Here is a 56,577-nt window from a genome sequence, read left to right on the forward strand (position 1 = left end):
TTCCATGGTTGGCGTGACCGATCACTACGATCGTCGCAAGGCCATGCGTCACTTGAACTCCAAGGACGTGGTGATTTTCGCGGCCGGTACCGGCAACCCGTTCTTTACGACGGATTCGGCAGCCTGCCTGCGTGCAATCGAAATCGATGCCGATGTCGTGCTCAAGGCGACCAAGGTCGATGGCGTCTACACCGCTGACCCGTTCAAAGACCCGCATGCCGAGAAGTTCGATCATCTGACCTACGATGAAGTGCTGGATCGCAAGCTGGGTGTGATGGATCTGACGGCCATTTGCCTGTGCCGCGACCACAAGATGCCGCTACGCGTATTTAACATGAACAAGCCCGGCGCCCTGCTGAACATCGTGCATGGCGGCGCTGAAGGAACCCTGATCGAGGAAGGCCAACAATGATCAACGAAATCAAGAAAGACGCTCAAGAGCGCATGCAGAAGTCCGTGGAGTCGCTGGCGCACAACTTCGGCCGCATTCGTACCGGCCAGGCGCACCCGAGCATCCTGGAAGGCGTGATGGTGCCGTACTACGGTTCCGACACCCCGATCAAGCAAGTGGCCAACATCACCGTCAAGGACGCCCGTACCCTGCAAGTCGTTGCTTTCGAACGCAACATGCTGGGTGCCGTCGACAAGGCGATCGGTAGCGCGGGTCTGAACCTGAACCCGACCAACCTCGGCGAGCTGCTGTTGATCTCCATGCCTGCCCTGACCGAAGAAACCCGCAAGGGCTTCACCAAGCAGGCTCGTGACGTCGCTGAAGATGCCCGTGTTGCCGTGCGCAACATCCGTCGTGATGCCAACAGCCAGCTCAAGGATCTGGTGAAGGAAAAAGAGATCAGCGAAGACGAAGAGCGTCGTGCGACTGGCGAGATTGACGATCTGACCAAGAAGTTCGTGGCTAAAATCGACGCGGATCTGGCGCAGAAAGAAAAAGACCTGATGGCCGTATAAGGGTCGCGTTTTCATGGATAAGACAAAGCAGACTGCACCGTCCGCGGTGCCGCGCCATGTCGCGATCATCATGGATGGTAACAATCGCTGGGCGAAAAAACGCTTTATGCCGGGTGTCGCCGGGCATAAAGCGGGCGTGGATGCGGTACGTGCGGTCATCGAGGTTTGTGCCGAGGCCAAGGTCGAAGTGCTGACCTTGTTCGCCTTTTCCAGCGAGAACTGGCAACGTCCGGCCGATGAGGTCAGCGCTTTGATGGATCTGTTCTTCAGGGCGCTACGTCGTGAGGCCAAGCGCCTCAACGACAACAACATCAGCCTGCGCATCATTGGTGACCGCTCGCGTTTTCATCCCGAGCTGCAGGCCGCCATGCGTGAAGCAGAAGCCATGACGGTTGGCGCCAATCGTTTCGTGCTGCAGATCGCTGCCAATTACGGCGGTCAGTGGGATATCGCGCAAGCTGCGCAACGACTGGCGCGAGAAGTTCAGGCCGGACACTTGCGTCCGGAGGACATCACGCCTGGTTTGCTGCAGACCTGCCTGGTCACAGGCGACCTGCCGTTGCCGGACTTGTGTATCCGTACCGGTGGTGAGCACCGCATCAGCAACTTCCTGCTCTGGCAACTTGCCTATGCCGAGTTGTATTTCTCCGACCTGTTCTGGCCGGACTTCAAACACGATGCCATGCGCAATGCGCTGGCCGATTTTGCTTCCCGCCAGCGCCGCTTCGGTAAAACGAGCGAGCAGGTCGAGGCTGGAGCCCGGGTTTAATGCTTAAACAACGAATCATCACCGCACTGATCCTGCTGCCGATTGCCCTGTGCGGGTTTTTCCTGCTTGAAGGTTTCGGTTTTGCACTGTTCATCGGGCTGGTCGTAACCCTGGGTGCCTGGGAATGGGCGCGCCTGGCGGGTTTCGCCGATCAGGCGTTCCGCGTCGGTTATGCCGCTGTGGTCGCCTTGATGCTGTTCGTCATGTACATCCTGCCCGGCCTCGCGCCTTGGGTATTGGGCGCTTCGGTGCTGTGGTGGGCGGTGGCGACGTATCTGGTGTTGACCTATCCGCGTTCGAGCGAGCATTGGTCCAATGCGGCGACCAAGTTGGTGATCGGTCTGTTGATTCTCCTGCCGGCCTGGCAAGGTCTGGTGCAGATCAAGCAATACCCGCTGGGTAACTGGCTGATCATGGCGGTGATGGTGTTGGTCTGGGGTGCCGATATCGGTGCATACTTTTCCGGTCGGGCCTTCGGCAAGCGCAAGCTCGCACCACAGGTCAGTCCGGGCAAAAGCTGGGAAGGCGTTTACGGTGGTCTGGCGCTGAGCCTGGTGATTACCACAATCGTTGCTCTGGTACGCGACTGGACGGTGGCCGAGCTGCTCAAAGGGCTGATCGGCGCTGCGCTTATCGTGTTTGTCTCGGTGGTGGGCGATCTCACTGAAAGCATGTTCAAGCGTCAATCCGGGATCAAGGACAGCAGTAATCTGCTTCCGGGTCACGGCGGAGTGCTGGATCGTATCGACAGCCTGACGGCAGCGATTCCGGTGTTTGCCGTGCTGCTGTGGATGGCGGCGCCATGAGCCGCCCGCAACAGATTACCGTTCTGGGTGCGACAGGCTCGATTGGCCTGAGTACGCTCGATGTCATCGCTCGTCACCCTGATCGATATCAGGTCTTTGCCTTGAGTGGCTTCACTCGCTTGAGTGAATTGCTGGCGTTGTGCGTGCGGCATGTCCCGCGATTTGCCGTGGTGCCTGAGGTCGCGGCTGCCCGTACCTTGCAGGATGAATTGCGCGCGGCGGGACTTTCGACCCGTGTTCTGGTGGGTGAGGAAGGTTTGTGTCAGGTCGCTTCCGATCCGGAAGTCGAGACGGTCATGGCGGCCATCGTCGGTGCGGCGGGATTGCGCCCGACACTGGCGGCGGTCGAGGCTGGCAAGAAGATTCTCCTGGCCAATAAAGAAGCGCTGGTCATGTCCGGTGCGTTGTTCATGCAGGCTGTGCGCAAGAGCGGTTCGGTGTTGCTGCCGATCGATAGCGAGCACAACGCGATTTTCCAGTGCATGCCGCTCGATTATGCCCGTGGCCTTGAAGCGGTCGGCGTACGTCGGATTTTGCTGACGGCTTCCGGTGGTCCGTTCCGCCAGACGCCAATGGCTGAACTGGCGCATGTTTCTCCCGATCAGGCGTGTGCTCACCCGAACTGGTCCATGGGGCGAAAAATCTCCGTTGACTCGGCCAGCATGATGAACAAAGGGCTTGAGTTGATCGAAGCCTGCTGGCTGTTCGATGCCAGGCCATCCCAGGTCGAGGTGGTGATTCACCCGCAAAGCGTGATTCATTCGTTGGTCGACTATGTCGATGGTTCTGTCCTGGCGCAGTTGGGTAATCCGGACATGCGCACGCCCATCGCCAATGCCCTGGCCTGGCCTGAGCGGATCGATTCGGGTGTGGCACCGCTGGATCTGTTCGCCATTGCGCGCCTGGATTTCCAGGCGCCCGATGAAGAGCGTTTCCCATGCCTGCGTCTGGCCCGTCAGGCGGCCGAAGCGGGTAACAGCGCGCCGGCCATGCTCAATGCGGCGAACGAAGTGGCAGTGGCGGCATTTCTCGACGAACGGGTTCGTTACCCGGAAATCGCGAGTATCATCGAGGAAGTACTGAATCTGGAGCCTGTAGTGGCAGTGGATGACCTCGAAGCAGTGTTCACGGCAGACGCGAAAGCGCGATTGCTGGCCGGACAATGGTTGAGTCGTCACGGGCGGTAAATGCTGCGGATAGTCGACCCATGCAGCAGCGGATAGGAATGCGGAGAAAGTAGATGAGCGCGCTCTATATGATTGTCGGCACCCTGGTCGCTCTGGGTGTGCTGGTTACCTTCCACGAGTTCGGCCATTTTTGGGTCGCGCGTCGCTGTGGGGTCAAAGTGCTGCGCTTCTCCGTAGGCTTCGGCATGCCTTTGCTGCGCTGGCACGACAAGCAAGGTACCGAATTCGTAGTCGCGGCGATCCCGTTGGGCGGCTACGTCAAAATGCTCGACGAGCGCGAGGGGGAAGTGCCACTCGATCAGCTCGACCAGGCCTTCAATCGCAAATCCGTTCGTCAGCGCGTTGCCATCGTAGCGGCAGGGCCGATAGCCAACTTCCTGCTGGCATTTGTGTTTTTCTGGGCATTGGCAATGCTCGGCAGCGAGCAGGTGCGTCCGGTCATCGGGGCTGTCGAGTCTGGCAGTATCGCGGCCAGGGCGGGATTGAGCCCCGGCCAGGAAATCGTGGCCATTGATGGCGAGGCGACTTCCGGCTGGGCAGCGGTGAATCTGCAACTGATTCGTCGCCTGGGCGAAAGCGGTTCGTTGCAGATATTGGTTCGCGAGCAAGGCTCCACGGCCGATTCTCCTCGTGAACTTGCGCTGGACAAATGGCTCAAAGGGGCTGACGAGCCTGACCCTATCCATTCATTGGGGATTCGTCCGTGGCGTCCGGCATTGCCGCCTGTCCTGGCCGAGCTCGATCCAAAGGGGCCGGCTCAGGCTGCCGGCCTGAAGACCGGTGACCGGTTGCTGGCGCTCGATGGTCGTACGCTGGATGACTGGCAGCAGGTCGTCGATACCGTCCGTATGCATCCTGATACCAAAATCATGCTGCGGGTCGAGCGCGACGGTGCTCAAATCGACGTCCCGGTGACGCTGGCCGCTCGCGGCGAGCGCAAGTCACCCAGCGGATACCTGGGGGCGGGGGTGAAGGCTGTCGATTGGCCGCCGGAGATGATCCGCGAAGTCAGTTACGGGCCGTTGGCAGCGATTGGCGAGGGGGCTCGACGCACCTGGACCATGAGCGTACTGACCCTCGATTCACTGAAGAAAATGTTGTTCGGTGAGCTCTCGGTAAAAAACTTGAGTGGACCGATAACCATTGCTAAAGTGGCGGGCGCTTCGGCCCAGTCGGGTGTTGCTGATTTCCTGAATTTCCTTGCTTATCTGAGTATTAGCCTGGGCGTTCTGAATTTGTTGCCCATTCCGGTACTGGATGGGGGGCATTTGTTGTTTTATCTGATCGAGTGGGCGCGTGGTCGTCCCTTGTCAGATCGGGTGCAAGGTTGGGGGATACAGATCGGTATCAGTTTGGTGATCGGGGTGATGTTGCTTGCTTTGGTCAATGATCTGGGTCGACTGTAACGCTTCGCTGAATTGCGAATCTGCCGCATTTTGCGGCAGTTTGTTTATTGCCAGTTGGAATAAGAAAGGACTTCATGAAACGTCTGCTGCTAACTGCGGTTCTCACCGTATTGATGATCGCCGAAGTTCACGCCGAGTCCTTCACTATCTCTGATATTCGCGTCAATGGCCTCCAGCGGGTCTCCGCGGGTAGCGTCTTTGGTGCTTTGCCGTTGAACGTCGGTGAACAGGCGGATGATCGCCGCCTGGTGGAATCCACTCGTGCGTTGTTCAAAACCGGTTTCTTTCAAGATATCCAGCTGGGCCGTGATGGCAACGTCCTGGTCATCACTGTAGTCGAGCGCCCGTCGGTCGCCAGTATCGAGATCGAAGGTAACAAGGCGATCTCTACCGAAGACCTGATGAAAGGCCTCAAGCAATCCGGTCTGGCCGAAGGCGAGATCTTCCAGCGTGCCACCCTTGAAGGTGTGCGTAACGAACTGCAGCGCCAGTACGTCGCCCAGGGTCGCTACTCGGCTACCGTCGACACCGAAGTGGTGCCACAACCGCGTAACCGCGTCGGCCTGAAGGTCAACATCAACGAAGGTACCGTTGCGGCTATCCAGCACATCAACGTAGTGGGCAACACGGTCTTTCCCGATGAAGACCTGATCGACCTGTTCGAACTCAAGACCACCAACTGGTTGTCGTTCTTCAAGAACGACGACAAGTACGCCCGTGAAAAGCTGTCCGGTGACCTGGAACGCCTGCGTTCCTACTACCTGGATCGTGGCTATATCAACATGGATATCGCTTCGACCCAGGTCTCCATTACGCCAGACAAGAAGCACGTCTACATCACCGTCAACGTCAACGAAGGCGAGAAGTACACCGTTCGTGACGTCAAGCTCAGCGGTGACCTGAAAGTCCCTGAAGACCAGGTCAAGTCCCTGTTGCTGGTGCAAAAAGGCCAGGTGTTCTCGCGCAAGCTGATGACCACGACTTCCGAGCTGATCACCCGTCGCCTGGGTAACGAAGGTTATACCTTCGCCAACGTCAACGGCGTGCCTCAACCACACGATGAAGATCACACCGTAGACATCCTGTTCGCAGTCGATCCGGGCAAACGTGCCTACGTGAACCGCATCAACTTCCGTGGCAACACCAAATCCGAAGACGAAGTGCTGCGTCGTGAAATGCGTCAGATGGAAGGCGGCTGGGCTTCGACCTACCTGATCGACCAATCCAAGACCCGACTGGAACGTCTGGGCTTCTTCAAGGAAGTCAACGTTGAGACTCCGGCCGTACCGGGTGTCGATGACCAGGTGGACGTCAACTACAGCGTTGAAGAGCAAGCCTCCGGTTCGATTACCGCCAGCGTCGGTTTCGCCCAGAGCGCCGGCCTGATCCTCGGTGGTTCGATCACCCAGAACAACTTCCTGGGTACTGGTAACAAGGTCAGCGTCGGCTTGACCAAAAGCGAATACCAGACCCGCTATAACTTCGGTTATGTCGACCCCTACTGGACTGCTGATGGTGTGAGCCTGGGTTACAACGCGTTCTACCGCACCACTGACTATGACGACCTCGATGTCGACGTGGCGAGCTATGCCGTAGACAGCCTGGGTGCAGGCGTGAGCGTCGGCTACCCGATCAGCGAGACTTCGCGTCTGACCTTTGGCCTGACTGCGCAACAGGACAAGATCAAGACCGGTCAATACACAGTCGACGAGATTTTCGACTTCGTTAACCGTGAAGGCGATGAGTATCTGAACTTCAAGGCTTCGGCCGGCTGGTCCGAATCCACCCTGAACAAAGGCGTATTGGCGACCCGCGGTCATTCTCAAAGCCTGACGGCGGAAGTCACCGTACCGGGTAGCGACCTGTCGTTCTTCAAGCTCGATTACCGTGGCCAGTTGTTCCAGCCACTGAGCGAAAACTACACCATGCGCCTGCACACCGAATTGGGTTATGGCGACGGTTACGGTTCGACCGATGGCTTGCCATTCTATGAAAACTACTATGCTGGTGGTTTCAACTCGGTTCGTGGCTTCAAGGACAGTACATTGGGGCCGCGTAGTACTCCAAGCCGCGGCACACTCAGTACTGGCAACCCGGGTACTCTTGCTGACCCGGACCAGGATCCACTGCCGTTCGGTGGTAACGTCCTGATTCAAGGTGGTGCAGAGATTCTGTTCCCGCTGCCGTTCGTCAAGGATCAACGATCCCTGCGTACCTCGGTATTCTGGGATGTGGGTAACGTATTCGACTCCAAGTGCGAGCAGACGACCAATACCAACCCTGCGTCGAAGTCCAATACGCAGTGTAACGATGTCAGTCTGAGCAACCTGGCCAGTTCCGTCGGTGTGGGTGTGACATGGGTCACCGCGCTGGGTCCTCTGAGCTTTGCCTTGGCCATGCCAGTAAAAGAACCGGATAACGCTGAAACCCAGGTGTTCCAATTCTCTCTTGGCCAGACGTTCTAAGCGTCTGTCCCAAAATAACGACAATGGATTTTGTAGGAGTGCATCGTGCGTAAGTTGACTCAATTGGTTCTCCTGGCGACCGTACTGGTAGCAGGTCCGGCGTTCGCCGACATGAAAATTGCTGTTCTGAACTATCAGATGGCTCTGCTGGAGTCCGACGCGGCCAAGAAATACGCCGTGGATGCCGAGAAGAAGTTCGGTCCTCAGCTGACCAAGCTCAAGTCGCTGGAAACCAGCGCCAAGGGCATTCAGGATCGCCTGATGGCCGGTGGCGACAAAATGCAGCAGGGCGAGCGCGAGCGTCTGGAGCTTGAATTCAAGCAAAAGGCCCGTGACTTCCAGTTCCAGTCCAAGGAGCTGAACGAAGCCAAAGCCGTTGCCGACCGTGAAATGCTGAAGCAGCTCAAGCCGAAACTGGACAGCGCTGTGGAAGAAGTCATCAAGAAAGGTGCTTTTGACCTGGTCTTCGAGCGTGGCGCAGTGATTGATGTCAAGCCTCAGTACGACATCACTCGCCAGGTTATCGAGCGCATGAATCAGCTGAAGTAACCCATGACCGTGACCATTAAGCTCGGCCAGCTGGCCGAGTTCCTCGGCGCCACGCTACGTGGCGACCCCGAGAAAGCAATTACTGGGCTAGCCACCTTGCAGGAGGCTGGCCCAGCTCAGTTGAGCTTTCTCGCAAACCCCCAATACCGCAAGTACCTGGCAGGCAGTCAGGCTGCAGCCCTGTTGCTCAAGGCCGCTGACGCCGAAGGTCATTGCGGGGATGTGCTGGTGGTGCCGGATCCGTACGCAGCCTACGCACGTGTTTCTCACCTGTTCGATCCCAAGCCCAAGGCGGCAGCCGGGATTCATCCGACGGCGGTGATCGCGGCGGACGCGGTTGTCGATCCCGCGGCGAGTATCGGCGCTTTTGTGGTGATCGAAAGCGGTGCGCAGGTTGCAGCCGGTACGACTGTCGGCGCGCATTGCTTCATTGGCGCTCGCAGCATGGTGGGTGAGGGTGGCTGGCTCGCGCCGCGTGTAACCTTGTATCACGACGTTCGCGTCGGCAAGCGGGTCGTCATTCAGTCGGGTGCAGTGCTTGGCGGTGAAGGCTTCGGCTTTGCCAATGAAAAAGGCATCTGGCAGAAAATCGCCCAGATCGGTGGTGTGCTGATCGGCGATGATGTTGAAATCGGCGTGAACACGGCTATAGATCGCGGCGCGTTGGCCGATACCGTCATCGGTAACGGCGTGAAGCTCGATAACCAGATTCAGATTGCCCACAACGTTCAGGTGGGCGATCACACCGCCATGGCGGCGTGCGTCGGGATCTCCGGCAGCACCAAAATCGGCAAGCATTGCATGCTCGCCGGTGGCGTAGGCCTGGTGGGACACATCGACATTTGTGACAACGTTTTCATTACCGGGATGACCATGGTGACCCACTCGATTACCGAGCCAGGCGCCTATTCTTCCGGTACGGCCATGCAGCCGGCAGCCGAGTGGCGCAAAAGCGCGGCACGTATTCGTCAGCTCGATGACATCGCGCGACGTTTGCGCCAGCTGGAAAAGCAGGCAGGGGAAGTGACCCCTGACGGTAATGCTTCATCAGATGGCTGATACCATTTCCATATCAAGTGTGCACAGCCGCTAGACTTGCGTCCTTGATTTGCTAGCGGAGCGTGCGCCAGTCGCGCGCCCCCAATCTTTACATAGGCTTCCCCCCGAAATGATGGACATCAACGAGATTCGCGAATACCTGCCTCACCGTTACCCGTTCCTGCTGGTGGACCGGGTAGTGGAGCTGGATGTTGAAGGCAAGCGCATTCGTGCCTACAAGAATGTCAGCATCAACGAACCGTTCTTCAATGGTCACTTCCCTGCGCATCCAATCATGCCGGGCGTATTGATCATCGAGGCAATGGCTCAGGCTGCCGGGATCCTTGGTTTCAAAATGCTCGACGTGAAACCGGCCGACGGCACGCTCTATTACTTCGTCGGTTCCGACAAGCTGCGCTTCCGCCAGCCGGTATTGCCGGGTGATCAGCTGATCCTTGAAGCCAAGTTCATCAGCTGCAAGCGTCAGATCTGGAAATTCGAATGCCAGGCTTCGGTCGATGGCAAGCCGGTCTGCTCGGCTGAAATCATCTGTGCGGAACGCAAACTATGAGTTTGATTGACCCTCGCGCAATCATCGATCCGACAGCCGTTCTGGCTGACGGCGTCGAGGTCGGCCCATGGTCGATCGTCGGCGCAGGTGTGGAAATCGGCGAGGGGACAGTCATCGGGCCGCACGTGATTCTCAAGGGCCCGACCCGAATCGGTAAACACAATCGCATCTACCAGTTTTCCTCGGTGGGTGAAGACACGCCTGACCTGAAGTACAAGGGCGAGGAAACCCGCCTGGTGATTGGTGATCACAACGTCATCCGTGAAGGCGTGACGATTCACCGTGGCACCATCCAGGACCGTTCGGAAACGACCCTGGGCGATCACAACCTGATCATGGCGTATGCCCACATCGGCCACGACAGCGTTATCGGCAACCACTGCATCCTGGTGAACAACACCGCTCTGGCGGGCCATGTGCATGTGGAAGACTGGGCAATCCTCTCCGGTTTTACCCTGGTTCACCAGTATTGCCACATTGGCGCCCACAGCTTCTCAGGCATGGGTACGGCGATCGGCAAGGATGTTCCTGCGTATGTCACGGTGTTCGGTAACCCTGCCGAAGCCCGTAGCATGAACTTCGAGGGCATGCGCCGTCGGGGTTTCAGCGAAGATGCGATCCACGCGCTACGTCGTGCCTACAAGGTGGTGTACCGCCAGGGCCTGACCGTGGAACAGGCGCTCGTCGAACTGGCTGAGCCTTCTGCGCAGTTCCCGGAAGTAGCGGTGTTCCGCGACTCCATCCAGTCTTCGACCCGCGGCATCACCCGCTAATCATGGCCAATCTGCGTATTGCGCTGGTAGCGGGTGAGGCTTCCGGTGACATTCTGGGTGCGGGTCTCATGCGCGCGCTCAAGGCTCGTCACCCTGCTGTCGAGTTCATCGGTGTCGGTGGTCCGTTGATGCAGGCTGAAGGCCTGACCTCGTATTTCCCGATGGAGCGTCTGTCCGTCATGGGCCTGGTGGAAGTGCTGGGCCGGCTGCGTGAGCTGCTGGCTAGGCGCAAGAAGCTGGTCGCTGATTTGATCGAGGCGAAACCCGATGTGTTCATCGGTATCGACGCGCCGGACTTCAACCTCAATATTGAACTCAAGCTGCGCCAGGCCGGGATCAAGACCGTGCATTACGTCAGCCCGTCGGTCTGGGCCTGGCGGCAGAAACGCGTGCTGAAGATTCGCGAAGGCTGCGACCTGATGCTCACGCTGTTCCCGTTCGAAGCCCGATTCTACGAAGAGAAAGGCGTGCCGGTGCGGTTCGTCGGCCATACCCTGGCCGATGCCATTCCACTCGAAGCCGATCGCGCTGCTGCGCGGGCCGAACTCGGTTTGCCCGACGGGCCGCTGGTGGCATTGATGCCCGGCAGCCGTGGCGGTGAAGTTGGCCGGCTCGGTGCTTTGTTTCTCGATACAGCGCAGCGCCTGCGGGCAATGCGTCCGGGTGTGCGATTTGTCATGCCTTGCGCCAGTCCTCAACGCCGGACCCAGATCGAAGCATTGCTGGCCGGTCGCGATTTGCCACTGACCTTGCTCGATGGCAAATCCCATCTGGCCCTGGCCGCGTGCGATGCGGTGTTGATTGCCTCCGGCACTGCAACGCTTGAAGCGCTGCTGTACAAGCGACCGATGGTGGTCGCCTATCGCCTGGCGCCGCTGACGTTCTGGATTCTCAAGCGCATGGTGAAAAGCCCCTACATTTCGTTGCCGAACCTGTTGGCCCAGCGTCTGTTGGTGCCCGAGTTGTTGCAGGACGATGCCACGGTCGAAGCGCTGGCCCAGACCTTGTCGCCGCTGATCGAGGGTGGGGAAGAGCAGACCCGCGGTTTTGACGAGATTCACCGGACCCTGCGTCTGGATGCCTCCAACCAGGCTGCTGACGCAGTGCTGAACCTGATCGGCCAAGTAAAATGAGTAAAACGAATATGCAGATGGGGCTGGATTTCACCTTGGTCGCTGAAATCGAAGAGTTGGTTGCCGGTGTCGATGAAGTCGGTCGCGGCCCGCTCTGTGGCGCGGTGGTGACGGCGGCAGTGATCCTTGATCCGAACCGCCCGATCCTCGGCCTGAACGACTCGAAGAAGCTCACCGAAGCCCGTCGCGAAAAGCTCTACGACGAAATCTGCGAAAAAGCCCTGAGCTGGTGCATCGCTCGCGCCGAAGTCGAAGAAATCGACGAACTGAATATCCTGCACGCCACCATGCTGGCCATGCAGCGTGCGGTCGCCGGGCTGCACGTTCAGCCGAAGCTGGCGATGATCGACGGCAACCGTTGCCCGAAACTGCCGATGCGCTCCGAGGCCGTGGTCAAGGGCGATAGCAAGGTCCCCGCCATCGCCGCCGCATCGATTCTGGCCAAGGTCAGCCGTGATCGTGAAATGGCCGCGTTCGAATTGATCTACCCGGGTTACGGCATCGGCGGGCATAAAGGCTATCCGACCCCCGTTCATCTGGAAGCGCTCGCCCGTCTTGGGCCGACCCCGATTCACCGGCGTTCGTTTGCCCCGGTGCGGCTGGCGTATGAGGCGCTAGAGAGCGCCGTAGAGAGTTAGTCGCAAGGCTGATTTTTTTTACCAAGGCCCGGTACAATCCGGGCCTTGTTGTCTTCATGTTTATAGACAGGATCATTATGCCGGCTTCATTCGTTCACCTACGCCTGCACACTGAATACTCCCTGGTCGACGGTCTGGTGCGGATCAAACCGCTGGTCAAGACCCTGGTCGGCATGAACATGCCTGCCGTAGCGGTCACCGACCAGAACAACATGTGTTCCCTGGTCAAATTCTATAAAAACGCCATGGGTGCCGGGATCAAGCCGATCTGCGGCGCCGACCTGTGGCTGTCGAACAAGGATCCGGACAACCCGCTGAGCCGGATCAGCCTGCTGGTGATGAACGCCGAAGGCTATCGCAACCTTACCGAACTGATTTCCCGCGGTTTTATCGATGGTCAGCGCAATGGCGCGATCATCATCGAGCGCGAATGGGTTGCTGAAGCCAACTCGGGCTTGATCATGCTGTCGGCGGCCAAAGAAGGCGAGATCGGCCAGGCCATGCTCAGCGGCAACCCCGCCGAGGCCGAAACCCTGGCCCGCGAATGGATGGAAGTGTTTCCGGATCGTTTCTATCTGGAAATCCAGCGCACCAACCGCCCCAACGATGAAGAACAACTGCACGGCGCCGTGGCCCTGGCCGAGAAGCTCGGTGCGCCGCTGGTGGCGACCAACGATGTGCGCTTCATCAAGCAGGAAGATTTCGCCGCCCACGAAACCCGCGTGTGCATCGGCGAGGGCCGCGCCCTCGACGATCCGCGGCGTTCGAAGAATTACAGCGACCAGCAGTACCTCAAAAGCGCCGAGGAAATGGCCGAGCTGTTCAGCGACATTCCCGAGGCGCTGGAAAACACCGTCGAGATCGCCAAGCGCTGCAACATCGAAGTGAAGCTGGGCACGCACTTCCTGCCCAACTTCCCGATCCCCGATGGCATGACCATCGACGAGTACTTCCGCAAGGTGTCCTTCGACGGCCTGGAAGAGCGCCTTTCCGTTCTGCTGCCCAAGGACACTACCGAAGACTACGAGGCCAAGCGTCAGGTCTATGTCGACCGGCTGAATTTCGAGCTGGATATCATCATCCAGATGGGGTTCCCCGGTTACTTCCTGATCGTGATGGACTTTATCCAGTGGGCCAAGAGCAACGGTGTACCCGTGGGCCCTGGCCGTGGATCGGGTGCCGGATCGCTGGTGGCCTACGTACAGAAGATCACCGACCTCGATCCGCTGGAATATGACCTGCTGTTCGAACGATTCCTCAACCCGGAACGGGTATCCATGCCCGACTTCGACGTCGACTTCTGCATGGACGGTCGTGACCGGGTAATCGACTACGTAGCCGAGAAGTACGGCCGCAACGCGGTAAGCCAGATCATCACCTTCGGTTCCATGGCGGCAAAGGCCGTGGTCCGCGACGTGGCGCGGGTGCAAGGCAAGTCCTATGGCCTGGCGGATCGTCTGTCGAAGATGATTCCGTTCGAAGTCGGCATGACCCTGGAAAAGGCCTACGAGCAGGAAGAGATCCTGCGCGACTTCATCAAGGTCGATGAAGAGGCCGCGGAAATCTGGGAGATGGCCCGCAAGCTCGAAGGCGTTGTGCGTAACGTCGGCAAGCACGCCGGTGGTGTGGTGATCGCACCGACCAAGCTGACCGACTTCTCGCCGATCTATTGCGACGAAGCCGGCGACGGCCTGGTAACCCAGTTCGATAAGGATGATGTCGAGGCGGCCGGCCTGGTGAAGTTCGACTTCCTCGGTCTGCGGACCCTGACGATCATTGACTGGGCGCTGAAAACCATCAACCGCGAGCGCGCCAAGGTCAACGAACCGCCGCTGGATATCGCGTTCATCCCGCTGGATGACAAACCGACCTACACCTTGCTGCAAAAAGCCGAAACCACGGCCGTGTTCCAGCTCGAATCCCGGGGCATGAAGGAGCTGATCAAAAAGCTCAAGCCCGACTGCCTGGAAGACTTGATCGCACTGGTGGCGCTGTTCCGTCCGGGGCCGCTGCAATCGGGCATGGTGGACGACTTCATCAACCGTAAGCACGGCCGCGCCGAGCTGGCGTATCCGCACTCGGACTACCAGTACGAAGGCCTCAAACCTGTACTGGCACCGACTTACGGCATCATCCTGTATCAGGAACAGGTGATGCAGATTGCCCAGGTCATGGCCGGTTACACCCTCGGTGGTGCGGACATGCTGCGTCGAGCCATGGGTAAGAAAAAACCCGAGGAAATGGCCAAACAGCGTGGTGGCTTCATTGAAGGTTGCGCCACCAACAACATCGATGCGGACCTCGCCGGTAACATCTTCGACCTGGTAGAAAAGTTCGCCGGTTACGGCTTCAACAAATCCCACTCCGCCGCCTATGGCCTGGTGTCGTACCAGACCGCGTGGCTGAAGGCGCACTACCCGGCGCCGTTCATGGCCGCGGTACTCTCGGCGGATATGCACAACACCGACAAGGTCGTGACCTTGATCGAAGAAGTGCGGACCATGAAGCTGCGTCTCGACGCGCCGGACGTGAACACCTCCGAATTCAAGTTCACGGTGAACGACGAAGGCCGGATCATTTACGGTCTTGGTGCGATCAAGGGCGTGGGCGAAGGCCCGGTCGAGGCGATCACCGAAGCGCGTCTGGCCGGTCCGTTCAAGGATCTGTTCGATTTCTGCGCACGGGTCGACCTCAAGCGTATCAACAAGCGCACCCTCGACGGTTTGATCCGCAGCGGTGCCCTGGATCGCCTCGGGCCGTATTTCCACGATGAGCAGAAAGCCTACCAGGCCAACATCGACCGCAATCGCGCGGTGCTGCTGACGGCCATGGAAGAAGCGATCAAGGCGGCCGAACAGACCGCGCGCACCCAGGACAGCGGTCACTCCGACCTGTTTGGCGGTCTGTTTGTCGAAGAGGACGCCGACGTCTACGCCAATCACCGCAAGGCCAAGGAGCTGACCCTCAAGGAGCGCCTGAAAGGGGAGAAAGATACCCTCGGCCTGTACCTGACCGGTCACCCGATTGACGAATATGAAGGTGAAATCCGTCGCTTCGCCCGCCAGCGCATCATCGACCTGAAGCCGGCGCGTGATACCCAGACTGTTGCCGGGATGATCATTGCCTTGCGGGTGATGAAGAACAAAAAGGGCGACAAGATGGGGTTCATCACCCTCGACGACCGCTCCGGACGGATCGAGGCCTCGCTGTTTTCCGAGGCGTTCCATTCCGCGCAGTCGCTGTTGCAGACCGACGCGATGGTGGTGGTCGAAGGCGAGGTCAGCAATGACGACTTCTCCGGTGGCCTGAAGTTGCGGGTCAAGCGGGTGATGAGCATGGAGGATGCGCGCACCAATCTGGCCGAGAGCCTGCGCTTGAAGTTGCATGCCAAGGACCTCAAGGGCGATCAGCTACGCTGGCTGGGTGAACTGTTGAAGCGTCACCGCGGTGCGTGCCCGATCACCATGGACTACACCAGTCCCGATGCGAAGGCCTTGTTGCAGTTCGGCGAAGGCTGGCGAATCGATCCGGCGGATGCGTTGATTCAAGCCCTGCGTGACCAGTTCGGGCGAGACAACGTCTTCCTCCAATACCGTTGACGGTCAGTGCTATCAGATTGCCCTGACCTTGACCTGAATTTTTAATCTCGACCTCAACGCGCCCGTCCCTTAAGGTAGGGCGCGAATAGACAACCGGCCGGCCCAAGAACCCTTGGGACTCGACCCAAGACGGACGCCTATGAACCCGAATTTTCTAGATTTCGAACAGCCGATCGCCGACCTGCAAGCCAAGATCGAAGAGTTGCGCTTGGTCGGTAATGACAATTCGCTGAATATCGGCGATGAGATCTCCCGCCTGCAGGACAAGAGCAAAACGCTGACCGAAGACATCTTCGGCAAGCTGACCAGCTGGCAGATCGCACGTCTGGCGCGTCACCCGAAACGTCCGTATACCCTGGACTACATCGAACACATCTTCACCGAGTTCGACGAACTGCACGGTGACCGTCACTTCTCGGACGACGCTGCCATCGTTGGCGGTATTGCCCGTCTGGACGACAAGCCGGTGATGATCATCGGTCACCAGAAAGGCCGTGAAGTGCGCGAGAAGGTTCGCCGCAACTTCGGCATGCCGCGTCCGGAAGGCTACCGCAAGGCTTGCCGCCTGATGGAAATGGCCGAACGTTTCAAAATGCCGATCCTGACCTTCATCGACACCCCGGGCGCTTACCCTGGCATCGACGCTGAAGAGCGTAACCAGAGTGAAGCGATTGCCTGGAACCTGCGTGTCATGGCCCGCCTGAAAACCCCAATCATCGCCACCGTGATCGGTGAGGGTGGTTCCGGTGGTGCACTGGCGATCGGTGTCTGCGATCAGTTGAACATGCTGCAATACTCGACCTACGCGGTGATCTCGCCGGAAGGTTGCGCTTCGATTCTGTGGAAAACCGCCGAGAAAGCACCGGATGCCGCGGAAGCAATGGGCATTACCGCCGAGCGCCTCAAGGGCCTGGGCATCGTGGACAAGGTGATTGGCGAGCCATTGGGCGGCGCGCACCGTGACCCGGCCGCCGCAGCCGCATCGATTCGTGCTGAGCTCAGCTCGCAACTGGCGATGCTGAAGAAGTTCGATAACGACGCGCTGCTCAAGCGCCGCTACGATCGACTGATGAGCTACGGTCTCTGATCGAATATTGATTCGACCAGCGACGCAAACCACTGTGGGAGCGAGCTTGCTCGCGATGACGGTAAAACAGTCGACGAATATGTTGAATGTTAAGCCGCTATCGCGAGCAAGCTCGCTCCCACATTTGATTTGTGCATAGGGGCAGATATGGGTCGGTCCGCATTTGATTTGCCTTCCAGACTTTTGCTGAATCTGAAACCATGGCGCAATGCTGCGACCTGGCACATCGCCTTCTCCGGCGGCCTGGACTCCACTGTCCTGTTGCACCTTCTGGCAACACTCTCCAAAACCGAATCCCTGCCGGCGCTCAACGCCATCCATGTTCATCACGGCCTTCAAGCCGTGGCCGATGCGTGGCCGGAACATTGTCGTACTGTGTGCGCTGCGCTGGGCGTGCCGCTGCAAGTGGTTCGCGTGCAGGTGCAACCGGGTGCCAGCCTTGAACGTGCAGCCCGGGATGCGCGGTATCACGCCTTCACTGAAACCGTTCAGGCCAACGAAGTGCTGCTGACTGCCCAGCACCGCGACGATCAGGCGGAAACCCTGTTGTTTCGCTTGTTGCGCGGAGCGGGCGTGCGCGGATTGTCCGCAATGCCGCGTCAGCGCCCGTTGGGCAAGGGGCATTTGCTGCGGCCATTGCTTGATCTCACGCGCGCTGAACTGGAGGCTTATGCCAGTGCGCATGGCTTGAGCTGGATCGAAGATCCCTCGAACCAGGATCGGCAGTACTCGCGCAATTACCTGCGGCATCAAGTCATGCCCGTGCTGATCCAGCGCTGGCCGCAAGCGGTGGCAACCATGGCCCGCAGCGCGGCGCATTTGACTGAAGCGCAGGGGCTGCTCGAAGAACTGGCGGACATGGATTTGCGTGAGGCCAGCTCTGCCAGTGAGTTTGCCTGGCTGGGCTTGCGATCCCTTGAACTGGCGCCGCTTGCGCAATTGTCTGATGCCCGGCAGCGCAATGCCTTGAGTCACTGGCTCGAACCGCTGACCCGCCTGCCGGATACCGACCATTGGTCGGGTTGGGAAAATCTGCGCGACGCCACCGGCGATGCCTGCCCGGTGTGGCGGCTGGCGGATGGCGAACTGCACCGTGCAGGCGGACGCATTTGGTGGCTGTCCGGTTGCTGGCTGCGCACTGTGCCTTCTGCTGGGGCGTGGCAAAGTCCAGCATCGCCTCTGATATTGCCGGATAACGGTGTACTGAGTGTCACCGGGCAAATCCCCGATGGCCCGCTGCATATCCGCTATCGTGAAGGGGGAGAGGTCATGGCATTGCCAGGCCGCGGTCATCGGGACCTGAAACGTTTGCTCAATGAAAGCGCTGTACCGTCCTTCGTGCGCGGCAGATTGCCGCTGCTCTACAAAGACGGGCAACTGCTGGCGGTAGCGAACCTCAAGGGACTCGATGGTGGTGCGCTCGGCGACTGGCATTTGCATTGGCAGCCACTGAACGAAGATCAAGGTTTGAGCTGAAAGGGGCTTTCCGGTAGACTACGCTCCCTTCTTGATACAACTTCTGTGGATTCGCCTGAATTGCAGGAGTTGCCGATTACCAAGCAGTCTTTGCTGGGCGATTCCAAAAAATGTGTAGCGAGCAACGAACCGGTGTTTCATTTTCCGGTCTGTCCCAACGCGGCGGTTTTTTCGAAAGGTGCACTGTGATTAATGCAGGTGATCGGGGGCTTCGGCCTTCCTTCGCTTTCCCCGGCGGCTCGGACCGCTTTAACGCAGACTTCTAGGGTTTTTCATGACGCGCTACATATTCGTCACGGGCGGTGTTGTTTCTTCATTGGGGAAAGGCATTGCATCGGCATCATTGGCGGCCATCCTGGAGGCGCGGGGACTTAAGGTCACCATGCTGAAGCTGGACCCGTACATCAACGTCGACCCGGGCACCATGAGCCCGTTCCAGCACGGTGAAGTGTTCGTCACTCATGACGGCGCCGAGACCGACCTGGACCTGGGCCACTACGAGCGGTTCATCCGCACGACCATGACCCAGAACAACAACTTCACCACTGGCCGTGTCTACGAACACGTCCTGCGCAAAGAACGCCGTGGTGACTACCTGGGTGCAACCATCCAGGTGATCCCGCACATTACCGACGAAATCAAGCGCCGCATCATCAAGGGTGCTGGTGACGCTGACGTGGCAATGGTCGAGATCGGTGGCACCGTGGGTGACATCGAGTCGCAACCGTTCCTCGAGGCGATCCGCCAACTGCGTTTCGAAGTCGGCGCCAAACGCGCGATGCTGATGCACCTGACACTGGTGCCGTACATCGCCACTGCCGGCGAAACCAAGACCAAGCCAACCCAGCACTCGGTGAAGGAACTGCGTTCCATCGGCCTGCAACCAGACGTGCTGGTCTGCCGCTCCGACCACCCGATCGATGTGTCGTCGCGTCGCAAGATCGCGCAGTTCACCAACGTTGAAGAACGTGCGGTGATCGCGCTGGAAGACGCCGATACCATCTACAAGATCCCGGGCATCCTGCACTCCCAGGGCCTGGACGATTTCGTCGTCGAGCGTTTCGGCCTGCAATGCGGCGGTGCCGATCTGTCCGAGTGGGAAGCCGTGGTCGACGCCAAGCTCAACCCTGAGCACGAAGTCACCATCGCCATGGTCGGCAAGTACATGGAGCTGCTGGACGCCTACAAGTCGCTGATCGAAGCGATGAGTCACGCCGGCATCAGCAACCGTACCAAGGTCAACCTGCGCTACATCGATTCCGAAGACATCGAGAACCAGGGCACCGCGCTGCTGGAAGGCGTCGATGCCATCCTGGTACCTGGCGGCTTCGGTCTACGTGGCGTTGAAGGCAAGATCACTGCCGTTCAATACGCTCGCGAAAACAAGGTTCCGTACCTGGGTATCTGCCTGGGCATGCAAGTGGCCGTTATCGAGTTCGCACGTAACGTGATGGGCTGGAAAGACGCCAACTCCACCGAGTTCGATCGTGCAAGCGGTCACCCGGTCGTGGGCCTGATCACCGAGTGGGAAGATGCCACCGGCGCTGTCGAAACCCGTACCGAAACCTCCGATCTGGGCGGCACCATGCGCCTGGGCGCGCAGGATTGCCTGCTGGAGCCGGGTTCCCTGGTCCACGGTTGCTACGGCAAGGACGTGATTGTCGAGCGTCATCGTCATCGCTACGAAGTGAACAACAACCTGCTGCCGCAAATCATGGAAGCCGGTTTGAAAATCTCCGGTCGTTCCGGTGATGGCGCACTGGTCGAAGTCGTTGAAGCTCCGGATCACCCATGGTTCGTCGCTTGCCAGTTCCACCCTGAGTTCACCTCGACGCCACGCGACGGTCATCCGCTGTTCAGCGGGTTCGTCAAGGCAGCGTTGGTTCAACACCAGAAGAAGGCGTAACCCCGATGGCACAGAAGATCATCCGCGTCGGCGACATCGAGATTGCCAACGACAAACCCATGGTGCTGTTCGGCGGCATGAACGTGCTGGAAAGTCGTGACATGGCCATGCAGGTTTGCGAAGAGTATGTGAAGGTCACCGAAAAGCTCGGTATCCCTTACGTGTTCAAGGCCAGTTTCGACAAGGCCAACCGGTCTTCTGTGACCTCCTATCGTGGTCCTGGCCTGGAAGAAGGCATGCGCATCTTCCAGGACATCAAGCAAGCCTTCGGCGTGCCGATCATCACCGACGTCCACGAGCCTGATCAGGCCGCGGTCGTCGCTGAAGTCTGCGACATCATCCAGTTGCCAGCCTTCCTGTCGCGCCAGACCGACCTCGTGGTCGCGATGGCCAAAACGGGCGCTGTGATCAACATCAAGAAAGCCCAGTTCCTCGCCCCTCAGGAAATGAAGCACATCCTGAACAAGTGCGTGGAAGCGGGTAACGATCAGTTGATCCTCTGCGAGCGTGGTTCGAGCTTTGGCTACAACAACCTGGTCGTCGACATGCTCGGCTTCGGCATCATGAAGCAGTTCGAATACCCGGTGTTCTTCGACGTGACCCACGCGCTGCAAATGCCTGGTGGTCGCTCCGATTCCGCCGGCGGTCGTCGCGCCCAGGTCCTCGATCTGGCAAAAGCCGGCATGAGCCAGTCCCTGGCTGGCTTGTTCCTCGAAGCCCACCCGGATCCGGACAACGCCAAATGCGACGGTCCTTGCGCCTTGCGCCTGGACAAACTGGAGCCATTCCTGGCCCAGCTCAAGGCTTTGGACGAACTGGTGAAGAGTTTTCCGACGGTAGAAACCGCGTAATCCTCAATTCTCCGGTAAAGTACCGCACGATTTAACGCTCAGGCCCTCGGGCCTGAGCCTTGTCGTCTGCAAGACTGCCCGCTGCACCCACTTGCCGACGATCAAAGATTTCCTACAGCTGCGTCGTTTTCGTCAACTTTGGAGTGTTTACAACAATGGCTAAAATCGTCGACATCAAAGGTCGTGAAGTTCTCGACTCCCGTGGCAATCCCACCGTGGAAGCGGATGTGCTTCTCGACAACGGCATCATCGGCAGTGCCTGCGCGCCGTCCGGTGCTTCCACTGGCTCGCGTGAAGCGCTCGAGCTGCGTGATGGCGACAAGAGCCGTTACCTGGGCAAGGGCGTTCTGAAGGCCGTAGCCAACATCAACGGTCCGATCCGCGACCTGTTGAAAGGCATGGACCCAAGCGACCAGAAAGCGCTCGATCTGGCAATGATCAAGCTCGACGGTACTGAGAACAAAGGTTCCCTGGGCGCCAACGCGATCCTCGCCGTTTCCCTGGCCGCGGCCAAGGCAGCAGCACAGGACCAGGACCTGCCGCTGTACGCTCACATCGCTAACCTGAACGGCACCCCGGGTGTTTACTCGATGCCGGTTCCGATGATGAACATCATCAATGGTGGCGAGCACGCCGATAACAACGTCGACATCCAGGAATTCATGGTTCAGCCAGTAGGCGCCAAGTCTTTCTCGGAAGGTCTGCGCATGGGCACCGAGATTTTCCATCACCTCAAAGCTGTGCTGAAGGCCCGTGGCCTGAGCACTGCCGTGGGTGACGAAGGTGGTTTCGCGCCGAACCTGGCTTCCAACGAAGACGCTTTGAAAGTGATCTCCGAAGCCGTGGCCAACGCCGGTTACAAGCTGGGCACCGACGTGACCCTGGCCCTGGACTGCGCGGCCAGCGAATTCTACGAAGACGGCAAGTACAACCTGTCCGGCGAAGGCCAGGTGTTCACCGCCGAAGGTTTCGCTGATTACCTGAAAGGCCTGACCGAGCGTTACCCGATCATCTCCATCGAAGATGGCCTGGACGAGTCCGATTGGGCTGGCTGGAAGATCCTCACCGACAAGATCGGCGAGAAGACCCAGTTGGTAGGCGACGACCTGTTCGTGACCAACACCAAGATCCTGAAAGAAGGCATCGATAAAAAGATCGCCAACTCGATCCTGATCAAGTTCAACCAGATCGGCACCCTGACCGAAACCCTGGAAGCCATCCAGATGGCCAAGGCTGCCGGTTACACTGCCGTGATCTCGCACCGCTCCGGCGAAACCGAAGATTCGACCATTGCCGACCTGGCCGTGGGCACCTCGGCTGGCCAGATCAAGACCGGCTCCCTGTGCCGTTCCGACCGCGTTTCCAAGTACAACCAACTGCTGCGTATCGAAGAGCAGTTGAACGGCAAAGCCAAGTACAACGGTCGCAGCGAGTTCCGCGGTTAAGCGGAAATTGGTAAAAAGTCAGCGGATTGTGTCGGAAAAATCGCTACGGCGACGTTTTTGCCACTAATCTGATGCCTTATATGCACAAGCCTGGTTCTTCCAGGCTTCGTGCTATCAGAAGCTTCACGTTTTGGCATGGCTGTCTTTTTTCACTGGATACCTGATATTCGATGCGCAGTCCCAATTGGTTGTTCCTCATCCTGCTTTTGCTGCTGGCTGGCCTGCAGTACCGCCTGTGGGTGGGAAACGGCAGTCTGGCGCAAGTAGCCGAGTTGACTCAGCAGATTGCCGATCAGCAGGCTGAGAACCAGGCATTGCTGGAACGTAATCGGGTGATGGACGCCGAAGTCAGTGAGTTGAAAAAGGGCATGGAGACCGTTGAAGAGCGGGCTCGCCATGAGTTGGGCATGGTCAAGGACGGTGAAACCCTTTACCAGTTGGCCCAATGATTAATTCGTTACCGGCCTTCTGGGCCGTGATTCCTGCCGCGGGCGTCGGTGCCCGTATGGCCGCGGACCGTCCCAAGCAATACTTGCAACTGGGCGGGCGCACTATTCTCGAACACAGCCTTGGCTGTTTCCTTGATCATCCCTGCCTGAAAGGGTTGGTGGTCAGTCTTGCTGTTGATGATCCTTATTGGCCGAACCTGGCGTGTGCCAGTGATCCGCGTATTGCCCGGGTCGAGGGCGGTTCCGAACGTTCCGGATCGGTGCTCAATGCCTTGCTGCACTTGCATGCGCAGGGTGCCGACGATGAGGATTGGGTACTGGTTCACGATGCCGCACGGCCGAACCTCAGTCGTGACGATCTGGACAAGCTGCTGGCTGAACTGGCTGACGATCCTGTCGGCGGACTGCTGGCGGTTCCGGCACGGGATACGCTCAAGCGAGTCGACAAGCACGGTCGTGTGGTCGAAACCGTGGACCGCAGCGTGATCTGGCAGGCCTTCACGCCGCAGATGTTTCGCCTTGGGGCGTTGCATCGGGCTTTGGCGGACAGTCTGGTGGCCGATGCCGTTATTACCGACGAAGCCTCGGCGATGGAGTGGGCCGGTTCGGCACCGCGCCTGATCGAAGGACGGTCCGATAACCTCAAGGTTACGCGTCCTGAAGACCTTGAATGGTTGAGGCAGCGTTGGGCCAATCGCCACTGATTGACATTGGTTTTGTGCTGCCCCCAATCGCGAGCAAGCTCGCTCCCACATTGGGCGGGGACGAACACAAATCTTGTGAACGCCAGCAAACCCTGTGGGAGCGAGCTTGCTCGCGATTACGGTAGTACAGACAACCGCCATCCTGCTGACACACCGGCACCTTCCTAGCTTCGATACTCCGGCCTTTCAGCCAACCCCTCCTTCAAAAAGTCCACCAGCTTGCGCACCTTCGGCGACAAATGCCGTTGCTGCGGATACAACGCCCAAACCGCCGTGTTCGGTGGTTGATGTGCTTCAAGCAACGAAATCAACGCGCCGCTATTCAAATGCTCCAGCACGTAATAGTCCGGCAACTGACACAGCCCCACGCCTTGTAGCGCGGCATCCAGCACCGCTTGCCCACTGTTGCAGCGCCAGTTTCCCTGCACCCTTTGCGAAAATTCCCGCCCGTTCTGTTCCAGTTGCCAGAGGTCCGAGCTACCGATGAGGCAGTTGTGGCGGCTCAGCTCCGACAGGCTGTGCGGGCGACCGTAGCGCTCAAGGTAGGAGGGCGATGCACAGAGAAACATGCGTCGCGGCGCGAGGCGGGTGGCGACCAGCCGTGAGTCCTGCAAACGCCCGAGGCGAATTGCCAGATCGAGGCCTTCGTGCACCAGGTCAAGCTGGCGATTGGTCAGTTCGATGTCGATGCGCAGTTGCGGATACAGCCCCATGAAGCGGGTCACCAGCGGCACGATGAAGCGCTCGCCATAAGCCACGGCGCAGGTCATGCGCAGCATGCCCTTGGGTTCGCTGGTCAGGTCGCCGACCGCTCGCAATGCCTCTTCGCGGCCATCCTGCAAACGCTGGCAATGTTGCAGGAAGGTTTGCCCGGCCTCGGTCAGCGTGACCCGGCGGGTACTGCGGTAGAGCAGGCGAGTTTGCAGGCGTTCTTCGAGGCGTACGATTTGTCGACTGATATGGGAGGAAGAAACCCCCAGGCGTTGCGCAGCAGCGGTGAACTGGCTGCATTCGGCAACGGCGACAAACTCGTCGATCCCTTCCCAGCGATTTTCGGACATCAATGATTATCCCTGTGCGGCAATAATATTTTGCATTTGCATCGATTATTCATCGTTGAGCCATGTATTACACTCACTGTCTCGTTTTAATTCACTGGAGAGTCATCATGATCAAGTCGCGCGCCGCCGTTGCCTTCGAGGCCAAGAAGCCCCTCGAAATCGTTGAAGTCGATGTCGCCATGCCCAAGGCCGGCGAAGTATTGCTGCGCGTGGTGGCCTCCGGTGTTTGCCATACCGATGCCTACACCTTGTCCGGCGCTGACCCGGAAGGCATCTTCCCGTCGATCCTCGGCCATGAAGGCGGCGCGATCGTGGAGGCGATCGGCGAGGGCGTGACCTCCGTTGCGGTGGGCGATCATGTAATCCCGCTGTACACCCCGGAATGCCGTCAGTGCAAATTCTGCCTGTCGGGTAAAACCAACCTCTGCCAGGCGATTCGCGCGACCCAGGGCAAAGGCCTGATGCCGGACGGTACTTCGCGTTTTTCCTACAAGGGCGAAACGATTTTCCACTACATGGGCACTTCCACGTTCTCCGAGTACACCGTGCTTCCGGAGATTTCCGTTGCGAAAATCGCCAAGGAAGCACCACTGGAAAAAGTCTGCCTGCTGGGCTGTGGTGTCACCACCGGTATCGGTGCAGTGCTCAACACCGCCAAAGTGAAACCGGGTGATACCGTGGCCATTTTCGGCCTCGGCGGCATCGGTCTTTCGGCGGTGATTGGTGCTGTGAAAGCCAAGGCTGCCCGCATCATCGCCATCGACATCAACCCGGCGAAATTCGAGATCGCCAAACAGCTGGGCGCAACCGATTGCGTGAATCCGAAAGACTTCGATCGTCCGATCCAGGAAGTCATCGTCGACATGACCGATGGCGGCGTGGATTTTTCCTTCGAGTGCATCGGCAACGTGCAACTGATGCGCGCGGCGCTGGAGTGCTGCCACAAGGGCTGGGGCGAGTCGGTCATCATCGGTGTTGCCGGTGCCGGTCAGGAAATCTCGACCCGTCCGTTCCAGTTGGTCACCGGTCGCGTCTGGCGCGGTTCGGCGTTCGGCGGTGTGCGCGGCCGTACCGAGTTGCCAAGCTATGTGGAAATGGCTGAGACCGGCGAGATTCCGCTGGATACCTTCATCACCCACACCATGGGCCTGGAAGATATCAACAAGGCGTTTGACCTGATGCATGAAGGAAAAAGCATCCGCTCCGTCATTCATTTCTGAGGTCTGTCATGAGCCTGGAAAACATCTCCTGCCAGAAAAGCTTTGGCGGTTGGCACAAGCGCTATCGCCATCGCTCGGAAGTGCTCGGCTGTGACATGGTGTTCGCCGTGTACCTGCCTCCTCAAGCGGAGCAGGGCGGCAAGCTGCCGGTGTTGTACTGGTTGTCCGGCCTGACCTGCACCGACGAGAACTTCATGCAAAAGGCTGGCGCCATGCGCATGGCCGCCGAGTTGGGGCTGATCATCGTCGCACCGGACACCAGCCCTCGCGGTCCTGATGTGCCGGGCGATCCGGATGGCGCCTGGGACTTCGGTCTCGGCGCCGGGTTTTACCTGAATGCCACCCAGGAGCCTTGGTCGCGCCACTATCGGATGCATGACTATGTCGTGCAGGAATTGCCGACATTGGTCGAAGCCCATTTCCCGGCGTCGGACAAGCGCGGCATCAGTGGCCATTCCATGGGCGGCCATGGTGCGCTGGTCTGCGCATTGCGCAATCCGGGGCGCTATCTGTCGGTGTCGGCGTTCTCGCCAATCAACAACCCGATGGATTGCCCGTGGGGGCAGAAAGCCTTCTCCCGTTATCTGGGAGAGGACCGTTCGAAATGGCGCGAGTGGGATGCCTGCGCGTTGATTGCCGAGGCCGATGAAAAGTTGCCGCTGTTGGTCGACCAGGGTGATCGCGACGATTTCCTCGCCAGCCAGCTCAAGCCGGAAGCCCTGCAGCAGGCGGCCAAACTGGCGGGTCACCCGCTGACGTTGCGCCTGCAACCGGGCTATGACCACAGCTATTTCTTCATTGCCAGTTTCATAGACGACCACTTGCGGCATCACGCGCATGCTCTAGGTGCCTAATGCAGGTAGAATCACGCCCTGACAAAAATCGGGGCGTTTTTTTATGCGTATTGGCCACGGCTATGATGTGCACCGTTTCGCTGAAGGCGATTTCATCACTCTGGGCGGCGTGCGCATTGCACACAGCTTCGGGCTGCTCGCTCACTCTGACGGTGACGTCCTCTTGCACGCCTTGAGCGATGCCTTGCTCGGCGCCGCGGCGCTGGGCGACATCGGCAAGCACTTCCCGGATACCGACCCGCAATTCAAGGGCGCTGACAGCCGTGCGCTGTTGCGTCACGTCGTCGCACTGGTCCATGCCAAAGGCTGGAAAGTCGGCAACGTCGATAACACCATCGTCGCCCAGGCGCCGAAAATGGCCCCGCATATCGAATCGATGCGCGCGCTGATTGCCGCGGATCTTCAAGTAGAGTTGGATCAAGTGAACGTGAAAGCTACCACCACCGAAAAGCTCGGCTTTGTCGGTCGCGAAGAAGGCATTGCCGTGCACTCCGTTGCCTTGTTGCTGCGCGCATGAACGAACTGCAACTGCTCGGCCCGCGGGCCTATGGTGAACCCCTCGGCACCGCGGTACTGAAAGCCATTGCGGAAGATTTCCAGGTCGACGAAGTCCTTGATATTCCCCTCAGTGGCGAAGGCGAACACCTGTGGATCTGGGTGGAAAAGCGTGGTTTGAACACAGAAGAAGCGGCGCGGCGGATTGCCAAGGCTGCCGGCGTGCCTTTGCGCACCGTCAGTTATGCCGGGCTCAAGGACCGTCAGGCGTTGACTCGCCAGTGGTTCAGCGTGCAATTGCCGGGCAAGGCCGACCCTGATCTGTCGGCCGCGCAAAACGATACGCTGAAGATCCTCAAGACCGCCCGCCACAAACGCAAACTGCAACGCGGTGCGCACTCGGCCAACGGTTTTACGTTACGCCTGACGCAATTCGCTGGCGACAAGGCTGCGCTTGAAGAGCGTCTGCAACTGATCGCCAAACAAGGCATCCCCAATTATTTTGGCGCCCAGCGTTTCGGCCATGACGGCGGCAACGTCGTCGATGCTCGCGCCTGGGCCGCGCGCAAGGCCTTGCCGGAGCAGCGCAATGTGCGCTCGCGTCTGCTCTCCACGGCGCGCAGTTTTCTGTTCAATCAGGTGCTGGCCGCGCGTGTCGCCGATGGCACCTGGCAGTGTGCCCAGGTGGGCGATCTGCTGGCCTTCACCGACAGTCGCAGCTTTTTCCCGGCAGGCGAAGCCGAGTGCAGCGACCCGCGCCTGGCGATTCTCGATCTGCACCCGACCGGTCCGCAGTGGGGCGAAGGTGACTCGCCGGCCACGGGCGTTGTCCATGAACTGGAGCAGGTTATCGCCGCACGCGAAGCGGATTTGCGTGACTGGTTGATCAACGCCGGTATGAGCCACGAACGTCGCATCCTGCGGCTGCCCATTGGCGGGCTGACGTGGCATTATCCCGAGCCTGACATTCTGCAACTGGAATTCATCCTGCCGGCCGGATGCTTCGCCACCGTATTGGTGCGTGAGCTTGTTGATCTGGTGCCGGTGGGGCAGACGGACAGCCCATGCGTATTCTGATTTCTAACGACGATGGGGTAACCGCACCCGGTCTCGCCGCGCTTTATGCTGCGCTGGCGGATTACACCGAATGCGTGGTTATCGCCCCGGACCAGGACAAAAGCGGCGCCAGCAGTTCGCTGACGCTCGACCGTCCGTTGCACCCGCAAACCCTGGCCAACGGCTTTATCAGCCTCAACGGCACGCCCACCGATTGTGTGCACCTGGGCCTCAACGGCCTGCTGGAGCGCGAAGCGGACATGGTGGTTTCCGGAATCAACCTGGGCGCGAACCTGGGGGACGATGTCCTGTATTCCGGCACGGTGGCGGCGGCCCTTGAGGGGCGTTTCCTGAAACACCCCTCGTTTGCCTTTTCGCTGGTCTCACGCCAGGTAGATAACCTTCCCACAGCTGCCCATTTCGCGCGCAAACTGGTCGAAGCCCATGCTGACCTGGATCTGCCACCGCGTACGGTACTGAACGTGAACATTCCCAATTTGCCGCTGGACCGTATCCGCGGTATCCAGTTGACCCGCCTGGGCCATCGCGCGCGTGCCGCGGCACCGATGAAAGTGGTGGATCCGCGGGGCAAGTCCGGTTACTGGATCGCTGCGGCCGGGGATGCCGAAGACGGTGGCCCGGGTACCGATTTCCATGCAGTGATGCAGGGTTATGTTTCGATCACGCCGCTGCAACTGGATCGCACCTTCAATGATGCCTTCAGAAGTCTGGACGGCTGGCTGGAGGGGCTGCGCTGATGGGTCGCGAACAAGACGATATGCTGCGTCGCGGCATCGGCATGACCTCCCAGCGAACCCGGGAGCGGCTGATCCAGCGCCTGTACGAAGAAGGCATCTCCAACGCCAGGGTGCTGGAGGTCATTCGCCGGACCCCGCGCCACCTGTTCGTCGACGAAGCGCTGGCGCACCGTGCCTATGAAGACACGGCGCTGCCGATTGGTAATAACCAGACCATCTCCCAGCCTTATATGGTGGCGCGCATGAGCGAGCTGCTGCTGGAGGCCGGTCCCCTCGACAAGGTGCTGGAGATCGGCACCGGGTCGGGTTATCAGACGGCGGTGCTGTCGCAACTGGTCGAGCGTGTGTTCTCGGTCGAGCGCATCAAGGTTCTGCAGGATCGGGCAAAGGAACGCCTGGTCGAACTGAACCTGCGCAACGTGGTGTTCCGCTGGGGCGACGGCTGGGAAGGCTGGCCGGCACTGGCGCCGTACAACGGGATTATCGTCACCGCAGTGGCCACCGATGTGCCCCAGGCTCTGCTTGATCAGTTGGCACCGGGAGGCCGGATGGTGATCCCGGTCGGGGCCGGCGAAGTCCAGCAATTGATGCTGATCATCCGCGAGGAACAAGGTTTTTCCAGGCATGTTCTGGGGGCGGTGCGCTTCGTGCCATTGCTCAATGGGCCACTGGCCTGAGCATTTGTTTCGGCACGCTGAATTCTCTTCGATTGCCTTTGTCTTACTGCGGCATCGTTCGGTTGAACGGGATTCATCGTCAGGCAGCAAACGTGTGCGCGACACCGATTCGCCACATTAAAGTTAAAGCGTGCACGGCTCGTTATACTTGCGACAGTTCATTGCCGGACTCCGGTATTTCACATTTTCAGCCACCACAGAGGGAGCGGCGGGTGAGTCTCACAGTCATTGCGCAGCGTATGAGTAAAACGAGCTTTCAGCGCCTGGTGACTGGCCTTGTCTTGAGCACGTTGCTGGTCGGTTGTTCCAGCAACAAGTCCAGCGATGTTCGTGTCCTGGACCGCAACAATGCCGCGGCCCAGCGCCCGGCCGTAACCACCGGACAATACGTCGTTCGGCCCAAGGACACCCTGTTCTCCATCGCCTTCCGTTACGGCTGGGACTACAAGGCCCTGGCTGCGCGTAACAACATTGCTGCGCCTTACACTATCCGTCCAGGTCAGACGATTCGCTTTGATGGTCGTACCGATTCAACGTCGACAGCGGTGGTCAGTTCGTCCAGTTCAACACCTTCGTCGTCGAGTAAAACCACGGTCATCCGTCGTCCGGTAAACGGTGCGACCGCCAGCACAACGACGGTTTTACCGTCCGTCGCCAACAAGCCAGCACCCGCTCCGTTGCCCCCTCCCGGGCCAGCCCCGACGGGCTGGGGATGGCCATCTAATGGCATTCTGATCGGGAAATTCTCTTCAAACGGTAGTTTGAATAAAGGAATTGATATCGCCGGTGATTTGGGACAGCCTGTTTTAGCTGCGTCTGATGGGACGGTGGTGTACGCCGGGAGTGGCTTAAGGGGCTACGGCGAACTAGTGATCATCAAACACAGCGAAACTTACGTCAGTGCCTACGGACATAACCGCAGGCTGTTGGTTCGGGAGGGGCAGCAGGTCAAGGTCGGACAGACAATTGCCGAAATGGGGTCAACGGGTACAGACCGGGTGAAACTGCATTTTGAAATTCGCCGCCAGGGTAAACCTGTAGATCCGCTGCAATTCCTGCCACGTCGTTGATCGCTTACCAGCCTGTTCCGTCGCGTAGAGGGGACAGGCTCCAGCGTTGCCAGGGATGAAGGCGCCGCTTGAGCTTGAGGTCGAACTCACCAAAGGACTATAACAATGGCTCTCAGTAAAGAAGTGCCGGAGTTTGACATCGACGATGAGGTTCTCCTGATGGAGAGCAGCATCGATACGGATTCGATGTCGAATGATGAAGGGGCGGCTCCACCTTCCGTTCGTGCCAAATCCAAACACTCCGCATCGTTGAAACAACACAAGTACATTGACTACACGCGGGCACTTGATGCCACGCAGCTGTATCTCAATGAAATTGGTTTCTCTCCCCTGCTGTCCCCCGAAGAAGAAGTTCATTTTGCGCGCCTGTCGCAAAGTGGCGATCCGGCCGGGCGCAAACGCATGATTGAAAGTAACCTGCGGCTGGTGGTGAAAATCGCCCGGCGTTACGTCAATCGTGGGCTGTCGCTGCTGGACCTGATCGAAGAGGGCAACCTCGGCTTGATCCGGGCGGTGGAGAAGTTCGATCCGGAACGCGGTTTCCGCTTCTCGACCTACGCGACCTGGTGGATTCGCCAGACCATCGAACGCGCAATCATGAATCAGACCCGGACCATCCGGCTGCCGATCCACGTGGTCAAAGAGCTGAATGTGTACCTGCGGGCTGCGCGGGAGCTGACGCAAAAACTCGACCATGAACCCTCACCCGAAGAAATCGCCAACCTGCTGGAAAAACCGGTGGGAGAGGTCAAGCGTATGCTCGGCCTTAACGAACGGGTTTCTTCGGTCGACGTCTCGCTGGGTCCGGATTCGGATAAAACCCTGCTCGATACCCTGACTGACGACCGTCCAACCGATCCATGTGAACTGTTGCAGGACGACGACCTGTCCCAGAGCATCGATCAATGGCTCTCGGAACTGACCGACAAGCAACGCGAAGTGGTTGTACGCCGCTTCGGCCTGCGCGGTCATGAAAGCAGCACCCTTGAAGACGTAGGCCTGGAAATCGGCCTGACCCGGGAACGGGTCAGACAGATTCAGGTGGAAGGCTTGAAGCGGCTGCGCGAGATCCTGGAAAAAAATGGTCTGTCGAGCGAGTCGCTGTTCCAATAAGGCGCTCACAGCGATGGCATGAAAAACCCCGACTGGCTCGGGGTTTTTTATTGCCTGGCCAAGAGACCGAATCCCCTCGGGATTTTGGTTTCCTGCTGTAAGCCTTGGCTTACTCTTGCGTAAGTGTTCGTTATTTTTACACTCTGGCAGTCGTCCATGCTGAACGCCGATTGTCTCTATCTTTTTGATTTATATAACTATTTTTTATTATTAATGGCGTGTGACAGTTGGGTTTCGCGCCAAAGGGCGATTGATCCAGGCGGGGAAAGGTCTAGTATTCAGGTTGTGTCGACGGACAGACACGTCCTTCATGGATGAAGGATATGGATATCGCAGGACGCGATTCATCAGGACGATGAAAAGGAACACAGGGAATAGGGAAAAAATGTGGGCGGGTCAAACCGCCCCTTTTTTTGCCTGCAGAAAAGCAAAAAGGCCCTTGTGGGGCCTTTTTCGCGAACGCGGGGGTAATCAGCGTTCGAGGTCTGCGATCTTGCCTTTCTTGCCATCCCACTCTTCAGCGTCGGGCATCGAATCTTTCTTCTCGGTGATGTTTGGCCAGATATCGGCCAACTCAGCGTTCAGCTCGATGAAGTTTTCCATGCCGGCCGGAACCTCATCTTCGGAGAAGATAGCCACGGCAGGGCATTCAGGTTCGCACAGCGCGCAATCGATGCACTCATCCGGGTGAATCACCAGGAAATTCGGGCCTTCGTAAAAGCAGTCCACCGGACAGACTTCTACGCAGTCGGTGTACTTGCACTTGATGCAGTTGTCGGTGACGACGAAGGTCATTTCTAATTTTCTCCTCAGGCGCGGCTTGCTGCGCCCCTTCTCGTAGGGGTCGCCAGGTTCGGGAGCGATAGTCTGCTGGCCAGGCTATTAGCCAGCAGCATCCCAAACCGCGCGAGATTCTAACAGCTTGCAAGCCGCTGCGTTAGATCCGTGTCTTTAGTGTATAGAGCATTTCGAGAGCACGACGTGGCGTCATGTCGTCCAGATCGAGCTTGGCCAGGTCATCCAGCACCGGGTGCGGCAGGCTGGCGAACAGGTCGCTTTGCAGCGGTGCGGCCGGTTTGCCTTTGGTCGGTGCAGGTGTTTCATGGGGCAGGGCGGTGTCTTCCAGGCGGCTCAAATGCTCGCGAGCGCGCGTAATGACTTCACTCGGTACGCCTGCCAGCTGCGCAACGGCCAGGCCATAACTCTGGCTGGCCGGCCCGGGCAGCACGTGGTGCAGGAACACGATGCGCTCGTTGTGCTCGGTGGCATTGAGGTGCACGTTGGCCACCAGCGGCTGGGCTTCCGGCAGGACAGTCAGTTCAAAGTAGTGTGTGGCGAACAGCGTGTAGGCACGCAGATGCGCCAGGCGCTCGGCCGCCGCCCATGCCAGGGACAGACCGTCGAAGGTGCTGGTGCCGCGCCCGACTTCGTCCATCAGCACCAGGCTGCGCTCGGTGGCGTTGTGCAGGATGTTCGCGGTTTCGCTCATTTCCACCATGAAGGTCGAACGCCCGCCGGCCAGGTCATCACTGGAGCCGATCCGGGTGAAGATGCGATCGACCAGCGACAGTTCGCAACTGGCTGCCGGCACGAAGCTGCCGATGTGCGCCAGGAGCACGATCAAGGCGGTCTGACGCATGTAGGTGGATTTACCGCCCATGTTCGGACCGGTGATCACCAGCATGCGGGTGTTGTCATCAAGGCTCAGGTCGTTGGCCACGAACGGCGTGGTCAGCACTTGTTCTACCACCGGGTGACGACCCTGGCTGATGCGCATGCACGGCTCACTGACGAAGCGCGGGCAGTTCAGGTCGAGGTTCAGCGCGCGTTCGGCAAGGTTGCTCAAGACGTCCAGCTCGGCCAGGGCGCCAGCAGTGTCCTGCAAGGGTGGCAATTGGGCGATCAGGTCTTCAAGCAGCGCTTCGTACAGCATCTTCTCGCGGGCCAGAGCGCGGCTCTTGGCTGACAGTGCCTTGTCTTCGAACGCCTTGAGTTCCGGCGTAATGAAACGCTCGGCGCCTTTGAGTGTCTGGCGGCGAATATAGTCGGCCGGTGCCGATTCCGCCTGCTTGCTTGGCAGCTCGATGAAGTAGCCGTGGATGCGGTTGTAACCGACCTTCAGGTGCGACAGGCCGGTGCGGGCCTTTTCCCGTGCCTCGAGGTCGATCAGGAATTGCCCGGCGTTTTCGCTCAGCGACTGCAGTTCGTCGAGTTCTCTGTCGTAGCCGGTTTTCAGCACGCCGCCGTCACGAATGACTGCGGGCGGGTTGTCGATGATGGCTTTTTCCAGGAGTGCCGCCAGTTCCGGGTAGGTGCTGGTGATGGTGGCGAGTTGCTGGAGGTGCGGGGCTTCGAGCTCCGTCATTGCCACTTGCAGTTCCGGTAGTGCGCCGAGGGCATCACGCAAGCGAGCGAGGTCGCGGGGGCGGGCATTGCGCAGGCCGATCCGCGCAAGAATCCGTTCGATGTCACCGATTTCCTTGAGCTGCGGTTGCAGCCTTTCGAAGCGGTAACCGTCGAGCAGGCAGGTGATCGAGGTCTGGCGCGCCAACAGCACCGTCAAATCGCGTAATGGGCGATTCAGCCAGCGGGTCAGCAGACGGCTGCCCATGGCGGTCTGGCAGCGGTCCACCACCGATTGCAGGGTGTTGTCGCGGCCGCCGGCCAGGTTGGTGTCGAGCTCCAGGTTGCGACGGCTGGCGCCATCGAGCACCACGGTGTCGTCCAGGCGCTCATGACGCAGGCTGCGCAAATGAGGTAGGGCGGTGCGCTGGGTTTCCTTGGCGTAGGCCAGCAGGCAACCGGCGGCGCCGATGGCCAGGGTCAGGTTTTCGCAGCCAAAGCCTTTGAGATCCTGGGTCGAGAATTGCTGGCACAGGCTTTTGAGCGCCGAATCGCGCTCGAAATCCCACGGCGCACGACGACGCACGCCACGGCGTTTTTCCGCCGGCAAGTCCTTGGGCCAGTCATCCGGAATCAGCAGTTCCACCGGGTTGACCCGCTCCAGCTCCGCCAGCAGATTTTCCCAACCCTTGATTTCCAGCACGCTGAAGTTGCCGCTGGTGATGTCCAGCACCGCCAGGCCGAACAGGCGCTCATCACCCAGGACGGCGGCGATCAGGTTGTCCCGACGCTCGTCGAGCAGCGCCTCGTCACTCACCGTCCCCGGCGTGATGATGCGCACGACCTGCCGCTCCACCGGCCCTTTGCTGGTGGCCGGATCGCCGACCTGCTCGCAGATCACCACCGATTCGCCAAGTTTCACCAGTTTTGCCAGGTAACCCTCGGCGGCATGGTAAGGAATCCCGCACATCGGAATCGCCTGCCCGGCCGACTGCCCGCGGGCCGTCAGGGTGATGTCCAGCAACTTGGCGGCCTTCTTCGCGTCTTCATAGAAGATCTCGTAGAAGTCGCCCATGCGGTAGAACATCAGCTGGTCCGGGTGCTGGTTTTTCAGGCGCCAGTACTGTTGCATCATCGGGGTGTGGGAGGACAGGTCGGAGACGGCTTTATTCATCGGATTGTCAGGAAGCTCGTTGAAAGAGATGGGGCAAAAGCGGGGCAACGGCCGGGCTTTTCCGCGATGGGCGCAAGGTTACCATGGGCGGTCTACCCGACGCAGGCATCACGGCCGGGTGACTCCTTTGCCATTTACAATCTGGATATGCATGACTTATGCAAATCGGCATTGTCTTCTTCGAGAAGAGCAAGCACTATGCGAGTTATGCAAAAACGCAACGTATCTACCGTATTAAGAGCATTGCTCGATCAGCACGGGATCTCCCCCACGGAGCTTCACCGTCGAACCGGCGTGCCTCAATCCACGCTCTCGCGCATTCTCAGCGGGAAAATCGTCGATCCTTCGGATAGGCACATTTCGAAAATTGCCGACTATTTTTCCGTGAGCACCGACCAGTTGCGAGGTCGCGCGGACGTCACGTATGCCGCTAATGCCGGGCGCGCTCCCGTGCATTCGGAACTCAAGGATATAAGCCTGTGGGACGACGATACCCCTGTCGATGACGACGAGGTGTCGGTTCCCTTTCTTCGCGAGGTTGAATTGGCCGCAGGATCAGGAAGATTCGTCATCGAGGAGAGCGAGCGCTCCAGCCTGCGCTTCGGCAAACGAAGCCTGCGCCATAACGGCGTGCAGTTCGACCAGGCCAAATGCGTGACAGTGCGGGGCAACAGCATGTTGCCGGTACTGCGTGATGGCGCCACGGTCGGGGTCAATGCCGGCAAGTGCGGCATTGGCGATATCGTTGACGGCGACCTTTATGCAATCAATCACAACGGCCAGTTACGAGTGAAGCAGCTGTATCGCCTGCCGTCCGGGATTCGCTTGCGCAGCTTCAATCGTGACGAGCATCCGGACGAGGACTACAGCTTCCAGGAAATCCAGGAAGAGCCGATTGTTATCCTTGGACATGTCTTCTGGTGGGGCATGTACGCCCGCTAACACCCCCTGCGTTCAGATAAAACCCGCTTCCCGAGCGGGTTTTTTTCGTGTGCTGAAAGCATCGGACTGTCTTTTTGTATGCGTTTACGCATTGCCTTTCTATGCATAAATGCATAGTCTTGTTGCCTATCTATCCAAGAACACGGAATGACCGTTCACTCAAGGAGGCATGAAATGACCGCTGAGCAATATGCGTTGCTGGACATGCCTCTGTGGCTGGTCATCAGCCTGCCAATACTCGGTGGCGTTACCGGTGAAATGTGGCGTGCCGATAAAGAGGGCGTTCGTGGCTGGTCCCTTATCCGGCGCCTGAGCCTGCGGTCTGGCTCCAGCATGATCTGCGGCGTCTCGGTCATCATGCTGCTGCACGCCGCCAATGTTTCCATCTGGGCTGCCTGTGCGGGTGGTTGTTTAGCGGCGATGGCCGGGACAGACGTGGTTCTAGGGTTGTATGAGCGTTGGGTGGCCAAGCGTATGGGGGGCGGACATCTTCCGTCCGGTGACGTCGAAGATTGATTCCCCGACAGGCCTTTTCCAGAGCCTCTGGTTCTTTACATTTTGATCGGTCCCGTCGCTTGCAAGTGCGGTCTGCTCGTGTACGGTTAACCTCATCCCGCCCGATCAGGAGATGACCGTGAACGAAATCACCCAGCTCGCCGCCGAACTCGGCAGACGCCTGCAGGTTCTCAATGCCCACGTCACCACGGCGGAGTCCTGCACCGGCGGAGGCATCGCCGAGGCAATCACCCGTATCCCCGGGAGTTCGGCCTGGTTCGAGGCCGGTTATGTCACCTACTCCAACCGGCAGAAAACCCTGCAACTGGATGTCCCGGTGGAGTTGTTCACCACCGTGGGCGCGGTCAGCCGCGAGGTGGTCGACGCCATGGTCCGGGGGGCGCAGAAGAAAAATAGCGCGTATTTCTCCGTGGCGGTCAGTGGTATCGCCGGTCCGGATGGTGGAACGGCGAACAAGCCGGTTGGCACGGTGTGGCTGGCCTGGGGCGTCGGAGATCAGGTGTTCTGCGAGCGGCAGCACTTCCCGGGTAATCGCGACGACGTCCGCCGACAAACGGTGAAGGCCGCGCTAGAGGGGCTGCTGCGGTATGCCGCGGCAGAAATCTCAAATCAGGGGTAGGCGATCCGGAATCGCTGTGGAATAATACTGGCTACTTATACAGGTGTTGGCCGTCAGGCCTTATTGATTACGTGAGGACTTTAATGGACGACAACAAGAAGAAAGCCTTGGCTGCGGCCCTGGGTCAGATCGAACGTCAATTCGGCAAGGGTGCCGTAATGCGTATGGGCGATCAGGACCGTCAGGCGATCCCGGCCATCTCCACTGGCTCTCTGGGTCTGGACATCGCTCTCGGCATCGGCGGTCTGCCAAAAGGCCGTATTGTTGAAATCTACGGTCCTGAATCTTCCGGTAAAACCACGCTGACCTTGTCCGTGATCGCCCAGGCTCAAAAAGCCGGCGCGACCTGCGCATTCGTCGACGCCGAGCACGCCCTCGACCCTGAGTACGCCGGCAAGCTGGGCGTCAACGTCGACGACCTGCTGGTTTCCCAGCCGGACACCGGCGAGCAGGCCCTGGAAATCACCGACATGCTGGTGCGCTCCAACGCGGTTGACGTGATCATCGTCGACTCCGTGGCCGCCCTGGTGCCAAAGGCTGAAATCGAAGGCGAAATGGGTGACATGCACGTGGGCCTGCAAGCCCGTCTGATGTCCCAGGCGCTGCGTAAAATCACCGGTAACATCAAGAACGCCAACTGCCTGGTGATCTTCATCAACCAGATCCGTATGAAAATCGGCGTGATGTTCGGTAGCCCGGAAACCACCACCGGTGGTAACGCACTGAAGTTCTACGCATCGGTTCGTCTGGACATCCGTCGTACCGGCGCGGTGAAAGATGGTGATGAGGTCGTCGGTAGCGAAACCCGCGTCAAGGTTGTGAAGAACAAGGTAGCTTCGCCGTTCCGCCAGGCCGAGTTCCAGATTCTTTACGGCAAGGGCATCTACCTCAACGGCGAGATGATCGACCTGGGTGTTCTGCACGGTTTCGTCGAGAAGTCCGGTGCCTGGTATGCCTATGAAGGCACCAAGATCGGTCAGGGCAAGGCCAACTCGGCCAAGTTCCTGGCAGACAACCCGGAAGTCGCGGCAAAGCTGGAGAAGCAACTGCGTGACAAGCTGCTGTCGCCTGCATCGGTTGCGGACGCCAAAGCTTCTGCGGTCAAAGAGACCGAAGACGACCTGGCTGACGCTGATATCTGATCGAAGCGATGACTGCCGTACTCGATACACTCGTCGCGGTGCGGCGAACCGCAATGGACCTGCTCGCACGTCGCGAGCACGGTCGTGTCGAGCTGACGCGTAAACTGCGTCAGCGCGGCGCCATCCCCGAAATGATCGAAACAGCACTCGACCGGTTGACGGAAGAGGGGTTGTTGTCCGAAACCCGTTACCTCGAAAGTTTCGTTTCCTACCGCGCCCGTTCCGGTTATGGCCCTTTACGCATTCGTGAAGAGTTGGGCCAGCGTGGCCTGCAGCGCACCGATATTGAACTTGCCCTGCGAGAGAGCGGTATCGACTGGCAGGAGCAATTGATCGATACCTGGCGGCGCAAGTTCTCCGGACAATTGCCGGCAGACGCCCGGGAGCGAGCCAGGCAAGGCAGGTTCCTGGCGTATCGGGGATACTCCATGGAAATGATCAACCGCCTGTTCAGCGGTCGAGGGATGGACGATTGAACTGAAACGGCCTGCTATTTCGATAGCGGGCCGTTTTTTTATGCCTCACGAAACCTTTGACGGCTCCCGGGTGCGTTGTTGTACCTGGGGTTTTGATTGTGCCCAGTTTTCCGGCAGGTTGATGTAGTCCACAAGCTCGCGCAAGCGGCCATGATTGCGGGCGTTGAAGTTGAAGACCAGTCGCGCCAGATGGCTGAACTCGGCTTCGTCGTGTTCCTCGCCGCTGTAAGTGTGCTGATGGAAATGATCGCTCAGGCACAGGTCGGCGAAAGCCTCCTGCATGTGTTCGAGTGCGTGGTCGCTGAGTGTGTGATTCATGCGAATCAGGAACTGGTGCTTGAGCCAGCGACTGGAGTGGAAGTTACTGTAGAACTGGTTGATGTGCTCTACCGCTTCTTCGACGTTGTAGACCAGTTTCACCAGCTTCATATCAGTGGGCAGGATGTAGTGGTTTTCTTCCAGTTGCTGGTGAATGAAGTCCAGTGCGCCTTGCCAGAATTTGCCACCCGGTGCGTCGAGCAGCACCACGGGCACCAATGGACTCTTGCCGGTCTGGATCAACGTCAGCACTTCCAGCGCCTCATCCAGCGTACCGAAGCCACCCGGGCACAGCACCAGGGCGTCGGCTTCCTTGACGAAGAACAGCTTGCGGGTGAAGAAAAAGTGGAAGGGCAGCAGGTTGGTCGTGCCGTCGACAGTGGGGTTGGCATGCTGTTCGAAGGGCAGGGTGATGTTGAAACCCAGGCTGTGTGTCAGGCCGGCGCCTTCATGCGCGGCGGCCATGATGCCGCCACCGGCGCCGGTAATGACCATCATGTCCGAGCGCGTCAGAGCGGCGCCGAGTTCCCGGGCCATGCTGTAGAGCGGATGTTCCATGGGCGTACGGGCCGAGCCGAATACCGTGACCTTGCGCCGCCCCTTGAATTGTTCGAGTACGCGGAAAGCCTGTTCCAGTTCGCGCAGGGCTTGCAGGGTGATTTTGGCATTCCAACGGTTGTGGTCTTCCTGGGCCATGCGCAGCACGGTCAGGATCATGTCGCGGTAGATCGGGGTGTTCGGGCTGTTGGGTGAAATCAGCTTGAGTTGTTCTTCGACCTTGCTGATGAGGTCATGGCCGCTTTCTTCAAAATGACGGCTCAGGAGGTCATTCGGTTGGTAAGGCATTCAACTTCTCCTTCTGCACAGAACCCTCGGCCCGACAACGTACGTCGGTGCCACGACACTTCATGTGTCGCTGTCTGCCCAGGCCCATGCCTGGGCGATCTACTTGACCCGAAAGGTATCGGATCATCCAAACAGGCTCTGTTTTCCCTTGGATGAAAGAAACGTTTGCACAACACGACAAGCGACGGCCAGCCCCTTTCCAGCCTGAAAGAGTGAACGTGGATACCCTGAAATCTAGACCTTCACAGTGATTTGCGCTGTCTTGATCATTGCGCCACAAAGTCTTTCCTGGCAACCGCTTATTGACGATTTGCAAGGTGCTTTCACCGCTCGTCTGAACGTACGTCGCATGTGCGGCACTCTGATTTACTAAGTTACAGGTGTCACGCGACAGCTTTGCGTCAACGGCAGGGCGCACGGTACAAGCGGTTCAAGGATTTATCGCTCAAACATGAGTGAAGTGCAGGGAGGCGGGAAACCATGACCAGAGTCGTTCTGGAGATCGATACGCAACTGTATCGATTGCTGAAGGCATCAGCCGAGACCCATCAGTTAAGTCTCGAAGAGGAGTGCTGCCGACGTTTGCGCGGTGGCGAACGTCGTTCGCATTACTTGCAGGCGCTGCTGGCGGAATTGCGCGCCGAAGATGAACAGCGGCGCGCCAATTCCCGGTGATTACTTTTTCTTCTTGGCCGGTTGCAGGCAATCCGATTCCTGGAAGCTCGCGGAGCCGACCGGGCGGTTGGTCTTCACCTCGGTGAAGTCGTAACGCATGATCGCGCCCTTGGCCATCAGCTTGCGAAACCCTTCGTTCCTGCAGACAGAAGCTCCCAGCTGGAAGTACACGGCTTTCGGGTCTGCACGCATCTTGTCGGCGTGGCTGCTCTGCACGCTCAGATGGTTGATCAGCTGTTTGCCTTCAACGGTGTAGCCTTGATCGAGTATGTCTTCGTTGATCGCTCGTGGAGTGCCGACGCTGCTCTGGGTGGCGACGTTTTGCAGCATTTTGCTCAGTTCCGTGTCTTTCAAGGACGCAGCCTGAGCGTTGAAGGACGACGCCAGCAAAATGGCCGCGGTAGGAACGATAAGGCGCAGCATGAAACTCTCCTGGTTCAGTGATGGGGGTTGGACCCGTCACGTGACTGTGCGTTCAGTGGCGGCGAATTATAGGGGAGGCAGGCTGGACGGTACAGGCTTGCGCCGGGCGCTCTGGTAAACTGCTGGCACTTTTTACCCTGTCGAGTGTTTTTCGTGTCGATTTCCCTTCTCTGTGGGCATTGCCCGCCATGAGTCATACCCCTGCGCGCTTTGCCTTGAACGCCGTAGCCCGCTTGCGCGATCAGCGCGAGGAGGAGGGCATAAAGCCGATTCAGGCCCGCGGCTGGCGCGCGCCGCGCTGCCGTGACTGCCGGGTGATCGAGAGCCATTGCCTGTGCGCATGGCGTCCGCAGGTCGCTACCCGCTCCGGCGTGTGCCTGATCATGACCAACAAGGAAGTGTTCAAACCGAGCAACACCGGTTGGCTGATCGCCGACGTGGTGCCTGACAACCATGCCTTCATCTGGTCCCGTACCGAGATCGATCCGAAGTTGCTGGCGCTGTTGTCCGACCCGCAATGGCAGCCTTACCTGGTGTTTCCGGGTGAGTACGTCGAACCTGAGCGCGTGACAAACAGCGTGGACGTCGATGGCACGAAGCGCCCGTTGTTCATTCTGTTGGATGCGACCTGGACCGAAGCGCGAAAGATCTTTCGCAAGAGCCCCTATTTCGACCGACTGCCGATCCTCAGCCTGCTGCCGGAGAAACTCTCCCGCTACCGGTTGCGCCGCTCGACCCGCAGCGAGCATCTGTGTACGGCGGAAGTGGCGGCGCTGTGCCTCGACCTTGCAGGCGATGTCGCCGCAGCATCGGCGCTGGATGCCTACTTTGATGTGTTCAGCCAGCATTACCTCGACGCCAAACACCAGTTGGACATGAACGTTTCGACACCGGCGCACGCCGAGTTGATGCCCTATGTCCGGTCGGTCACTCCATTGATGGACTGATTGTCGCGCATACTGCAATAAAGTGTACCGGCCATGTTGCTTGACCACCCCGGTTTCGCTGGGCATGCTTGGCGCCGATTAGGGTGCGGCCGGAATTTTCGACGCCGTCTTTTGCGTTGAGCGTGCCTTGTCAGTGCAGCTCCGTGGCTGTGTCTTGACTTGCTTTGGCGAGGTCCGAATGCATCGGGCCTCCCATGAAAAACAGGATCATTTGAAAAATGGCCACATACGAAATCCTGATTGCCGATGACCACCCACTTTTTCGTAGTGCCTTGCATCAAGCGCTGACTCTGGGCCTTGGCCCGGATGTCCGTCTGGTGGAAGTGGCAAGCATCGCCGAACTGGAAGTGCGCCTGACGGAAAAGTCCGATTGGGATCTGGTACTGCTGGACCTGAACATGCCGGGGGCCTACGGTTTTTCCGGGCTGGTCCTGCTGCGCGGCCAGTACCCGCAGATTCCGGTGGTCATGGTCTCGGCCCAGGAAGAACCGACCATCATGGTCAAGTCTCGTGAATTCGGCGCCAGTGGCTTCATTCCCAAGTCCAGTGATTTGAGTGTGATCCAGAAAGCCGTGCGTGCGGTCCTCGATGGCGACGTGTTCTGGCCGCCGCAGGCGTTCGAAGCGGTCAGTGTCTCGGATGAGGCCAAGGCGGCCAGCGAAGGTCTTGCCAGCCTGACGCCGCAGCAATTTCGCGTGCTGACCATGGTCTGCGAAGGCTTGCTGAACAAGCAGATCGCCTACGAGCTCAGCGTTTCCGAGGCAACCATCAAGGCGCACGTGACCGCGATTTTCCGTAAACTGAATGTGCGGACCCGGACCCAGGCCGCGCTGCTCCTGCAACAACTTGAGTCAATTTCCAGCCATTGAAGGCTGGCAAATTCACGCTTTTTTGACTTTGGTTGAACTAGCTTTCCCACTTCTTTTTTGCCAGTTGCCCACTCTATGTCACCTTTCAAAGGCCAGACCGGCCTGAAACGTATTCTCAATGCTTCCGGTTATTCGCTGGACGGCCTGCGCGCAGCCTTCACCGGTGAAGCCGCCTTTCGGCAATTGGTGTTGCTCAACGTCATCCTGATTCCTTTGTCGTTCTTCCTGAATGTCAGCCGGGTCGAACAGGCGTTGTTGATCGCGGTATGCCTGTTGGCGTTGATCGTCGAGTTGCTCAACTCGGCGGTGGAAGCAGCCATCGACCGCATTTCCCTTGAGCGGCACCCGCTGTCCAAGAATGCCAAGGACATGGGCAGTGCCGCCCAGGCCGTGGCATTGAGCATGATTGCCCTGGTGTGGGCGGTGATTCTGCTCTAGGCGATCGTCGGCAGCACGATCTCGTCGCTGCGCTGTACCCCGGCGGTGAAGGCGCGGCACAGATCGAGGAACTCGCGCATCGCCGAGGTCTGATATTTCTGTTTATGCCAGATGAAATAGAACTGTCGCGCCAGATCCAGATCCGGCGTCTCGACAGGCACCAGGCTGCCGCGGCGGAATGCGTCGCGCAAAGCCAGCCTGGAAATGCAGCCAATCCCCAAACCTGATTCCACTGCGCGTTTGATCGCTTCGGTGTGCTCAAGCTCGAGGCGGATGTTTAACGAAGTGCGGTGATGGCGCATGGCTTGATCGAAGGTCAGCCGCGTGCCTGAGCCCTGTTCGCGCAAGATCCAGGCTTCGTGGCTCAACTCGTCCATGGTGGCCGTGCCGCGCTTGGCCAACGGATGCTGAGGGGCGCAAAACACCACCAGTTCGTCCTCGACCCAGCTTTGCACTTCGATGTCCGGGTGACTGCAGTCGCCTTCGATTAGACCCAGATCAATTTCATAGTGGGCCACTTGTTGCACGATATTGGCAGTGTTCTGCACATGCAGCTTTACCTGGCTTTCCGGGTGGCGCTGCATGAAACTGCCGATCAACAACGTGGCCAGGTAATTGCCGATGGTCAGGGTCGCGCCCACGGCCAGCGAGCCGAAACCGGACTTGCCGTTGAGCAGGTCTTCGATTTCCTTGGCCTGGTCCAGCAGCGCCACCGCTTGCGGCAACAGTTGTTTACCGAGGGCGTTCAGGCTCAACCGTTTGCCGGCACGGTCGAACAACTGGCAGCTGCACTGGCGCTCCAGTTCGGTGATCGAGGTGCTCGCCGCCGATTGCGAGAGGTTGAGCAGGCCCGCGGCACGGGACACACTTTCCTGCTGGGCGACGGCGACGAATACTTGAAGTTGACGGAGAGTAAATCGCATATCTATATAACCGATAACCCTTATCTTAATAATCCATTTAACAGATATTGTCTCTGCCTTTAGAATGCGATGCAATTGCGCAGAGCTGGCTTTTTTGCAGAGCAGGCGCCGAACACGCGCAGACAAATCTCCAGGAGTCCCACGTACATGAGCAACATGAACCACGAGCGTGTCCTCAGTGTTCACCACTGGAACGACACTCTGTTCAGCTTCAAGTGCACCCGTGATCCGGGCCTGCGCTTCGAGAACGGTCAGTTCGTGATGATCGGCCTGCAACAGCCCAACGGCCGCCCGCTTATGCGCGCTTACTCGATTGCCAGCCCGAACTGGGAAGAGCATCTCGAGTTCTTCAGCATCAAGGTGCCTGATGGTCCGCTGACTTCGCAGTTGCAGCATCTGAAGGAAGGCGACGAGATCATCATCAGCAAGAAGCCTACCGGCACGCTGGTACTGGATGACTTGAAGCCTGGCAAACATTTGTACCTGCTCAGTACCGGTACCGGCCTGGCGCCGTTCATGAGCGTCATCCAGGATCCGGAAACCTACGAGCGTTTCGAAAAAGTGATCCTGTGCCACGGCGTGCGTTACGTCAACGAAGTCGCTTACCGCGAGTTCATCACCGAGCACCTGCCGCAGAACGAGTTCTTCGGCGACGCGCTGCGTGACAAGCTGATCTACTACCCAACCGTGACCCGTGAGCCGTTCGAGAACGAAGGTCGCCTGACCGACCTGATGCGCAGCGGCAAGCTGTTCAGCGACATCGGTCTGCCACCGATCAACCCGCAGGACGACCGCGCCATGCTGTGCGGCAGTCCGAGCATGCTCGACGAAACCAGCGAAGTGCTGAACAGCTTCGGCCTGAAGGTTTCGCCGCGGATGCGCGAGCCGGGTGATTACCTGATCGAGCGTGCGTTCGTCGAGAAGTAAGCAACCGCTCAACGGTTCTGCTTTCCCTGTGGGAGCGGGTTTGCTCGCGAAGGCGGTGTGTCAGTCAACGTTAATGTCGACTGACACACCGCCTTCGCGAGCAAGCCCGCTCCCACAGTTGTTTATGGTGTTGAGATGTTTGCGGGAATGACTTCGAGAACGCGAATAACCCCGGCTTCGGGGTAATGCCAACGCACATCGACATCCCAGAACTGCGCGCCGTACTCCCGCTCGGGTGCAGGCGTTTGATAGGCCGGGCGCGGATCTTGCGCCAGGCATTGCTCGATCAACTCGACCAAAGGCTCTGCAAGGCGCTGGGCATGCTCGTGAGCCTGTTGTAGCGCTGTGTCCGTCCACTGCACAGGAATCAATTGCGGCGCAGCGCTGGCGATGCTGTTGGCGGCGGTGTCGATGATGTCGGCGTAGGGCACGTAGGGTTTGATATCGAGAATCGGCGTGCCGTCCAGCAGATCGATGCCCGAGATCCACAACCGGCCGGCTTCGACCTTGTCCAGTTTCACCACCGACTGCCCGATGCCATTGGGGCGGTGGGTGGCGCGGGTGGCGAACACGCCCATGGATTTGTTGCCGCCGAGGCGAGGAGGGCGGACCTTCAGGCGAGGCTTTTCTTCCAGTGCCTGGTGGAACAGGAACAGCAGCCACACGTGGCTGACCTGTTCCAGGCCCTGCACCGCGTCCCCTTGATCGAACGGCGCCACCAGTTCCAGCACGCCACGGGCGGCCGGGGCCAGTTGCGGTTGGCGCGGAATGGCGAATTTTTCCTTGAAGCAGGAGCGCACGAAGCCGATGGGGGAAACGCTGTAGGTCATGGTTTGGGGTCGAGGCGGGAAGAGGGTGGGCATGATAACCCGACCAGCTCAAGTCAGGTGGTGACTGCCCCGGCCTCTTCGCGGGCAAGCCCGCTCCCACAGGGATCCATGGCGTACACAAATTCTGTGTGCGCTCGAGAACCCTGTGGGAGCGAGCTTGCTCGCGATAGCCGCACAGCCGATCTACAGACTGAATCCGCCATCCAAAGGAATAATATTTCCGGTCATGTAGGCCCCAGCGGTACTTGCCAGACTGATCGCCAGCGCCGCCATCTCTTCCTCGCGGCCCCAACGCTTCATCGGGATCAGCGCCGTATCCTGCGCCAGAGCCTGTTCATCATTGCCAATGTGCTGGGTCATCTTGCTCGGAAAGCGCCCCGGGGCGATCACGTTGACGTTGATGTGCTGGCTCACCAGTTCGCGCGCCAGAATTCTTGACAGTTGGTGCAACGCAGCCTTGCTCGGCCCGTAGGCATACGCCTGCTCGCCGAAGGAGGATATCCCCGCTACCGATCCGATGTTGATGATCCGCGCCGGATTCGTTTCGGAACCGGCCTTGCGCAGCAGGGGCAGAAACTGTTGGATGCAGTTGAACACCGAGGTCACGTTGAGCTGCATGACCTTCTCCCAGCCCTTGATCGGGTAGCTCTCCAGCGGCGCGCCCCAGGTGGTGCCGGCATTGTTCACCAGGATGTCCAGATGAGTGATCTGCTCGCCCAGGCGGGTGGCCAGTTGCAGGACGCCCTCTTCGGTGGCGAGGTTGGCCGCCATGGCGTGGCAGCGTCCAAACGCTCCGAGTTCGCCAGCGGTTTGCAGGCAGGCTTCAACGTCGCGGGCGCAGACGTACACGGTGGCGCCCGCCTCGACGTAGGCCTTGGCGATCATCTTGCCGATACCACGGGTGCCGCCGGTCACCAGGGCGGTGCGGCCTTGCAGGGAAAAGTAGGGATGCATGGCGAATCCTGAGAACTGAGGTCTTTACACCCTAGTCGTCAGCCGCCAGAAGCGGAGCCACTATTTTTGCGCGGAATGAGGGGCCATATGGCCCGGCCTTGAACTGCATGCATGCAGTTCAAGGCCAGCGGGCGTTTACTGCGGGCGAACGCGCAGGGTCAGGCCCTTGAGGAAGTTGCGCAGCAGCTGGTCGCCGCACGGGCGATAGTTGGTGTGGCCGAATTTGCGGAACAGTGCGCTCAGCTCGGGCTTGGACACCGGGAACTCGGCAGCCTTGAGGATCGCGTGCATGTCGTCTTCTTTGAGCTCGAACGCCACCCGCAGTTTTTTCAGGATGATGTTGTTGGTCACCGGCACTTCGATCGGCTGCGGCGGACGGCTTTCGTCCTTGCCGCGCTTGAAGATCACCAGGCCGTCGAGGAAGTGCGCCATGACTTCGTCCGGGCAGCGTACGAAACCTTCCTCGTCTTCCTCTTTCTTGTCGAGGTAGGTCAGCAGGTCCGGCAGGGTCACGTCCATGCCGCCGAGCTTGATGATCTCGATGACTTTCTTGTCGCTGATGTCGAGCATGTAGCGCACGCTGCGCAGTACGTCGTTATGAATCATGTGTGCAGTCCTGATATTCAGCTGTGGGCGTCGCGGCCAGGCGCGGCGCCGAAATGTGTGGCGGCGAGAAAAGCCTTAGAACTTCTCTTTGCCGGACAGGTAGCGCCATTGCCCCAGCGGCACTTTGCCGATGGACACGCCGCCGATGCGGATGCGACGGATGGCGATGACCTTCAGGCCGACCGCCTGGCAGAGCAGGGCGATGATGCCCGGTTGCGGGTTCTTCATGGCAAAGCGCAGGCGGTTCTCGTTCTGCCAGCTGGCCTTGACCGCCGGCAACTCCTTGCCCTTGTAGGTCAGGCCGTGGTTCAGGCGGTTCAGGCCGTGGGCCACCATCTCGCCTTCAACCTCGACCACATACTCTTGTTCGATCTTGTTGGAGTCGGCGGTGAGTTTGCGCAGGATTTTCCAGTCCTGGGTGAACACCAGCAGACCACTGGCGTTGGCCTGCAGGTCGGTGCTGGCGGTCAGGCGCAGGAAGTGCCCGCGCAAAGGGCGCTTGCCGTAACGGTGCTCTTCGCTCAGGGTCTCGGCGCCGAGGGTGGCCATGGCGGTGTCTGCGTCCATGCCGGCTGGCACGTTCAGCAGCAGCGTCACCGGTTCCGGTGCAGTGGCCTTGGCTTCGGGATCAAGCTCGACTTTCTGGGTGTCGACCTTGAATTGCGGCTCGTCGATGACCACACCGTCGACGGTGACCCAGCCGCCCTCGATGAACAGCTCAGCCTCCCGACGGGAACAGCCGACGAGTTCGATGAGGCGTTTGGAGAGACGAATCGGGTCAGTCATGTCAGGGCCGTAACAAAAAGGGGGTGGGCATTGTACCTGCCTGGCGTCGGTTAATCCCGGTTCCATTTACGCCGCAAGGTTTTTTGTGGGAGAGGGCTTGCTCGCGAAAGCGGTTTATCAGTCAACATTGATGGTGAAGCTGATGGACTCTTCGCGAGCAAGCCCGCTCCCACATTTGTTCCGTGTTGTGTCAGCCGTGCTGTGAAAGTTTGTGGTTCTGGCGCATACGCATGTGCAGCAGTGGATACGGCTGGCCCATGCCATCGACTTCCGAGCGACCGATGACCTCGAAGCCCTGCTTGAAGTAAAAGCCGAGGGCTTGCGGGTTCTGTTCGTTGACGTCCAGTTCATCGGCGTTCAGGTGTTCCAGGGCATAGCGCAACAATTTCTTGCCCAGGCCTTGGCCGCGATGGTCCGGGTCGATGAAGAGCATTTCGATCTTGCCGGCCGCGACGCCGGCGAACCCGGTGATGCGCTGGTTCGAATCCTTGGTGCAGATCAGCATCACCGAGTCGAGGTAGCGGGTCAGCACCAGGTTTTTCAGCAGTTCGATGTAGCTGTCTGGCAGAAAGTCGTGGGTGGCACGTACCGAGGCCTCCCAGACCCGGGTCAGTTCTTCGTAGTCGCCGAGTTTCGGCGTGTGGATGACCGAATGCTGACGCATGCCCGTCTGCCCCTTTTGCAGTGGTTGATAGGAATCCTTCCATGTGCAAACGATAGCCGTAAAAAAGCCCCGCATCTCGTCAAGAGAGCGGGGCTTTTCGTATTTTCTGCGTTTAGATCTGTTCAGCCCACAGATCGTATTCGTCGGCGTCGGTCACTTTGCACCAGACCTTGTCGCCCGGCTTGAGGTTGCTGCCGTTGTCGATGAATACGTTGCCGTCGATTTCCGGGGCATCGAAGAAGCAGCGGCCGACCGCGCCTTGCTCGTCGACTTCATCGACCAGCACTTCGATCTCACGGCCAATGCGCATTTGCAGGCGCGCCGAGCTGATGGCCTGCTGGTGCGCCATGAAGCGGTCCCAACGGTCCTGCTTGACGTCGTCCGGGACGACTTCCAGGTCCAGGTCATTGGCCGGTGCGCCTTCTACCGGTGAGTACTGGAAGCAGCCGACGCGGTCGAGCTGGGCTTCGGTCAGCCAGTTCAGCAGGTACTGGAAGTCTTCTTCGGTCTCGCCCGGGAAGCCGACGATGAAGGTCGAACGGATGATCAGGTCCGGGCAGATTTCGCGCCAGTTCTTGATCCGTGCCAGGGTCTTGTCTTCGAAGGCCGGGCGTTTCATCGACTTCAGCACTTTCGGGCTGGCGTGCTGGAACGGGATGTCCAGGTACGGCAGGATCTTGCCGGCGGCCATCAGCGGGATCAGCTCGTCAACGTGCGGGTACGGGTAAACGTAGTGCAGACGAACCCAGACGCCGAGGGTGCTCAGGGCTTCGCAGAGTTCGGTCATGCGGGTTTTCACCGGCGCGCCGTTCCAGAAACCGGTGCGGTATTTCACGTCGACGCCGTAGGCGCTGGTGTCCTGGGAGATCACCAACAGCTCTTTGACGCCGGACTTGACCAGGCGCTGGGCCTCGTCGAGCACGTCACCCACTGGACGGCTGACCAGTTTGCCGCGCATCGACGGGATGATGCAGAAGCTGCAGCTGTGGTTGCAGCCTTCGGAAATCTTCAGGTAGGCGTAGTGGCGCGGGGTCAGCTTGATGCCTTGTGGCGGCACCAGGTCGATCAGCGGGTTGTGGTCCTGGCGTGGCGGCACGACTTCGTGCACGGCGTTGACCACTTGTTCGTACTGCTGCGGACCGGTCACGGCCAGCACGCTCGGGTGTACGTTGCGAATGTTGCCTTCTTCGACGCCCATGCAGCCGGTCACGATGACCTTGCCGTTTTCCTTGATGGCTTCGCCGATCACTTCCAGGGACTCGGCCTTGGCCGAATCGATGAAGCCGCAGGTATTGACCACTACAACATCGGCGTCCTGATAGGTGGACACGACGTCATAGCCTTCCATGCGCAGCTGGGTAAGGATGCGCTCGGAGTCGACCAGTGCTTTGGGACAACCCAGGGATACGAAGCCAACCTTTGGATTGGCCGGCGCAGGAGTGGTGGACATGTCTAACCTCGGTATTTTGTGACGCCGCTTGCCGGGCAGGGCAAAACCGACGGACGGGCGCTTGAACTGCGCCTCTGATCAAAAAGTGCGCAATTCTAGCGATGAGTCGTTCACTTGACCAGCTTTATGCAGGGAAATACGACGAGTGCTGCGCTATGCTTCGCGCCGTTAGGCTTTACTGATTTTTTACTGTCAACAAAACGTCTGTAACGTGAAGTAAAACAGCGCATGCTGCACGACAAAGCATAGTGCTTCTTTCAAAGAAGCCTGGGTCTGAGAATCAGGAGTGGTGGATGGGTCAGGCAAGTAGTCAGGCTGCCGGTGCCGAACATTCGGCGGTGAAGCCGATCGGCATGCTGGTCGCGGCAGTCGGGGTTGTTTATGGCGATATCGGCACCAGTCCGTTGTACACCCTCAAGGAAGTTTTTTCCGGCGGCTATGGCGTGCCGGTCAACCATGACGGGGTGCTAGGGATCCTGGCACTCATTTTCTGGTCGCTGATCTGGGTCGTGTCGATCAAGTACATGATGTTTGTGCTGCGCGCCGACAACCAGGGCGAAGGCGGGATCATGGCCTTGACCGCACTGGCCCGGCGGGCGGCGGCGGGGCACGCCAGATTGCGCACGTTGCTGGTGGTCTGCGGACTGATCGGCGCGGCGTTGTTCTATGGCGACAGCATGATTACCCCGGCGATTTCCGTGCTGTCGGCGATTGAAGGCCTGGGGCTGGCCTTCGAAGGTATCGACCATTGGGTCGTGCCGCTGTCGGTGGTGGTGTTGGTCGCGCTGTTTCTGATCCAGCGTCACGGCACGGCGCGCATCGGCATTCTGTTCGGGCCGATCATGGTCACCTGGTTCCTCGTGCTGGGTGCGTTGGGCGTCTATGGCATCAGCCAGCATCCGGAAGTCCTGCAAGCGATGAACCCTGTGTGGGGTGTACGTTTCTTCGTGGTCCATCCGGGCATGGGCGTGTCGATTCTCGGCGCTGTGGTGCTGGCATTGACCGGTGCCGAGGCGCTGTACGCGGACATGGGCCACTTCGGCCGCAAGCCAATCGCTCGTGCCTGGTTCATCCTCGTGCTGCCGGCGCTGGTGCTGAATTATTTTGGCCAGGGTGCTTTGTTGCTGGGCGACCCGGAAGCTGCCCGCAACCCCTTCTATCTGTTGGCGCCAAGTTGGGCGTTGATCCCGCTGGTGGGGCTGTCGACCCTGGCGACGGTGATTGCCTCGCAAGCGGTGATTTCCGGTGCGTTCTCCCTGACCCGCCAGGCGATCCAGCTTGGTTACATTCCGCGCATGCACATCCAGCACACCTCCAGCGCCGAACAGGGCCAGATCTACATCGGCGCGGTGAACTGGGCGCTGATGGTCGGCGTGGTGCTGTTGGTGCTGGGTTTCGAATCCTCCGGAGCCCTGGCCTCGGCCTACGGTGTGGCGGTGACCGGGACCATGCTGATGACCAGCATTCTGGTGTCGGCGGTGATCCTGCTGCTGTGGAAGTGGCCTCCGGTCCTTGTGGTGCCGATCCTGTTGGGTTTCCTGTTGGTAGACGGTGTGTACTTCGCCGCCAACGTGCCGAAAATCGTTCAGGGCGGTGCATTCCCGGTCATCGCCGGTTTCGCGCTGTTTGTGCTGATGACCACCTGGAAACGCGGCAAGCAGTTGCTGGTCGAACGTATCGATGAGGGTGGATTGCCGCTGCCGATCTTCATCAGCAGCATTGCCGTACAACCACCCCATCGAGTTCAGGGCACTGCCGTGTTCCTGACGGCGCGGCCGGATGCCGTACCCCACGCGCTGTTGCACAACCTGCTGCATAACCAGGTACTGCACGAGCAAGTGGTGCTGCTGACGGTGGTGTACGAAGACATCCCGCGGGTGCCGCCAACACGACGGTTCGAGGTCGATGCCTATGGCGAAGGTTTCTTCCGGGTGATCCTGCACTTCGGCTTTACCGACGAGCCGGACGTACCGAAAGCGCTGAAGCTGTGTCATCTCGATGAGCTGGACTTCAGCCCGATGCGCACCACGTACTTCCTCAGCCGCGAAACGGTCATCGCCTCCAAGCTCGAAGGCATGTCCCGCTGGCGTGAGGCGCTGTTTGCGTTCATGTTGCAGAACGCCAACGGCAATCTGCGATTCTTCAATCTGCCGCTGAACCGGGTGATTGAACTGGGGACGCAGGTGGAGATGTAAGTCCCATCAAAAAGCCCCCGTTGCCATTGCGGCAGCGGGGGCTTTTTTGTGGGCGAGTGCAAAACTGGAAGACTCTGAAGATCCAGTGTGGGAGCGGGCTGGCTCCGGGCGGCGTTCCGACGAAAACGGAGTGTCAAATACATCTGTTTCGCCTGACACGCCCCCTTCGCGAGCAAGCCCGCTCCCACAGGGGATGTGTGGTGGAATGAAAAAGCCCCCGCAACCGTAAGGGCTGCGGGGGCTTTTTGCTGGCTGTCAGATCACTCTGTAGCAGCCGTTTCCTTCACCTGCCGCTTCTCGATCACATCCACCAGACGCTTGGCCAGCGCCGGGTAGTTCTCGTCGAAGTGGTGGCCGCCAGGCAGCTTGATGGCTTCGCCCACCGCCGTCTTGTCGGTGCAGCCACTCTCATCGGTTTCTTCTTCGCCGTAGATGCACACCACTTTGGCGGCTGGCAGCTTGGCCATTTCCGGGCCGGTGGCGGCTTCCTTGCCGGCGTTGCCGAGCCAGCCTTCTACTTCGATCTCGAAGCTGCCGGTGCGGGCGAAGGCCAGCAGGATAATGGCGTCGACGCGTTGCTGCTCCGACTCGGCCAGACGGTTGTAGATTGCCGGCAGTACGTCGGCGCCGAACGAGTAACCGGTCAGGATGAAGCGCTTGGTGCCCCATTTCTGCCGGTAGTGTTGCATCAGTTCGGCCAGGTCCAACGCGCTTTGCTCCGGGCTCTTGTGCTGCCAGTAGTAGCGCAGGGTGTCGATGCCGACCACCGGGTAGCCGATCTTGGCCATCTCGCCCGCCACGTCGCGGTCGAGGTCGCGCCAGCCGCCGTCACCCGACAGGAACAGGGTCACGGTGTCGCTGGCCTGACCCGCTGGCACTTCGACCACCGGGATCTGCAGGCCGCCAGCAGCTTTGTCGCCGCCGACGAGGATCTTGCGCAGTTCGTTGTTCAGCACCTGCGGCAGGTTGATGTCGTAGTCGCTGATGCTGGTTTCGGCGTTCGGTTGATCACGCACGAAGCCGGCACTGGTGTCGTCCGGGTTGTCGTTCCACGCGACCAGCCAGTGACCGTGGGCAGCGCTTTTCGGCAGCAGGTGAGTGCAGCCGCCCTTTTCCAGGGCCAGGTCGACCGAGACGGCCTGGGCCTTGTCATCCTTCTGCTCGGACAACCAGCGCCAGGCCAGCACGGCGCCAGGGCCGATGCCGCTGACCAGCGTCGCCGGGCCTTTCAGTTCCCGCAGGCCCGATTGCAGGGCGCGGCTTTGCAGCAGGCAGTCCTTGGGCAGGATCACCTGGACAATCTGCGCCGAAGCACTGCGGCTCAGGGTCATCAATTGCTTGTCGCTGAGTTTCTGGTCTTCGTTGACCGCCACCAGCACCTGGGCGCGCGGCGAGGTGCCGGGGATGACACGGGTCATCGCCGCACCATCGGCCGGAGTCAGCAATTCGAGGGTCGGTTCCGGTGCCGGGCGTTTCAGGTACCAGTAACCGCCACCGAAAATCAGGGCCACTATCACCAGCGTACCCAATACATACCGCAAGGAGCGTTGAATCATCAGCGTTTCACCAATCCGGTCAAGCCGCCCGCGATCAGGGCGGCAGTGTCGGCCAGCGCAACCAGCGGATCGAGTCCGGCGGGCACGGCCATATAACGGGGTTCCCAATCAGGCTGGAACTTGTCTTTGAAGCGGCGCAAGCCCTGGAAGTTGTACAGCTGCTCACCACGGCGGAATACCATCGAGCCCAGGCGCTGGGTCAAAGGTGCGCCGCGGCGGGGTTGCAACCCCGACAACGGCACCATGCCCAGGCTGAAACGCGCGTATCCATGGTTTTTATAATGCTGAATCAGGCCGACCATCATGAACTCCATGGTCAGCTTCGGGGCATCCGGATGCGCACGCATCAGGTCGAGGCTGGCCAGGTCATGGCCGTAGGTCTCGAGCAGGTTGGCGAACGCCACCGGGCGTCCTTCGAAACGAATCACCGCGATGCGGAAATGCTTGAGGTAGTCATCGCTGAAGCGGCCCAGCGAAAAGCCTTTCTCCCGGACGTTCTTGCCGGTCAGCCAGGCATCGGAAATCACCTTGAGCTCCTCCATCGGCGCCCGGCCCGGCTCATGGATTTCCAGGGACAGGCCGTCACGGGTGCCACGGTTCCAGGTGTAGCGCAGGTCCTTCATCTCTTTGCCCTTGGCTTCGAGATCAAAACGCTTGAGGTCGACCCGGGCTTCTTCGCCGAGCTTGATCGCAGTCAGGCCGATGTCCATGTAATACGGCAGGTTCTCGGCGCGCACTTGATAGAACACGGGACGGGCGTGGTGGATGTCACACAGGTCGCGGAACTGCCAGATCATTTCCGCCCGTTGCTGGCCCGGGCCGATCGGGTCATACAACGCCACCAGGCTGCGACCGCGACGGGCGTACATCAGGAACGCTTCGTCATTGGGGTGAAACAGCAGCGCCTTGTCACCGGTCAGGGCCAGGCCGCCATCCGGTTGGGCCGATGCCATGAGGATCTTGCTGGCGCGCTCCAGTTCATCGGGCGTCGGCAGGTGAATGACCGGCCGCGCGGTGCGCAGCAGCCAGGTCAGCGATACCACCACCAGCAGCACAGCAGCGCCGAGCAGCGAACGCAGGCCGCGAGGGGCATCGGCGTCGAGGGTGAACTGCCACCAGAGTTGGTGGCTGTACGGAACGTCCTGATAGGCGAACAGCAGCAACCAGATCGATGCACCGAGCACGCACAGGCTGGCCACCAGGTACAACGGCGAGAACGGTACTTCGGTCAGGCGGCTGGGGCGATAGAACGAGCGGCGGAATACCCCGAGCAGGCTCGCCGTCAGCACCATCAGGCTGGCTTCTTCCCAGTCGAAACCTTTGAGCAGTGAGAGCAGGGCACCGACCAGCAACAGAATGGTGGTCAGCATCCACGCGGCCGACAGCCGGCGACGCAGCCCCTGGGCCAGCAACAGGCAAAGAACGCCGACCAGGCTGGCGCCAAAGTGCGAAGCATCGACCAGTCGATGGGGGATCAGAAAACCGATGTGTTCCAGACGGGTATCGATTTCCGGGGTGGCGCCGGAGAACAGCAGGACAACACCGGACAGGAATACCAGCAGCGCCAGTATCGGGGCCGCCAGGCCTGAGGCCGCGCGCAACGTCTGGCGTGTCTGGAACAGGCGCTGGCCTTCGTTGATCAGCAATAGCAGGCAGGCCACCAGCAAGGGCAGGACCACGTAGATCAAGCGATAGAGCAGCAGGGCGGCCGCCAGTGGCGCAGCGCCAAGGGTGTCGGAAAACGCCGCCAGCAAAATCGCCTCGAACACCCCGACGCCGCCCGGCACATGGCTGAGCACGCCGGCGGCCAGAGCCAGCAGGTAAACCAACAGGAAC

The 56,577-nt window shown here is 59.4% G+C and carries 54 protein-coding genes (2 of these 54 only partly in view); 40 read left to right on the plus strand and 14 right to left on the minus strand.

What is annotated here, in order from left to right:
- The 21 genes from pyrH to ispD all read left to right on the plus strand — a co-directional run.
- Positions 1–412 carry the 3' portion of a UMP kinase gene (gene pyrH, locus KGB28_RS04405; RefSeq protein WP_003222124.1) on the plus strand. 332 nt of this gene lie to the left of the window's left edge, so 412 of the gene's 744 nt are visible here — the last part of the coding sequence; its start codon lies beyond the left edge, outside the window; the stop codon is at positions 410–412.
- Positions 409–966 (plus strand): ribosome recycling factor, encoded by a 558-nt coding sequence (gene frr, locus KGB28_RS04410; protein WP_008000041.1) that lies wholly within the window; start codon positions 409–411, stop codon positions 964–966. The genes pyrH and frr overlap by 4 nt, the downstream gene beginning before the upstream one ends.
- A 13-nt stretch (positions 967–979) precedes the next feature.
- Positions 980–1,735: a polyprenyl diphosphate synthase gene (uppS, locus tag KGB28_RS04415; protein WP_150727687.1), complete on the plus strand. Its 756-nt coding sequence runs from the start codon at positions 980–982 to the stop codon at positions 1,733–1,735.
- Entirely contained in the window at positions 1,735–2,541 is an 807-nt protein-coding gene (locus KGB28_RS04420; protein ID WP_223442753.1) for a phosphatidate cytidylyltransferase, read from the plus strand. Before uppS ends, KGB28_RS04420 begins: the two co-directional genes overlap by 1 nt.
- The gene (ispC, locus tag KGB28_RS04425) at positions 2,538–3,728 is read left to right on the plus strand and encodes a 1-deoxy-D-xylulose-5-phosphate reductoisomerase (protein ID WP_223442756.1); all 1,191 of its coding nucleotides are present in this window, start codon (positions 2,538–2,540) and stop codon (positions 3,726–3,728) included. Before KGB28_RS04420 ends, ispC begins: the two co-directional genes overlap by 4 nt.
- Positions 3,729–3,781: 53 nt before the next feature.
- A complete protein-coding gene (gene rseP, locus KGB28_RS04430; protein WP_223442759.1) occupies positions 3,782–5,134 on the plus strand; it encodes a sigma E protease regulator RseP in 1,353 nt (450 codons plus the stop codon).
- Between the two features lie 74 nt (positions 5,135–5,208).
- A complete protein-coding gene (gene bamA, locus KGB28_RS04435; RefSeq protein WP_223442768.1) occupies positions 5,209–7,599 on the plus strand; it encodes an outer membrane protein assembly factor BamA in 2,391 nt (796 codons plus the stop codon).
- Positions 7,600–7,644: 45 nt separating this feature from the next.
- On the plus strand, positions 7,645–8,148 hold the full coding sequence (locus KGB28_RS04440) for an OmpH family outer membrane protein (protein WP_150727682.1): 504 nt from the start codon (positions 7,645–7,647) through the stop codon (positions 8,146–8,148).
- A 3-nt stretch (positions 8,149–8,151) separates the two neighbouring features.
- Positions 8,152–9,207: a UDP-3-O-(3-hydroxymyristoyl)glucosamine N-acyltransferase gene (lpxD, locus tag KGB28_RS04445; protein WP_223442770.1), complete on the plus strand. Its 1,056-nt coding sequence runs from the start codon at positions 8,152–8,154 to the stop codon at positions 9,205–9,207.
- Between the two features lie 109 nt (positions 9,208–9,316).
- Positions 9,317–9,757 carry a 3-hydroxyacyl-ACP dehydratase FabZ gene (gene fabZ, locus KGB28_RS04450; protein WP_007978374.1) on the plus strand — a complete coding sequence of 147 codons (441 nt, stop codon included), beginning with the start codon at positions 9,317–9,319 and terminating at the stop codon, positions 9,755–9,757.
- Entirely contained in the window at positions 9,754–10,530 is a 777-nt protein-coding gene (gene lpxA, locus KGB28_RS04455; protein ID WP_046041139.1) for an acyl-ACP--UDP-N-acetylglucosamine O-acyltransferase, read from the plus strand. The genes fabZ and lpxA overlap by 4 nt, the downstream gene beginning before the upstream one ends.
- A gap of 2 nt (positions 10,531–10,532) precedes the next feature.
- Positions 10,533–11,663, plus strand: a complete 1,131-nt coding sequence (lpxB, locus tag KGB28_RS04460; protein WP_150727679.1) for a lipid-A-disaccharide synthase — start codon at positions 10,533–10,535, stop codon at positions 11,661–11,663.
- An 11-nt stretch (positions 11,664–11,674) separates the two neighbouring features.
- Positions 11,675–12,301 carry a ribonuclease HII gene (gene rnhB, locus KGB28_RS04465; RefSeq protein ID WP_150812975.1) on the plus strand — a complete coding sequence of 209 codons (627 nt, stop codon included), beginning with the start codon at positions 11,675–11,677 and terminating at the stop codon, positions 12,299–12,301.
- Between the two features lie 77 nt (positions 12,302–12,378).
- Positions 12,379–15,900 carry a DNA polymerase III subunit alpha gene (gene dnaE, locus KGB28_RS04470; protein ID WP_223442772.1) on the plus strand — a complete coding sequence of 1,174 codons (3,522 nt, stop codon included), beginning with the start codon at positions 12,379–12,381 and terminating at the stop codon, positions 15,898–15,900.
- 139 nt (positions 15,901–16,039) lie between these two features.
- Complete coding sequence (locus tag KGB28_RS04475; protein ID WP_223442774.1) at positions 16,040–16,987, plus strand: acetyl-CoA carboxylase carboxyltransferase subunit alpha; 948 nt, start codon at positions 16,040–16,042, stop codon at positions 16,985–16,987.
- A gap of 147 nt (positions 16,988–17,134) precedes the next feature.
- The gene (gene tilS, locus KGB28_RS04480) at positions 17,135–18,463 is read left to right on the plus strand and encodes a tRNA lysidine(34) synthetase TilS (RefSeq protein ID WP_223442776.1); all 1,329 of its coding nucleotides are present in this window, start codon (positions 17,135–17,137) and stop codon (positions 18,461–18,463) included.
- 274 nt (positions 18,464–18,737) lie between these two features.
- Entirely contained in the window at positions 18,738–20,369 is a 1,632-nt protein-coding gene (locus KGB28_RS04485) for a CTP synthase (protein ID WP_150727676.1), read from the plus strand.
- Positions 20,370–20,374: 5 nt separating this feature from the next.
- A complete protein-coding gene (gene kdsA / locus KGB28_RS04490) occupies positions 20,375–21,220 on the plus strand; it encodes a 3-deoxy-8-phosphooctulonate synthase (protein WP_056720954.1) in 846 nt (281 codons plus the stop codon).
- Positions 21,221–21,375: 155 nt separating this feature from the next.
- Positions 21,376–22,665: a phosphopyruvate hydratase gene (eno, locus tag KGB28_RS04495; RefSeq protein ID WP_056720952.1), complete on the plus strand. Its 1,290-nt coding sequence runs from the start codon at positions 21,376–21,378 to the stop codon at positions 22,663–22,665.
- A 170-nt stretch (positions 22,666–22,835) separates the two neighbouring features.
- Entirely contained in the window at positions 22,836–23,114 is a 279-nt protein-coding gene (ftsB, locus tag KGB28_RS04500) for a cell division protein FtsB (protein WP_007970710.1), read from the plus strand.
- Positions 23,111–23,818 carry a 2-C-methyl-D-erythritol 4-phosphate cytidylyltransferase gene (gene ispD, locus KGB28_RS04505; RefSeq protein WP_223442778.1) on the plus strand — a complete coding sequence of 236 codons (708 nt, stop codon included), beginning with the start codon at positions 23,111–23,113 and terminating at the stop codon, positions 23,816–23,818. The genes ftsB and ispD overlap by 4 nt, the downstream gene beginning before the upstream one ends.
- Positions 23,819–23,982: 164 nt before the next feature.
- Here ispD and KGB28_RS04510 read toward each other — a convergent pair whose 3' ends face one another.
- On the minus strand, positions 23,983–24,879 hold the full coding sequence (locus KGB28_RS04510; protein WP_223442780.1) for a LysR substrate-binding domain-containing protein: 897 nt from the start codon (positions 24,877–24,879) through the stop codon (positions 23,983–23,985).
- Between the two features lie 107 nt (positions 24,880–24,986).
- On the opposite strand from KGB28_RS04510, the gene KGB28_RS04515 reads away from it, so the two are divergent.
- The 8 genes from KGB28_RS04515 (at position 24,987) to rpoS (ending at position 32,122) form a co-directional block, all read left to right on the plus strand.
- Complete coding sequence (locus KGB28_RS04515) at positions 24,987–26,099, plus strand: S-(hydroxymethyl)glutathione dehydrogenase/class III alcohol dehydrogenase (protein WP_015093777.1); 1,113 nt, start codon at positions 24,987–24,989, stop codon at positions 26,097–26,099.
- Between the two features lie 8 nt (positions 26,100–26,107).
- Complete coding sequence (fghA, locus tag KGB28_RS04520; RefSeq protein ID WP_223442782.1) at positions 26,108–26,953, plus strand: S-formylglutathione hydrolase; 846 nt, start codon at positions 26,108–26,110, stop codon at positions 26,951–26,953.
- Between the two features lie 43 nt (positions 26,954–26,996).
- A complete protein-coding gene (gene ispF / locus KGB28_RS04525) occupies positions 26,997–27,470 on the plus strand; it encodes a 2-C-methyl-D-erythritol 2,4-cyclodiphosphate synthase (RefSeq protein WP_007970721.1) in 474 nt (157 codons plus the stop codon).
- Entirely contained in the window at positions 27,467–28,525 is a 1,059-nt protein-coding gene (truD, locus tag KGB28_RS04530; protein ID WP_223442785.1) for a tRNA pseudouridine(13) synthase TruD, read from the plus strand. Before ispF ends, truD begins: the two co-directional genes overlap by 4 nt.
- Entirely contained in the window at positions 28,513–29,262 is a 750-nt protein-coding gene (gene surE, locus KGB28_RS04535; RefSeq protein WP_008054064.1) for a 5'/3'-nucleotidase SurE, read from the plus strand. The genes truD and surE overlap by 13 nt, the downstream gene beginning before the upstream one ends.
- A gap of 41 nt (positions 29,263–29,303) precedes the next feature.
- Positions 29,304–29,939: a protein-L-isoaspartate(D-aspartate) O-methyltransferase gene (locus KGB28_RS04540; RefSeq protein ID WP_172435346.1), complete on the plus strand. Its 636-nt coding sequence runs from the start codon at positions 29,304–29,306 to the stop codon at positions 29,937–29,939.
- Between the two features lie 212 nt (positions 29,940–30,151).
- Positions 30,152–31,009, plus strand: coding sequence for a peptidoglycan DD-metalloendopeptidase family protein (locus tag KGB28_RS04545; RefSeq protein ID WP_223442788.1), 858 nt, complete (start codon positions 30,152–30,154; stop codon positions 31,007–31,009).
- A gap of 105 nt (positions 31,010–31,114) precedes the next feature.
- Positions 31,115–32,122: an RNA polymerase sigma factor RpoS gene (gene rpoS, locus KGB28_RS04550; RefSeq protein ID WP_007990225.1), complete on the plus strand. Its 1,008-nt coding sequence runs from the start codon at positions 31,115–31,117 to the stop codon at positions 32,120–32,122.
- A gap of 471 nt (positions 32,123–32,593) precedes the next feature.
- On the opposite strand, the gene fdxA is transcribed toward rpoS, so the two are convergent.
- Positions 32,594–32,917 carry a ferredoxin FdxA gene (gene fdxA / locus KGB28_RS04555; protein ID WP_150727667.1) on the minus strand — a complete coding sequence of 108 codons (324 nt, stop codon included), beginning with the start codon at positions 32,915–32,917 and terminating at the stop codon, positions 32,594–32,596.
- Positions 32,918–33,059: 142 nt separating this feature from the next.
- On the minus strand, positions 33,060–35,639 hold the full coding sequence (gene mutS, locus KGB28_RS04560) for a DNA mismatch repair protein MutS (RefSeq protein ID WP_223442791.1): 2,580 nt from the start codon (positions 35,637–35,639) through the stop codon (positions 33,060–33,062).
- Positions 35,640–35,846: 207 nt separating this feature from the next.
- Here mutS and KGB28_RS04565 point away from each other — a divergent pair, with 207 nt between their 5' ends.
- From KGB28_RS04565 to recX, 5 genes are all read left to right on the plus strand, one after another.
- Positions 35,847–36,581, plus strand: coding sequence for a helix-turn-helix transcriptional regulator (locus tag KGB28_RS04565; protein WP_223442794.1), 735 nt, complete (start codon positions 35,847–35,849; stop codon positions 36,579–36,581).
- 174 nt (positions 36,582–36,755) lie between these two features.
- On the plus strand, positions 36,756–37,097 hold the full coding sequence (locus tag KGB28_RS04570; protein ID WP_223442796.1) for a phage holin family protein: 342 nt from the start codon (positions 36,756–36,758) through the stop codon (positions 37,095–37,097).
- 118 nt (positions 37,098–37,215) lie between these two features.
- Positions 37,216–37,716: a CinA family protein gene (locus tag KGB28_RS04575; protein ID WP_223442799.1), complete on the plus strand. Its 501-nt coding sequence runs from the start codon at positions 37,216–37,218 to the stop codon at positions 37,714–37,716.
- Between the two features lie 83 nt (positions 37,717–37,799).
- Positions 37,800–38,858, plus strand: coding sequence for a recombinase RecA (gene recA, locus KGB28_RS04580; RefSeq protein WP_223442801.1), 1,059 nt, complete (start codon positions 37,800–37,802; stop codon positions 38,856–38,858).
- 8 nt (positions 38,859–38,866) lie between these two features.
- Positions 38,867–39,334, plus strand: a complete 468-nt coding sequence (gene recX / locus KGB28_RS04585; RefSeq protein ID WP_223442804.1) for a recombination regulator RecX — start codon at positions 38,867–38,869, stop codon at positions 39,332–39,334.
- Positions 39,335–39,379: 45 nt separating this feature from the next.
- Here the strand turns inward: recX and KGB28_RS04590 are convergent, their stop codons facing one another.
- The gene (locus tag KGB28_RS04590) at positions 39,380–40,498 is read right to left on the minus strand and encodes a TIGR00730 family Rossman fold protein (protein WP_223442807.1); all 1,119 of its coding nucleotides are present in this window, start codon (positions 40,496–40,498) and stop codon (positions 39,380–39,382) included.
- Between the two features lie 480 nt (positions 40,499–40,978).
- Between KGB28_RS04590 and KGB28_RS04595 the strand changes: the two genes are divergently transcribed.
- Positions 40,979–41,173 (plus strand): hypothetical protein, encoded by a 195-nt coding sequence (locus KGB28_RS04595; RefSeq protein WP_223442810.1) that lies wholly within the window; start codon positions 40,979–40,981, stop codon positions 41,171–41,173.
- On the opposite strand, the gene KGB28_RS04600 is transcribed toward KGB28_RS04595, so the two are convergent.
- Positions 41,174–41,596, minus strand: coding sequence for a quorum-sensing-regulated virulence factor family protein (locus tag KGB28_RS04600; protein ID WP_150727660.1), 423 nt, complete (start codon positions 41,594–41,596; stop codon positions 41,174–41,176). It lies immediately after the preceding gene.
- A 188-nt stretch (positions 41,597–41,784) separates the two neighbouring features.
- Here KGB28_RS04600 and KGB28_RS04605 point away from each other — a divergent pair, with 188 nt between their 5' ends.
- From KGB28_RS04605 to KGB28_RS04615, 3 genes are all read left to right on the plus strand, one after another.
- Positions 41,785–42,543 (plus strand): tRNA-uridine aminocarboxypropyltransferase, encoded by a 759-nt coding sequence (locus KGB28_RS04605; RefSeq protein WP_223442813.1) that lies wholly within the window; start codon positions 41,785–41,787, stop codon positions 42,541–42,543.
- A 218-nt stretch (positions 42,544–42,761) separates the two neighbouring features.
- Positions 42,762–43,412, plus strand: coding sequence for a response regulator transcription factor ErdR (gene erdR / locus KGB28_RS04610; protein WP_008054094.1), 651 nt, complete (start codon positions 42,762–42,764; stop codon positions 43,410–43,412).
- 75 nt (positions 43,413–43,487) lie between these two features.
- Complete coding sequence (locus KGB28_RS04615) at positions 43,488–43,850, plus strand: diacylglycerol kinase (RefSeq protein WP_057716147.1); 363 nt, start codon at positions 43,488–43,490, stop codon at positions 43,848–43,850.
- Here the strand turns inward: KGB28_RS04615 and KGB28_RS04620 are convergent.
- A complete protein-coding gene (locus KGB28_RS04620) occupies positions 43,847–44,773 on the minus strand; it encodes a LysR family transcriptional regulator (protein ID WP_046041182.1) in 927 nt (308 codons plus the stop codon). The genes KGB28_RS04615 and KGB28_RS04620 overlap by 4 nt on opposite strands.
- A gap of 147 nt (positions 44,774–44,920) precedes the next feature.
- Here KGB28_RS04620 and fpr point away from each other — a divergent pair, with 147 nt between their 5' ends.
- Complete coding sequence (gene fpr / locus KGB28_RS04625) at positions 44,921–45,700, plus strand: ferredoxin-NADP reductase (protein ID WP_008054100.1); 780 nt, start codon at positions 44,921–44,923, stop codon at positions 45,698–45,700.
- 122 nt (positions 45,701–45,822) lie between these two features.
- Here fpr and tsaA read toward each other — a convergent pair whose 3' ends face one another.
- The 6 genes from tsaA to rimO all read right to left on the minus strand — a co-directional run bounded on the left by tsaA (position 45,823) and on the right by rimO (position 50,990).
- Positions 45,823–46,530 (minus strand): tRNA (N6-threonylcarbamoyladenosine(37)-N6)-methyltransferase TrmO, encoded by a 708-nt coding sequence (gene tsaA, locus KGB28_RS04630; protein ID WP_223442815.1) that lies wholly within the window; start codon positions 46,528–46,530, stop codon positions 45,823–45,825.
- A gap of 183 nt (positions 46,531–46,713) precedes the next feature.
- Positions 46,714–47,484 (minus strand): SDR family oxidoreductase, encoded by a 771-nt coding sequence (locus tag KGB28_RS04635; protein ID WP_223442817.1) that lies wholly within the window; start codon positions 47,482–47,484, stop codon positions 46,714–46,716.
- Between the two features lie 135 nt (positions 47,485–47,619).
- Positions 47,620–48,090 carry a DUF1456 family protein gene (locus KGB28_RS04640; RefSeq protein WP_046816549.1) on the minus strand — a complete coding sequence of 157 codons (471 nt, stop codon included), beginning with the start codon at positions 48,088–48,090 and terminating at the stop codon, positions 47,620–47,622.
- A gap of 75 nt (positions 48,091–48,165) precedes the next feature.
- Positions 48,166–48,876: an rRNA pseudouridine synthase gene (locus KGB28_RS04645; RefSeq protein WP_150727653.1), complete on the minus strand. Its 711-nt coding sequence runs from the start codon at positions 48,874–48,876 to the stop codon at positions 48,166–48,168.
- Positions 48,877–49,066: 190 nt separating this feature from the next.
- Positions 49,067–49,540, minus strand: a complete 474-nt coding sequence (locus KGB28_RS04650; protein WP_223442818.1) for a GNAT family N-acetyltransferase — start codon at positions 49,538–49,540, stop codon at positions 49,067–49,069.
- Positions 49,541–49,652: 112 nt separating this feature from the next.
- Positions 49,653–50,990 carry a 30S ribosomal protein S12 methylthiotransferase RimO gene (gene rimO, locus KGB28_RS04655; protein WP_034146797.1) on the minus strand — a complete coding sequence of 446 codons (1,338 nt, stop codon included), beginning with the start codon at positions 50,988–50,990 and terminating at the stop codon, positions 49,653–49,655.
- 293 nt (positions 50,991–51,283) lie between these two features.
- On the opposite strand from rimO, the gene KGB28_RS04660 reads away from it, so the two are divergent.
- Positions 51,284–53,185 carry a potassium transporter Kup gene (locus tag KGB28_RS04660; protein WP_223442820.1) on the plus strand — a complete coding sequence of 634 codons (1,902 nt, stop codon included), beginning with the start codon at positions 51,284–51,286 and terminating at the stop codon, positions 53,183–53,185.
- Between the two features lie 260 nt (positions 53,186–53,445).
- On the opposite strand, the gene KGB28_RS04665 is transcribed toward KGB28_RS04660, so the two are convergent.
- Positions 53,446–54,741 (minus strand): virulence factor family protein, encoded by a 1,296-nt coding sequence (locus KGB28_RS04665; protein WP_223442822.1) that lies wholly within the window; start codon positions 54,739–54,741, stop codon positions 53,446–53,448.
- On the minus strand, positions 54,741–56,577 hold the 3' portion of the coding sequence (mprF, locus tag KGB28_RS04670) for a bifunctional lysylphosphatidylglycerol flippase/synthetase MprF (protein WP_223442825.1). The gene runs 806 nt beyond the window's last position; 1,837 of the gene's 2,643 nt are visible here — the last part of the coding sequence; the start codon falls outside the window, past its right edge — the gene reads right to left on this strand; the stop codon is at positions 54,741–54,743. The genes KGB28_RS04665 and mprF overlap by 1 nt, the downstream gene beginning before the upstream one ends.

It is taken from the genome of Pseudomonas sp. BF-R-19 (assembly GCF_019956445.1).
Taxonomy (GTDB): Bacteria; Pseudomonadota; Gammaproteobacteria; order Pseudomonadales; family Pseudomonadaceae; genus Aquipseudomonas; species Aquipseudomonas fluorescens_BH.

What these genes read in the sequence shown, in the direction of transcription:
- frr (WP_008000041.1), top strand. Translation starts at nt 409, where the DNA reads ATGATCAACGAAATCAAGAAAGACGCTCAAGAGCGCATGCAGAAGTCC.
- uppS (WP_150727687.1), top strand. Translation starts at nt 980, where the DNA reads ATGGATAAGACAAAGCAGACTGCACCGTCCGCGGTGCCGCGCCATGTC.
- KGB28_RS04420 (WP_223442753.1), top strand. Translation starts at nt 1,735, where the DNA reads ATGCTTAAACAACGAATCATCACCGCACTGATCCTGCTGCCGATTGCC.
- ispC (WP_223442756.1), top strand. Translation starts at nt 2,538, where the DNA reads ATGAGCCGCCCGCAACAGATTACCGTTCTGGGTGCGACAGGCTCGATT.
- rseP (WP_223442759.1), top strand. Translation starts at nt 3,782, where the DNA reads ATGAGCGCGCTCTATATGATTGTCGGCACCCTGGTCGCTCTGGGTGTG.
- bamA (WP_223442768.1), top strand. Translation starts at nt 5,209, where the DNA reads ATGAAACGTCTGCTGCTAACTGCGGTTCTCACCGTATTGATGATCGCC.
- lpxD (WP_223442770.1), top strand. Translation starts at nt 8,152, where the DNA reads ATGACCGTGACCATTAAGCTCGGCCAGCTGGCCGAGTTCCTCGGCGCC.
- fabZ (WP_007978374.1), top strand. Translation starts at nt 9,317, where the DNA reads ATGATGGACATCAACGAGATTCGCGAATACCTGCCTCACCGTTACCCG.
- lpxA (WP_046041139.1), top strand. Translation starts at nt 9,754, where the DNA reads ATGAGTTTGATTGACCCTCGCGCAATCATCGATCCGACAGCCGTTCTG.
- lpxB (WP_150727679.1), top strand. Translation starts at nt 10,533, where the DNA reads ATGGCCAATCTGCGTATTGCGCTGGTAGCGGGTGAGGCTTCCGGTGAC.
- rnhB (WP_150812975.1), top strand. Translation starts at nt 11,675, where the DNA reads ATGCAGATGGGGCTGGATTTCACCTTGGTCGCTGAAATCGAAGAGTTG.
- dnaE (WP_223442772.1), top strand. Translation starts at nt 12,379, where the DNA reads ATGCCGGCTTCATTCGTTCACCTACGCCTGCACACTGAATACTCCCTG.
- KGB28_RS04475 (WP_223442774.1), top strand. Translation starts at nt 16,040, where the DNA reads ATGAACCCGAATTTTCTAGATTTCGAACAGCCGATCGCCGACCTGCAA.
- tilS (WP_223442776.1), top strand. Translation starts at nt 17,135, where the DNA reads ATGGGTCGGTCCGCATTTGATTTGCCTTCCAGACTTTTGCTGAATCTG.
- KGB28_RS04485 (WP_150727676.1), top strand. Translation starts at nt 18,738, where the DNA reads ATGACGCGCTACATATTCGTCACGGGCGGTGTTGTTTCTTCATTGGGG.
- kdsA (WP_056720954.1), top strand. Translation starts at nt 20,375, where the DNA reads ATGGCACAGAAGATCATCCGCGTCGGCGACATCGAGATTGCCAACGAC.
- eno (WP_056720952.1), top strand. Translation starts at nt 21,376, where the DNA reads ATGGCTAAAATCGTCGACATCAAAGGTCGTGAAGTTCTCGACTCCCGT.
- ftsB (WP_007970710.1), top strand. Translation starts at nt 22,836, where the DNA reads ATGCGCAGTCCCAATTGGTTGTTCCTCATCCTGCTTTTGCTGCTGGCT.
- ispD (WP_223442778.1), top strand. Translation starts at nt 23,111, where the DNA reads ATGATTAATTCGTTACCGGCCTTCTGGGCCGTGATTCCTGCCGCGGGC.
- KGB28_RS04510 (WP_223442780.1), bottom strand. Translation starts at nt 24,879, where the DNA reads ATGTCCGAAAATCGCTGGGAAGGGATCGACGAGTTTGTCGCCGTTGCC.
- KGB28_RS04515 (WP_015093777.1), top strand. Translation starts at nt 24,987, where the DNA reads ATGATCAAGTCGCGCGCCGCCGTTGCCTTCGAGGCCAAGAAGCCCCTC.
- fghA (WP_223442782.1), top strand. Translation starts at nt 26,108, where the DNA reads ATGAGCCTGGAAAACATCTCCTGCCAGAAAAGCTTTGGCGGTTGGCAC.
- ispF (WP_007970721.1), top strand. Translation starts at nt 26,997, where the DNA reads ATGCGTATTGGCCACGGCTATGATGTGCACCGTTTCGCTGAAGGCGAT.
- truD (WP_223442785.1), top strand. Translation starts at nt 27,467, where the DNA reads ATGAACGAACTGCAACTGCTCGGCCCGCGGGCCTATGGTGAACCCCTC.
- surE (WP_008054064.1), top strand. Translation starts at nt 28,513, where the DNA reads ATGCGTATTCTGATTTCTAACGACGATGGGGTAACCGCACCCGGTCTC.
- KGB28_RS04540 (WP_172435346.1), top strand. Translation starts at nt 29,304, where the DNA reads ATGACCTCCCAGCGAACCCGGGAGCGGCTGATCCAGCGCCTGTACGAA.
- rpoS (WP_007990225.1), top strand. Translation starts at nt 31,115, where the DNA reads ATGGCTCTCAGTAAAGAAGTGCCGGAGTTTGACATCGACGATGAGGTT.
- fdxA (WP_150727667.1), bottom strand. Translation starts at nt 32,917, where the DNA reads ATGACCTTCGTCGTCACCGACAACTGCATCAAGTGCAAGTACACCGAC.
- mutS (WP_223442791.1), bottom strand. Translation starts at nt 35,639, where the DNA reads ATGAATAAAGCCGTCTCCGACCTGTCCTCCCACACCCCGATGATGCAA.
- KGB28_RS04565 (WP_223442794.1), top strand. Translation starts at nt 35,847, where the DNA reads ATGCAAAAACGCAACGTATCTACCGTATTAAGAGCATTGCTCGATCAG.
- KGB28_RS04570 (WP_223442796.1), top strand. Translation starts at nt 36,756, where the DNA reads ATGACCGCTGAGCAATATGCGTTGCTGGACATGCCTCTGTGGCTGGTC.
- recA (WP_223442801.1), top strand. Translation starts at nt 37,800, where the DNA reads ATGGACGACAACAAGAAGAAAGCCTTGGCTGCGGCCCTGGGTCAGATC.
- recX (WP_223442804.1), top strand. Translation starts at nt 38,867, where the DNA reads ATGACTGCCGTACTCGATACACTCGTCGCGGTGCGGCGAACCGCAATG.
- KGB28_RS04590 (WP_223442807.1), bottom strand. Translation starts at nt 40,498, where the DNA reads ATGCCTTACCAACCGAATGACCTCCTGAGCCGTCATTTTGAAGAAAGC.
- KGB28_RS04595 (WP_223442810.1), top strand. Translation starts at nt 40,979, where the DNA reads ATGACCAGAGTCGTTCTGGAGATCGATACGCAACTGTATCGATTGCTG.
- KGB28_RS04600 (WP_150727660.1), bottom strand. Translation starts at nt 41,596, where the DNA reads ATGCTGCGCCTTATCGTTCCTACCGCGGCCATTTTGCTGGCGTCGTCC.
- KGB28_RS04605 (WP_223442813.1), top strand. Translation starts at nt 41,785, where the DNA reads ATGAGTCATACCCCTGCGCGCTTTGCCTTGAACGCCGTAGCCCGCTTG.
- erdR (WP_008054094.1), top strand. Translation starts at nt 42,762, where the DNA reads ATGGCCACATACGAAATCCTGATTGCCGATGACCACCCACTTTTTCGT.
- KGB28_RS04615 (WP_057716147.1), top strand. Translation starts at nt 43,488, where the DNA reads ATGTCACCTTTCAAAGGCCAGACCGGCCTGAAACGTATTCTCAATGCT.
- KGB28_RS04620 (WP_046041182.1), bottom strand. Translation starts at nt 44,773, where the DNA reads ATGCGATTTACTCTCCGTCAACTTCAAGTATTCGTCGCCGTCGCCCAG.
- fpr (WP_008054100.1), top strand. Translation starts at nt 44,921, where the DNA reads ATGAGCAACATGAACCACGAGCGTGTCCTCAGTGTTCACCACTGGAAC.
- tsaA (WP_223442815.1), bottom strand. Translation starts at nt 46,530, where the DNA reads ATGACCTACAGCGTTTCCCCCATCGGCTTCGTGCGCTCCTGCTTCAAG.
- KGB28_RS04635 (WP_223442817.1), bottom strand. Translation starts at nt 47,484, where the DNA reads ATGCATCCCTACTTTTCCCTGCAAGGCCGCACCGCCCTGGTGACCGGC.
- KGB28_RS04640 (WP_046816549.1), bottom strand. Translation starts at nt 48,090, where the DNA reads ATGATTCATAACGACGTACTGCGCAGCGTGCGCTACATGCTCGACATC.
- KGB28_RS04645 (WP_150727653.1), bottom strand. Translation starts at nt 48,876, where the DNA reads ATGACTGACCCGATTCGTCTCTCCAAACGCCTCATCGAACTCGTCGGC.
- KGB28_RS04650 (WP_223442818.1), bottom strand. Translation starts at nt 49,540, where the DNA reads ATGCGTCAGCATTCGGTCATCCACACGCCGAAACTCGGCGACTACGAA.
- rimO (WP_034146797.1), bottom strand. Translation starts at nt 50,990, where the DNA reads ATGTCCACCACTCCTGCGCCGGCCAATCCAAAGGTTGGCTTCGTATCC.
- KGB28_RS04660 (WP_223442820.1), top strand. Translation starts at nt 51,284, where the DNA reads ATGGGTCAGGCAAGTAGTCAGGCTGCCGGTGCCGAACATTCGGCGGTG.
- KGB28_RS04665 (WP_223442822.1), bottom strand. Translation starts at nt 54,741, where the DNA reads ATGATTCAACGCTCCTTGCGGTATGTATTGGGTACGCTGGTGATAGTG.